Source organism: Cupriavidus sp. GW823-FHT06D04 (genome assembly GCF_058795055.1).
In genome coordinates, this window is the sequence record NZ_JBXAHL010000003.1 from 1 (window position 1) to 56005 (window position 56005).

Annotated in this window: 52 protein-coding genes and 1 pseudogene (1 of these 53 cut by a window edge); 17 read left to right on the plus strand and 36 right to left on the minus strand. The window is 67.1% G+C overall.

Translation table 11 applies throughout. The features are described 5' to 3' along the window. Positions 1-112: 112 nt before the first annotated feature. The 6 genes from AC1Q7H_RS06075 to AC1Q7H_RS06100 all read right to left on the minus strand — a co-directional run bounded on the left by AC1Q7H_RS06075 (position 113) and on the right by AC1Q7H_RS06100 (position 8610). A complete protein-coding gene (locus AC1Q7H_RS06075) occupies positions 113-316 on the minus strand; it encodes a CsbD family protein (protein ID WP_041228550.1) in 204 nt (67 codons plus the stop codon). A gap of 102 nt (positions 317-418) precedes the next feature. Next, positions 419-1027, minus strand: a complete 609-nt coding sequence (locus AC1Q7H_RS06080; protein WP_013952225.1) for a hypothetical protein — start codon at positions 1025-1027, stop codon at positions 419-421. A 303-nt stretch (positions 1028-1330) separates the two neighbouring features. Further along, positions 1331-4453 (minus strand): efflux RND transporter permease subunit, encoded by a 3123-nt coding sequence (locus tag AC1Q7H_RS06085; RefSeq protein ID WP_013952224.1) that lies wholly within the window; start codon positions 4451-4453, stop codon positions 1331-1333. Between the two features lie 13 nt (positions 4454-4466). Continuing rightward, the gene (locus tag AC1Q7H_RS06090) at positions 4467-5657 is read right to left on the minus strand and encodes an efflux RND transporter periplasmic adaptor subunit (protein ID WP_041228800.1); all 1191 of its coding nucleotides are present in this window, start codon (positions 5655-5657) and stop codon (positions 4467-4469) included. Between the two features lie 54 nt (positions 5658-5711). Then, entirely contained in the window at positions 5712-7097 is a 1386-nt protein-coding gene (locus AC1Q7H_RS06095) for a TolC family protein (RefSeq protein ID WP_211979678.1), read from the minus strand. Between the two features lie 355 nt (positions 7098-7452). Then, a complete protein-coding gene (locus AC1Q7H_RS06100; RefSeq protein ID WP_013952221.1) occupies positions 7453-8610 on the minus strand; it encodes an acyl-CoA dehydrogenase family protein in 1158 nt (385 codons plus the stop codon). Between the two features lie 233 nt (positions 8611-8843). Here AC1Q7H_RS06100 and AC1Q7H_RS06105 point away from each other — a divergent pair, with 233 nt between their 5' ends. Next, on the plus strand, positions 8844-9092 hold the full coding sequence (locus tag AC1Q7H_RS06105; RefSeq protein WP_153953866.1) for a hypothetical protein: 249 nt from the start codon (positions 8844-8846) through the stop codon (positions 9090-9092). A 10-nt stretch (positions 9093-9102) separates the two neighbouring features. Here the strand turns inward: AC1Q7H_RS06105 and AC1Q7H_RS06110 are convergent, their stop codons facing one another. From AC1Q7H_RS06110 to acnB, 7 genes are all read right to left on the minus strand, one after another. Beyond that, complete coding sequence (locus tag AC1Q7H_RS06110) at positions 9103-9963, minus strand: LysR family transcriptional regulator (RefSeq protein WP_013952219.1); 861 nt, start codon at positions 9961-9963, stop codon at positions 9103-9105. Positions 9964-10087: 124 nt separating this feature from the next. Beyond that, a complete protein-coding gene (locus AC1Q7H_RS06115) occupies positions 10088-10450 on the minus strand; it encodes a hypothetical protein (protein WP_153953867.1) in 363 nt (120 codons plus the stop codon). Between the two features lie 232 nt (positions 10451-10682). Next, positions 10683-11507, minus strand: a complete 825-nt coding sequence (locus tag AC1Q7H_RS06120; protein WP_492381049.1) for a class I SAM-dependent methyltransferase — start codon at positions 11505-11507, stop codon at positions 10683-10685. A 141-nt stretch (positions 11508-11648) separates the two neighbouring features. After that, positions 11649-12497 carry an EamA family transporter gene (locus tag AC1Q7H_RS06125; RefSeq protein ID WP_013952216.1) on the minus strand — a complete coding sequence of 283 codons (849 nt, stop codon included), beginning with the start codon at positions 12495-12497 and terminating at the stop codon, positions 11649-11651. Between the two features lie 72 nt (positions 12498-12569). Then, positions 12570-13901 carry a PQQ-dependent sugar dehydrogenase gene (locus AC1Q7H_RS06130; protein WP_492381050.1) on the minus strand — a complete coding sequence of 444 codons (1332 nt, stop codon included), beginning with the start codon at positions 13899-13901 and terminating at the stop codon, positions 12570-12572. A gap of 129 nt (positions 13902-14030) precedes the next feature. Beyond that, positions 14031-14735 (minus strand): glutathione binding-like protein, encoded by a 705-nt coding sequence (locus tag AC1Q7H_RS06135; protein WP_492381051.1) that lies wholly within the window; start codon positions 14733-14735, stop codon positions 14031-14033. A 331-nt stretch (positions 14736-15066) separates the two neighbouring features. After that, complete coding sequence (gene acnB, locus AC1Q7H_RS06140; protein WP_013952213.1) at positions 15067-17658, minus strand: bifunctional aconitate hydratase 2/2-methylisocitrate dehydratase; 2592 nt, start codon at positions 17656-17658, stop codon at positions 15067-15069. 442 nt (positions 17659-18100) lie between these two features. Between acnB and fliL the strand changes: the two genes are divergently transcribed. The 8 genes from fliL to nadC all read left to right on the plus strand — a co-directional run bounded on the left by fliL (position 18101) and on the right by nadC (position 23458). After that, the gene (gene fliL, locus AC1Q7H_RS06145; protein ID WP_011616679.1) at positions 18101-18592 is read left to right on the plus strand and encodes a flagellar basal body-associated protein FliL; all 492 of its coding nucleotides are present in this window, start codon (positions 18101-18103) and stop codon (positions 18590-18592) included. 59 nt (positions 18593-18651) lie between these two features. Beyond that, positions 18652-19671: a flagellar motor switch protein FliM gene (gene fliM / locus AC1Q7H_RS06150; RefSeq protein WP_013952212.1), complete on the plus strand. Its 1020-nt coding sequence runs from the start codon at positions 18652-18654 to the stop codon at positions 19669-19671. Next, on the plus strand, positions 19664-20113 hold the full coding sequence (gene fliN, locus AC1Q7H_RS06155; protein ID WP_013952211.1) for a flagellar motor switch protein FliN: 450 nt from the start codon (positions 19664-19666) through the stop codon (positions 20111-20113). The genes fliM and fliN overlap by 8 nt, the downstream gene beginning before the upstream one ends. Further along, complete coding sequence (gene fliO, locus AC1Q7H_RS06160; RefSeq protein ID WP_013952210.1) at positions 20110-20565, plus strand: flagellar biosynthetic protein FliO; 456 nt, start codon at positions 20110-20112, stop codon at positions 20563-20565. The genes fliN and fliO overlap by 4 nt, the downstream gene beginning before the upstream one ends. After that, entirely contained in the window at positions 20562-21347 is a 786-nt protein-coding gene (fliP, locus tag AC1Q7H_RS06165) for a flagellar type III secretion system pore protein FliP (RefSeq protein WP_013952209.1), read from the plus strand. Before fliO ends, fliP begins: the two co-directional genes overlap by 4 nt. A 40-nt stretch (positions 21348-21387) precedes the next feature. Further along, a complete protein-coding gene (fliQ, locus tag AC1Q7H_RS06170) occupies positions 21388-21657 on the plus strand; it encodes a flagellar biosynthesis protein FliQ (protein ID WP_010810398.1) in 270 nt (89 codons plus the stop codon). A gap of 58 nt (positions 21658-21715) precedes the next feature. Continuing rightward, positions 21716-22501 carry a flagellar biosynthetic protein FliR gene (gene fliR, locus AC1Q7H_RS06175; RefSeq protein WP_013952208.1) on the plus strand — a complete coding sequence of 262 codons (786 nt, stop codon included), beginning with the start codon at positions 21716-21718 and terminating at the stop codon, positions 22499-22501. Between the two features lie 123 nt (positions 22502-22624). Next, positions 22625-23458: a carboxylating nicotinate-nucleotide diphosphorylase gene (gene nadC, locus AC1Q7H_RS06180; RefSeq protein ID WP_013952207.1), complete on the plus strand. Its 834-nt coding sequence runs from the start codon at positions 22625-22627 to the stop codon at positions 23456-23458. A 108-nt stretch (positions 23459-23566) separates the two neighbouring features. Here nadC and AC1Q7H_RS06185 read toward each other — a convergent pair whose 3' ends face one another. After that, positions 23567-24112, minus strand: coding sequence for a MarR family winged helix-turn-helix transcriptional regulator (locus AC1Q7H_RS06185; RefSeq protein ID WP_041228799.1), 546 nt, complete (start codon positions 24110-24112; stop codon positions 23567-23569). A 354-nt stretch (positions 24113-24466) separates the two neighbouring features. Here AC1Q7H_RS06185 and phnN point away from each other — a divergent pair, with 354 nt between their 5' ends. Both phnN and AC1Q7H_RS06195 read left to right on the plus strand, forming a co-directional pair. Further along, complete coding sequence (phnN, locus tag AC1Q7H_RS06190; RefSeq protein ID WP_013952205.1) at positions 24467-26272, plus strand: phosphonate metabolism protein/1,5-bisphosphokinase (PRPP-forming) PhnN; 1806 nt, start codon at positions 24467-24469, stop codon at positions 26270-26272. 43 nt (positions 26273-26315) lie between these two features. After that, positions 26316-27308, plus strand: coding sequence for a tripartite tricarboxylate transporter substrate binding protein (locus AC1Q7H_RS06195; RefSeq protein WP_153953871.1), 993 nt, complete (start codon positions 26316-26318; stop codon positions 27306-27308). 22 nt (positions 27309-27330) lie between these two features. Here the strand turns inward: AC1Q7H_RS06195 and AC1Q7H_RS06200 are convergent, their stop codons facing one another. The 3 genes from AC1Q7H_RS06200 to AC1Q7H_RS06210 all read right to left on the minus strand — a co-directional run bounded on the left by AC1Q7H_RS06200 (position 27331) and on the right by AC1Q7H_RS06210 (position 31314). Beyond that, complete coding sequence (locus tag AC1Q7H_RS06200; RefSeq protein WP_492381052.1) at positions 27331-28560, minus strand: RtcB family protein; 1230 nt, start codon at positions 28558-28560, stop codon at positions 27331-27333. A 75-nt stretch (positions 28561-28635) separates the two neighbouring features. Then, positions 28636-29601 carry a threo-3-hydroxy-L-aspartate ammonia-lyase gene (locus AC1Q7H_RS06205; RefSeq protein WP_013952202.1) on the minus strand — a complete coding sequence of 322 codons (966 nt, stop codon included), beginning with the start codon at positions 29599-29601 and terminating at the stop codon, positions 28636-28638. A 78-nt stretch (positions 29602-29679) separates the two neighbouring features. After that, positions 29680-31314, minus strand: coding sequence for a methyl-accepting chemotaxis protein (locus AC1Q7H_RS06210; RefSeq protein WP_492381053.1), 1635 nt, complete (start codon positions 31312-31314; stop codon positions 29680-29682). A gap of 397 nt (positions 31315-31711) precedes the next feature. Between AC1Q7H_RS06210 and AC1Q7H_RS06215 the strand changes: the two genes are divergently transcribed. After that, on the plus strand, positions 31712-33412 hold the full coding sequence (locus AC1Q7H_RS06215) for a serine hydrolase (RefSeq protein ID WP_194946794.1): 1701 nt from the start codon (positions 31712-31714) through the stop codon (positions 33410-33412). 41 nt (positions 33413-33453) lie between these two features. Then, complete coding sequence (locus tag AC1Q7H_RS06220; protein WP_492381054.1) at positions 33454-34008, plus strand: cysteine hydrolase family protein; 555 nt, start codon at positions 33454-33456, stop codon at positions 34006-34008. 28 nt (positions 34009-34036) lie between these two features. Here the strand turns inward: AC1Q7H_RS06220 and dmpG are convergent, their stop codons facing one another. The 17 genes from dmpG to AC1Q7H_RS06305 all read right to left on the minus strand — a co-directional run bounded on the left by dmpG (position 34037) and on the right by AC1Q7H_RS06305 (position 50057). Then, positions 34037-35101: a 4-hydroxy-2-oxovalerate aldolase gene (gene dmpG, locus AC1Q7H_RS06225; RefSeq protein ID WP_211979673.1), complete on the minus strand. Its 1065-nt coding sequence runs from the start codon at positions 35099-35101 to the stop codon at positions 34037-34039. Positions 35102-35118: 17 nt separating this feature from the next. Continuing rightward, positions 35119-36063, minus strand: coding sequence for an acetaldehyde dehydrogenase (acetylating) (locus AC1Q7H_RS06230; protein ID WP_153953876.1), 945 nt, complete (start codon positions 36061-36063; stop codon positions 35119-35121). A gap of 25 nt (positions 36064-36088) precedes the next feature. Continuing rightward, positions 36089-36307: a 2-hydroxymuconate tautomerase gene (gene thmT, locus AC1Q7H_RS06235; protein WP_256449333.1), complete on the minus strand. Its 219-nt coding sequence runs from the start codon at positions 36305-36307 to the stop codon at positions 36089-36091. Then, positions 36304-37092: a 2-oxo-3-hexenedioate decarboxylase gene (gene dmpH, locus AC1Q7H_RS06240; protein WP_035816275.1), complete on the minus strand. Its 789-nt coding sequence runs from the start codon at positions 37090-37092 to the stop codon at positions 36304-36306. The genes thmT and dmpH overlap by 4 nt, the downstream gene beginning before the upstream one ends. Before the next feature lie 36 nt (positions 37093-37128). After that, positions 37129-37911: a 2-oxopent-4-enoate hydratase gene (dmpE, locus tag AC1Q7H_RS06245; RefSeq protein WP_153953878.1), complete on the minus strand. Its 783-nt coding sequence runs from the start codon at positions 37909-37911 to the stop codon at positions 37129-37131. A gap of 9 nt (positions 37912-37920) precedes the next feature. Next, entirely contained in the window at positions 37921-39375 is a 1455-nt protein-coding gene (locus AC1Q7H_RS06250; RefSeq protein WP_492381055.1) for a 2-hydroxymuconic semialdehyde dehydrogenase, read from the minus strand. 115 nt (positions 39376-39490) lie between these two features. Continuing rightward, positions 39491-40426: a catechol 2,3-dioxygenase gene (locus AC1Q7H_RS06255; protein WP_153953880.1), complete on the minus strand. Its 936-nt coding sequence runs from the start codon at positions 40424-40426 to the stop codon at positions 39491-39493. Positions 40427-40497: 71 nt separating this feature from the next. Beyond that, the gene (locus tag AC1Q7H_RS06260; protein ID WP_153953881.1) at positions 40498-40821 is read right to left on the minus strand and encodes a 2Fe-2S iron-sulfur cluster binding domain-containing protein; all 324 of its coding nucleotides are present in this window, start codon (positions 40819-40821) and stop codon (positions 40498-40500) included. Between the two features lie 11 nt (positions 40822-40832). Further along, positions 40833-41900 carry an NADH:ubiquinone reductase (Na(+)-transporting) subunit F gene (locus tag AC1Q7H_RS06265; RefSeq protein ID WP_153953882.1) on the minus strand — a complete coding sequence of 356 codons (1068 nt, stop codon included), beginning with the start codon at positions 41898-41900 and terminating at the stop codon, positions 40833-40835. A 37-nt stretch (positions 41901-41937) separates the two neighbouring features. Next, positions 41938-42297: a phenol hydroxylase subunit P4 gene (locus AC1Q7H_RS06270; protein WP_153953883.1), complete on the minus strand. Its 360-nt coding sequence runs from the start codon at positions 42295-42297 to the stop codon at positions 41938-41940. 31 nt (positions 42298-42328) lie between these two features. Beyond that, positions 42329-43849: an aromatic/alkene/methane monooxygenase hydroxylase/oxygenase subunit alpha gene (locus AC1Q7H_RS06275; protein WP_013952188.1), complete on the minus strand. Its 1521-nt coding sequence runs from the start codon at positions 43847-43849 to the stop codon at positions 42329-42331. 35 nt (positions 43850-43884) lie between these two features. Then, positions 43885-44166 (minus strand): MmoB/DmpM family protein, encoded by a 282-nt coding sequence (locus AC1Q7H_RS06280; protein ID WP_013952187.1) that lies wholly within the window; start codon positions 44164-44166, stop codon positions 43885-43887. Positions 44167-44198: 32 nt separating this feature from the next. After that, positions 44199-45194, minus strand: a complete 996-nt coding sequence (locus AC1Q7H_RS06285) for an aromatic/alkene monooxygenase hydroxylase subunit beta (RefSeq protein WP_492381056.1) — start codon at positions 45192-45194, stop codon at positions 44199-44201. A 50-nt stretch (positions 45195-45244) separates the two neighbouring features. After that, positions 45245-45469 carry a phenol hydroxylase subunit gene (locus AC1Q7H_RS06290; RefSeq protein WP_013952185.1) on the minus strand — a complete coding sequence of 75 codons (225 nt, stop codon included), beginning with the start codon at positions 45467-45469 and terminating at the stop codon, positions 45245-45247. Between the two features lie 523 nt (positions 45470-45992). Further along, complete coding sequence (gene poxR / locus AC1Q7H_RS06295; protein ID WP_013952184.1) at positions 45993-47720, minus strand: phenol degradation transcriptional regulator PoxR; 1728 nt, start codon at positions 47718-47720, stop codon at positions 45993-45995. Positions 47721-47877: 157 nt separating this feature from the next. Then, complete coding sequence (locus tag AC1Q7H_RS06300) at positions 47878-48873, minus strand: tripartite tricarboxylate transporter substrate binding protein (protein ID WP_153953885.1); 996 nt, start codon at positions 48871-48873, stop codon at positions 47878-47880. Positions 48874-48938: 65 nt separating this feature from the next. Then, positions 48939-50057, minus strand: a complete 1119-nt coding sequence (locus AC1Q7H_RS06305) for a muconate/chloromuconate family cycloisomerase (protein WP_013952182.1) — start codon at positions 50055-50057, stop codon at positions 48939-48941. A 112-nt stretch (positions 50058-50169) separates the two neighbouring features. Here AC1Q7H_RS06305 and AC1Q7H_RS06310 point away from each other — a divergent pair, with 112 nt between their 5' ends. After that, complete coding sequence (locus tag AC1Q7H_RS06310) at positions 50170-51060, plus strand: LysR family transcriptional regulator (RefSeq protein WP_211979670.1); 891 nt, start codon at positions 50170-50172, stop codon at positions 51058-51060. Positions 51061-51066: 6 nt separating this feature from the next. Here AC1Q7H_RS06310 and AC1Q7H_RS06315 read toward each other — a convergent pair. Continuing rightward, positions 51067-51820, minus strand: a pseudogene (locus AC1Q7H_RS06315) (enoyl-CoA hydratase/isomerase family protein). 211 nt (positions 51821-52031) lie between these two features. On the opposite strand from AC1Q7H_RS06315, the gene AC1Q7H_RS06320 reads away from it, so the two are divergent. Together AC1Q7H_RS06320 and AC1Q7H_RS06325 are read left to right on the plus strand one after the other, a co-directional pair. Next, positions 52032-52229: a hypothetical protein gene (locus tag AC1Q7H_RS06320; RefSeq protein WP_148271645.1), complete on the plus strand. Its 198-nt coding sequence runs from the start codon at positions 52032-52034 to the stop codon at positions 52227-52229. Positions 52230-52275: 46 nt separating this feature from the next. After that, positions 52276-54480 (plus strand): phosphocholine-specific phospholipase C, encoded by a 2205-nt coding sequence (locus AC1Q7H_RS06325; RefSeq protein WP_211979669.1) that lies wholly within the window; start codon positions 52276-52278, stop codon positions 54478-54480. Positions 54481-54563: 83 nt separating this feature from the next. Here the strand turns inward: AC1Q7H_RS06325 and AC1Q7H_RS06330 are convergent, their stop codons facing one another. Beyond that, on the minus strand, positions 54564-55535 hold the full coding sequence (locus tag AC1Q7H_RS06330) for an aliphatic sulfonate ABC transporter substrate-binding protein (protein ID WP_211979668.1): 972 nt from the start codon (positions 55533-55535) through the stop codon (positions 54564-54566). A 156-nt stretch (positions 55536-55691) separates the two neighbouring features. Between AC1Q7H_RS06330 and AC1Q7H_RS06335 the strand changes: the two genes are divergently transcribed. Next, a protein-coding gene (locus AC1Q7H_RS06335) for a glyoxalase superfamily protein (RefSeq protein WP_035816304.1) crosses the window boundary here: on the plus strand, positions 55692-56005 show its 5' portion. It continues 52 nt past the right edge of the window; the window shows 314 of its 366 coding nt (coding positions 1-314); the start codon lies at positions 55692-55694; its stop codon lies beyond the right edge, outside the window.

Genomic DNA, 56005 nt, shown 5'->3' on the forward strand with positions numbered 1-56005 from the left:
GCTTGTTGTTTCGGTCATAAGGGCGTTTCTTTCGATATCGTCTCATGACCTCAACACACAAGAAATCTGACAGGCTCCTGGCGACCCGCCTTGCCGTGCTGCCACGCCCTGCTTACCAGCGCGTGTCCCGTTCCCACGCCTTCATTTCTTCCTCGGCGCGCTCCTTGGTGTAGCCATAGCGCTCCTGGATGCGGCCGGCAAGCTGATCACGCTTGCCGTTGATCTGCGCGATGTCATCGTCGGTCAGCTTGCCCCACTTCTCCTTGACCTTGCCCTTCACTTGTTCCCACTTGCCTTCGATCTGGTCCCAGTTCATGTCGTGCTCCTTCATCCGGTGGCAAGGGGGCGCCATCAGAGGCGTCCCCTTGCGTGTGGTGCGGTGCGTGTCCCGCCATTGCTGGCGGGACACCGCGAAGGCTTACTTGCTGTACTTGGCCTTCACATCGGCCTGGCACTTGTCCTTGGACTCGCCCGAGAGCGCGTCGCAGCGTTCCTTGTCGGCCTTGTAGGCGGCGTCAGTGGCGTCCTTCTTCGCGTCGGCGCGGGCTTCCGCCACGTCGGCACGCGAACCGGTCGCCGCGGCCTTGTCGACCTTGGCAGCCATCAGTGCCTTTTCATGGGCGGCCTTGGCGTCCTTCTTGCAAACGTCCTTGTCATTGCCCTTCTTGTCGTCGCACATTTCCTTGGCGACGTCATAGTCGCGGTCGGCCTTGACCTTCTCGGCCTTGGCCATCGACTTCTGCGTGCCGTCGCGGCGGGCTTCTGCCTGGGCCTTGGCCACATCGCGGTCGCGCTTGGCCTCGGCCTTGCAAACGTCCTTGGCGTTGGCCTTCATGCCATCGCACTTGGCGGAGGCAGCCTTGTAGTCCGCATCAGCCTGCTTCACCGCGGCGTCATAGTCCGCCTTTGTCCCGGTTGCAGCCGTTCCGGTCGTGGTTGCTGGCGCGGTCATCTGGGCCAAAGCAAATCCCGCCGGTGCGGCAACCATCATCGAACACACTGCTGCGGTCAGCCATTTCTTCAACATGTCGATCTCCTTTCCGGGTGGATGCGTCAGGGTACGCATGAGAGGCCGGCGGCTATGCTGCTGGCCATGCCGTAAGTACAGAGTAGGCTCGGGGAAATATGGGAAGCAGGCGTCCGGCTCCGAAAGGAGCGTCAGACTATTCCGACATTGCGATTCGGGCGACGCACACGGCGGGGCATGCACCGGATTGCGGAGGGACTTGTGGAATGCGCCTTAAAAGAAAAAACGCCGCCCGGTGTGGGGGCGGCGTCATGCCTGGGGCCTGTCTGCAATGCCACACAGGCCGCGACCGCGGCCCTGTCATCAGCCCGCAATCGATGGCGTCAACCGGCTCTCGTCGGGCTTGTCGCCCTCCTCGTCCGGCCAGTTGCGGCCCACCATCCATTCATACAGGGTGGGCAGCACGATCAGCGTCAGCATGGTGGCGGTAATCAGCCCGCCGATGATGACGATGGCCAGCGGGCGCTGCGTCTCCGAGCCGATGGCGCGCGAGATGGCCATCGGGAACAAACCCAGCATGGCCAGCAGCGCGGTCATCAGCACCGTGCGCAGCCGGTCCATCGAGCCGGTCAGCACGGCCTGGCGCACCGGCATACCTTCATCGCGCAGCTGGTTGAAGTAGGTCACCATCACCACGCCGTTGAGCACCGCCTGGCCGAACAGCGCGATAAAGCCGATCGCCGCCGACACCGACAGTGGAATGCCGGTCAGGAACAGCGCGAACACGCCGCCGATCAGCGCGAACGGGATGTTCGAGATGATCAGCGTGGCGCTCTTGAACGACTTGAACGCATTGAACAGCAGCAGGAAGATCACCAGCACCGACAGCGGCACCACGATCGAGAGCCGCGCCATGGCGCGCTCCTGGTTCTCGAACTCGCCCGACCAGCTGATCTTGACGTCCTCGGCCTTGACATTCTTGGCCACCAGCGCCTGCATGTCCTTCACCACGCTGCCCATGTCGCGGTCGTGGATAAAAATGCCGATCGAGGTGGTGCGCTGGCCGTTCTCGCGGCTGATGTTCATCGCGCCGGATGCCGCGCGGAAGGTCACCAGCTGTGACAGCGGCACCTGCGCGCCGTCCGCGGTCTGCATGAAGATATTGGGCAGGTTCGGCAGCGCGCGCTCCGACGGCTTCAGGCGCACGGCAACGCTGAAGTGCTTCTCGCCCTCCCACAGCTCGGTCGCGGCCTTGCCGGCCAGCGCGGTTTCCATCAGGTCCTGCACGTCGGCCACGTTGATGCCGTAGCGCGCGGCCTGGGCGCGGTCGAACTCCAGCACGTACTGCGGCAGCTCGCCGTCGCGGTCGATAAAGGCCCGCATCACGCCCTTGACCGACTGCACGTTGGCCAGGATCTGGTCGGCCACCTGCTTGTTGTGCTCAAGGCTGTCGCTCTGGACCTTGATCACGATCTGGCCCTTGATCTGCGAGATGCTCTCCAGGATGTTGTCACGCACCGGCTGCGAGAAATTGGGCTCGATGCCGGGGAGCTGGCGCAGGTTCTTGTCGATCTCGCCGATGATGCCGCGCTTGTTGAAGCCGTCGCGCCACTGCTTCTCGGGCTTGAGGTCGACCAGGATCTCGACGGTGTTGATCAGCTTGGGATCGGTGCCGTCATCGGGGCGGCCCACCTTGGAGATGGTGGTGTTGACCTCCGGGGTCTTGCGGATCACGCCGCGCAGCAGCCGCGCCTGGTCGCGCGCTTCATCGATCGAGACCGACGCGGGCAGGTCGAAGCTGACCCACATCGAGCCTTCGTCCAGTTCGGGCAGGAACTCGCTGCCAAGGAACTTGCCCACGCCCACGGTCACCACCAGCAGGCCCACCGCCGCGCCCACCACCAGCTTCTTGTGGTCCAGCGCCCAGGCCAGCATCGGCTCATAGAGCCGCTTGCAGTGGCGCACGATGAAGTTGTCGTCGTGCGCGATGTTCTTGGTGAGCAGCAGGTGGCACAGCAGCGGCACCAGCGTCAGCGAGAGGATCAGGGAGCCGATCAGCGCGCCCGTCACCGTGTAGGCCATCGGCGCGAAGATCTTGCCCTCGTGCCGCTGCAGCGTGAAGATCGGGATGTGCGCCGCAATGATGATGACCATCGAGAACACGGTCGGACGGCCCACTTCCGTGGTGGCCTGCAGGATGGCGAGGAGGCGCGCCTTGCTGTCCTTGATCTGCTGCTCCTTCAGCTCGCCCAGCCGCTTGAAGATGTTCTCGACCACGATCACCGCGCCGTCGACGATGATACCGAAGTCCATCGCGCCAAGAGACAGCAGGTTGGCCGGAATGCCCACCCAGGTCAGGCCGATGAAGGTCGACAGCAACGCCAGCGGGATGATCAGCGCCACGATTGCCGCGGCACGCACGTTGGCCAGGAACAGGTACAGCACCGCCATCACCAGCAGCGCGCCTTCCACCAGGTTGCCGAACACGGTGTGCAGGGTCTTGTCGATCAGCGTGGAGCGGTCGTAGTACGGCACGATCTTCACGCCCTTGGGCAGGATCTGGTCGTCCAGCAGGTCGATCCTCTTCTTCAGCGCCTCCAGCACCAGCGACGGGTTCTCGCCCTTGCGCATCACCACGATGCCCGAGACGATGTCGTCCTCGTTGTCCTGGCCCATCAGGCCTTGCGGCGGCGCGCTGCCGACCCTCACGTCGGCGATATCCTTGACAAGGATGGGGGTGCCGTTGTTCTCGGCCACCACCACGTTGGCGATATCGGCCGAGGTACGGAAGCTGCCCAGCGAGCGCAGCAGGAACTGCTGCCGGCCGTGCGCCACGGCGCCGCCGCCGGCGTTGGCATTGGCGCGCTGCAGCGCGGTGAACAGCTGCGACAGTGAGATCTTGGCATCGCGCATGCGCGCCAGGTTGGGATTGACCTCGTACTGCTTGATGGTTCCGCCGATGGTGACCAGGTCGGCCACGCCCGGCACCTGGCGCAGGTTCTTCTCCACCACCCAGTCCTGCAGCGTGCGCAGCTCTTGCGCGGTATAGCCCTTGCCGGTCAGGCGGAAGCGGTAGATCTCGCCGATCGCGGTGGACAGCGGCGCCAGGTCCGGATGCACGCCGTCGGGCAGGTCCACGCTGCGCAGGCGCTCCAGGATCTGCTGGCGCGCGGTCACGTCGGTGGCCTTGTCATTGAAGGTCACCATCATGAACGACAGGCCGAACTGCGTATGCGAGAACACCCGCACCGCGTTGGGCGTGCCGGCCAGCGCGGTTTCGATGGGGATGGTGACCTGGCGCTCCACCTCTTCGGCGGCGCGGCCCGGGTACAGCGTGATGACGTTGACCTGGATGTCGGAGACATCCGGGAAGGCTTCGATCGGCAGGTTCTTGAACGCGGCCAGGCCGCCCCCGACGAAGATAAGCAGGCCCAGCCAGACAAAGAGCTTCTGGTGCAGGGCAAAGCTGACGATGCGCGAAATCATGTGGCGGCCGTCCTCACTTCTTCTCGGACGCACGCGCCGCGTTCACGGCCGTGGCATCGCGCAGGATGTCCTGCAGGTAGAGGTTGCCGTCGGTGATCACGGTCTCGCCGTCCTTCACGCCTTCAAGCAGCTCGGTGGTGCCGGGCAGCGTCACGCCCACGCGCACCAGGCGGCGCTCAAAGGTATTGGCGGCGGTGCGCACGAACACATAGTTGCGGTTCTCGGCCAGGAACACGGCCTTGGACGGCACGGCGATGCCCTTGAACGATGCGGCCGGCAGCTTCGCGGTGACGAACATCTCCGCCTTCAGGCGGCGCTCCGGGTTGGGCACCATCAGCCGCACCTTGATGCTGCGCGCGGTGGGATCGACATAGTCGGCGATCTTGATCACGGTGCCGGAGAAGGTCTCTCCGGGCCAGGCAGCGGTGGTCAGCTGCACGTCCACGCCCGGCTTGAACAGGCTCAGGTCAGCCTCGCCCGCGTCGACCTGCGCCCACAGCGTGGTCGGATCGGTCACCAGGAACAGCGGCGCGGCGGGCGGCTGGTCGGGGCGCAGTTCCATGCCAAGGTTGATGTTGCGCTCGACCACCAGGCCGTCGATCGGGCTGCGCAGCGGAAAGCGCTGGTTGACGGCGCCCGCGCCGCCTGCGGCCGCGCCGTACTGGCCCAGCGCCGCCTGGGTGCGCTGCAGGTCCGCCGCGGAACGCGCGGCGTCGGCCTGCGCCTGTTCCAGTTCCTTCTGCGCGATGATGCCGGCGCCGTACAGCTCGCGCTGCCGTGCCAGCGCCTTGGCCGCGACCGCGCTGTCGGCGGCGGCCTTGCGCGCATCGGCCTGGGCTACGCCGAAATCGGGCGAGGTCAGGCTGGCCAGCGGCTGGCCCGCTTTCACGGTGGTGCCGGGCTGCACCAGGATCTCGGTGACGCGGCCGGCAAACGGCGTCGACACGCGCACGGTCTTGTCCTCGTTCCACACCAGCCGGCCGGGCAGGCTCAGCATGCGCTCGCCGCCGGTCTTGGCGGCTTCGCCGGCGATGCCCGGCAGCGTCTTCACGCTGGCCGGGAACTGGATGGTATTGCCGCTGACCTTGGGCTCGTCATCGGCCTTGGGCGCTTCAGACTTGCCGCAGGAGGCCAGCGCCAGCGCGCACAGAGACAGGGCAGCAACCCGTGCGGGCAGGCCGGCGGGGAAATGGACGGAAGACATGCGGCGGGACATGCGTGACAGGAGAGAGTGCATTGGATTCGCTGGAACTGCGGTTCAGGGACGCGAGGTGGTCGTCGCAGTGCCGGTCGTGGAGGTCTGCAGCGCGGCGCGGTAGGCCGACAGGGCCTTGGCGTAATCGCCTTGGGCGCTGACGGCGTCGAGCCGGGTCTGGCGCAGCGCGCGGCGGGCATCGAGCAGGTCGAGCACGCCGGTGGCGCCCTTGCCGTAGGCAAACTCGGCGCTGCCGGCCACGCTTTCGGCAGCGGGCAACACGTCGTCGCGCATCTGCCGCAGTGACTGGCGCGAGGCTTCGAGCTGGCTGCGCAGCCGTTCCATCTCATTGCCGGCTTCAAGCAGCACGCGGTTGCGCTCGTCCAGCGCGGCGTAGTAGTCCACCTCGGCGCGGCGGGCCTCGCCGCCGTTGCGGTGGCGCACGTACAGCGGGATCGTCAGGAACACGCCGTAGCTGTTGCCGCTGCCATTGGTATTGGTGGCGGAGACCGGATAGTGCTCAGCCTGCGCGCCCACGGTCACGTCAGGCACGCGGCCGGCGCGTGCCAGGTCGCGGGCGGCGGCGGCCGCCGCCAGGCGGGCCTCGGCCGCGGTCACGTCGGGGCGGCGCTGCAGCGTGTCGGGGTCGACCTGCGGCACGGGGGTATCCAGCGGCGGCCAGTCCGGCACCAGCCGGTTGTCGGCGAGCGTGCCGGGCACGCCCATGGCCTGCGCCAGCTGGGCCTTGTCGCGGCTGTGGTCGGCCATGGCCTGGCGCATGTCGTTCTGCGCGCGCAGCGCGTCGAGCTGCAGCTTGGTCACATCGGCGCGCGAGACGTCGCCGGCCTTGAGGCGGGTCTCGCTGGCCTGGCGGGTGCGGTCGTACAGGCCCAGCATCTCCCTGAGCACGCCCACGCGCTCCTGGCTGATCACCGCCTCATAGAAGGCCTGCTCCGCCCCGGCGGTCTGCTGCACCACCACCGCCTGCACCACTTCGCCGGCGGCCGCGCTGGCCTTGCGCGCGGCGTCCACGCGCAGGCCGCCCTTGTTGGCGGTCTCGATCAGCTGGTCCACGCGCAGGGTGGAGTCCACGGTCTTGCTGCGCAGGTTGCCCGAGCCGATGCCGGCATGCGGGTTGATGTTGGTCACGCCCAGGCTCAGCACCGGGTTGGGCCGCTGCGAAGCGATCTGTATGTCCGCCTGGCTGGCTTCGACGCCGCGGCGGGCGGCGATGATGTCGCGATTGCAGCGAAGTGCGTCCAGGCGCACCTGCGCCAGGGTCAGCGTCGCGCCCGCCGGCGGCGGCACGCAAGGACCGGCAGCATCTGCGGAATCAGCGGAAGGAAGCGGATCGGCGGGGCGTTCGGCGGCAAGGATTGCCGCGGGCCGGGCCAGAACCCCCAGTACCAGCAGGGCACCCACGGCAATACGGGAAAAGACAAAAGGCACGGTCAGTCAGGCTCAGTTCGACAACGGTCTGCGGTAAACGACCGTGCCCGCCGAACGGTGCACCGGGGCGGCAAATATTCATCCGACCCCGATCCCGCCAGTGCGGTCGCGAAGCGTGGCTGTCTTGGTGCGCCCTCGCCTGCAGTCCTGATGCATCAAACGCCACCCGGACACGATCTCCCGCACGCATTCAAACCGAATCGCATTACAAACAGCTTTCATTGGGCTGACAAAAGCCTTTAACTACGCGAAAACCCTAGCCAACCGGAAAAAACAACCACCGCTGCGGGCCGTTGCCGGCCATGCCGTCGGAAATTGGGGCGGACCTGATCCCTTCGTCCGCCCTCATTTCTCCTTACCCCTTCACACGGTCATCCAGCCCCAGGCTGCGGCCGATGATCTCCTTCATGATCTCGCTGCTGCCGGCGTAGATGCGCGAGATGCGCGCGTCGGTGTACATGCGGCAGATGCGGTATTCCTCCATATAGCCGGCGCCGCCGTGCAGCTGCACGCCCTCATCGACCATGCGCCCCTGCAGTTCCGACGTGAGCAGCTTGGCCGACGCCGCCGTCTCCACGGTCAGCGTGCCGGCGTTGTGCTGCAGCACGCACTGGTCGACGAAGGTCTGCAGCGCATCCAGCTGCGCACGCAGCTCGGCCAGCCTGAAGCGCGAGTTCTGGAACGTGCCGATCGCCCGGCCGAAGGCCTTGCGCTCCTTGACGTAGTCCAGCGTGAGGTCGAACGCCACCTGCGCCGACGCCATGTAGCCGCAGGCGCCAATCAGCCGCTCTTCAGCCAGGTGGCGCGTCAGGTAGCGGAAGCCCTGGCCGGGCTCGCCCAGCACGTTGGCCTTGGGCACCTTGACGTTGTCGAAGAACAGTTCGGAGGTGTCCTGCGAGTGCAGGCCCATCTTGCGCAGCTTGCGCCCGCGCTCGAAGCCCGGCATGCCGCGCTCGACGATAAAGAGGCCAAGGCCGTGGCTGCGCTCCGGATCGGTGCGCGCGACCACCACCACAAAGTCGGCCAGCTGGCCGTTCGAGATATAGGTCTTGGCGCCGTTCAGCACCCAGTGGTCGCCGTGGTCCTCGGCACGCGTGCGCATGCCGGCCAGGTCGGAGCCGGCCTGCGGCTCGGTCATGGCGATGGCAAAGATCGACTCGCCGCGCGCGGCCGCCGGCAGCAGGCGCTGGCGTTGCTCCTCATTGCCGATGCGGCCGATATACGGCGCCACCAGCCGCGAGTGCAGCGTGCCGAAAAATCCCGAGTCGCCGTGGCGCGCGTTTTCCTCGATCAGGATCTGCTCATAGCGGAAATCCTCCACGCCGGCGCCGCCGTATTTCTCATCGGCCCACATCAGCAGGTAGCCCTGCTCGCCGGCCTTGCGGAACACCTCGCGGTCCACGCAGCCCTGTTCGCGCCAGCGCTCGCCGTGCGGCCCCACCTCGCGCTGGTAGAAGCGGCGGGCGGATTCGCGGAAGGCGTCGTGTTCGGCTTCGAAGATCAGGCGTTGCATGGCGGGGTCTCCTGGTGTTTTTGAGAGTGACCGCCTAAGTGTCTGCCGTGCAGCGGCTATGAGATTCGTCCGAAAGGATGATTTTTCCTACCGCAGCCGAACGGACAGGTTTGAAGGAGAAGCCAGCTTGAATGCAATTTTATTGATATGAAGTGGAAATAACTTTCATTTACCCGCCGCAACGGTTTGCGCCAATACTGGAATCACAGATACCTATTCGATGGAGCGGGAACATGGAAGCCGTCCTCTGGATTGCCCTGGCACTGGCACTGGTGGCACTGGGAGGCAGCGTCACCTGGCTGATCGGGACGCGGGTGCCCGAGCCGGTGTTCGAACGCGCGCAACTGCATGGCCGCTTTGCCGGGCTGGAACCCCGCCCGCCGCGCGGCGGCGGACGCGGGCGCCGGGTGCGGCGCGTGCGGCAATGGCGCCTGGTGGCCGTGCCCGGCCCGATGGGCCAACTGGTGCCGGTCCGGATCTGACCGCTTTGCGCTACTGCGGGAAATCCCAGCGCTGCGACCAGTCGGATTCTTCGCGCACGATGTCACGCAGGATGCGCACCGCGTCCTGCGCCGCGCCTGTTGGGGTCCTGGCGCAGACGAGGAACACCGGATAAGAGAACTCTGAGGCGCCTTCCACGCGCGCCAACACCCCGCTGTCCAGGTAGCTCTGCACCACGCGTGTCCGGAAATAGCCGCTGCCGCCGAACTGCAGGATGTACTGCAGCGCCAGCGGCCCCAGGTTGAAGTACAGCGAGGCGCGCGCATGCTCCGGCAGCGCGCTGTCATGCTGGCGGCGGAATTCCGGCCCCCAGTCGACATAGACATAGCCGCCATCGCGCTGCGTCGAGCGGATCAGGATCAGCTTCTCTTCCATCAGCGCCTCGACATGCATGCCGGGCGCATACTCCGGCTGGTAGACCAGCGCCGCGTCCAGCGTGCCTGACTGCAGCTTGCGCTGCAGTTCCGCCCCTTCCCCCACTTCCGCCCGCACCGCCTGCGCCGGCATCAGCTGGCGCAGGCGCGTGGTCCACAGCAGCACCAGCGGATTGCCCAGGCTGATTTCCGTGCCGAAACGAAACAGGCTGGCCAGCCCCGCCGGCAACGGCAGTTCGCGGCAGGCCGCCTCCCAGGTCTGCACCAGCTGGCTGGCGTAGCCGAGAAAGCGCTGGCCATCGGGCGTCAGCCGTGCGCCCGCCTTGTTGCGATCGAACAGGCGGCAGTTCAGTTGCGATTCCAGGCTCTTGATGCGCGCGGTCACGGCGGTCTGCGTGACATGCAGCTTGTCGGCCGCGGCCAGCAGGCTGCCGGTGCGAACGACTTGCAGGAAGGTGCGGGCGAGTTCGATGTCCATGGGGCGGGGGATTAACGGTGTGACGAATTGTAGGCAATTGAGGGCGAATATTCCGCAATTGCCGTCACATGCCCCGCCGACGGTACTGCAACTATGCTGTCTTGTTCGGATGGGCCCCGCCGGGTCAGCGCGCCGGCTGCGGCCGCACCGCCGCTGGCATCGCAACCGGCACGGCGCCTGCCGCCGGCGCGCTGCGCGCCTCGCGCGGCGGCCTCAGCGGCGCGAGGCCTTCCGGCTCCCGCAAGGCCAACCCATTGTCATAGCCAGTGGCAACGGCCTCCAGGTATCCGGGGGCAAACTTCTGTTCCGGCGTCACGGCCTGCACGGCCGGCGCTGCAGCCTGCGGCGCCTCGGACTGGGCGCAGGCGACGCTGTTGATGCATAAGCCCAGCACGCGCAGCAGCGCCATGGCCTGGCGCGAGCGGTGCAGGATTGCGGGCGGGCGCGGCGCGGCCTGCCCTGTCTGGCATTGGGATCGGGTGTTCATCGGGGTTCTCCGGGAAGCCATTGCTGGCAGGTGGCACAACGAGCCGCGGCGCCGCGCTCGCTGTCCATTGCGCAATGACCGTGCCACCGCCGCAAGGCTGGTTGCGGCGTGGATTACGGCACTTTCCGGGGACGGAATGGTGGGGCCAGGCCAACGCTGGCAACGGGGATGTCGGTCGATCTCCAACACTCCCGGCGGCATCCGCGCCGCGACGGGCGCGTGGGTGCCGCCCTCAGGGCTTGACCGCCGCCGCCAGCACCGCCGGCATCGGCACCTCGAAGCCGCTGCCGCGCATATAGGCGGCGACGGTGCCGCGCAGCACGGCGCGGATCTCATCGCGGGCCCTGGGGGTCTGCGCGCGCAGCGTGGCGGCGGCTCGCACGGTGCCCTGGGCCAGCGCATCGAACAGCTGGTCGGGCGTGGAGAAGCGCCATACCTGCGGCACGCTGCGGCATGTGGGCGAGACAAAGCCGGCCTGCTGCAACGCGGTGCGGCAATGGCCCGGATCGCTGAACAGGAAGAAGTTCGGCCCCACGGGGAGATCGACCTCCATCGAGCCGCAGGCGCGGATCGCGGCATAGACCGCGCCGAAGCCGACCGCGCGCTCGGGCGTGTCCCACACGGTGAAGGCGATGCGCCCGCCCGGGCGCAGCACGCGGAACGCTTCGGCCAGCGCGGCCTCCGGGTCGGACAGGTGGCACATGCCGAAGCCATTGACCACGGCATCGAAGCTGGCATCGTCGAACGGCAGCGCCTGCGCATCGGCCTGCTCGTAGTGGACATCCGGATGGAGCTTGCGCGCCAGCTGCACCTGCGCCAGCGAGAAATCGATGCCGACGGACTCGGCGCCGCGCCGCACCGCCCCAGCCGCGACATGGCCGGAGCCGGTGGCCACGTCCAGCACGCGCAGCCCGCTGGCCACATGGGCGTCATCCAGCAGGGACTCGACCGATTGCCGGGTCACGTGCGACAGATGCTCCTGGTACTGGCTGACGACCTCGGGATCTTCCCAGCCGGCCAGCTCAAAGGCCCGAAACGAATCTGCGGTGTGGTCCATGCCCTCTCCTCGGCGTCGATGCCAGGCTGCCGGTTTGCGCGGACGCAGTGCCCCTCCGCCGTCTGACCCCAGTAAAGCCAAGTATAGACAGCGCCGGCGGCGCGCAGCGGCCGGGCGCCCTGGCCGGCACCCGGATTGCCCTCAGGCAAAGCGCAGCGTGGCCGCGCCGGCGGCGATCAGGCACGCCGCGCCCAGGCGGGCGGCGCCCACCCGCTCCTTGAGCAGCAGTCCGGAGATCAGCGCGCCGAACAGGATCGAGGACTCGCGCAGGGCCGCCACCGGAGCCACCGGCGCGCGTGTCATCGCCCACAGCGACAGCCCGTAGGACGCCAGCGTGCCGCCGCCCCCAACCAATGCGAACACCAGGTTGCGCCGCACGTAGCCGGCCAGTGCCGGCCGGCGCGCCACCAGCGCCCACGCCGCCAGCGGCACCGCGGTCAGCACGAAGATCCAGAACGCATACGCTACCGGCGCGCCGGAGCGGCGCACGCCGGTGCCGTCGATCAGCGTATAAGCGGCGATCACCAGCGCGTTCAGCAGGGCCAGCCACATGCCTTCACGGCTGCCAGCGGCAGCGCGGGCACCGTGACCGCCGCCCGCCATGGCCAGGATGCCCAGGCTGACCACGGCGATGCCGCCCCACGCCAGCCCCGAAAGGTGCTCGCCCAGCCAGCCCACGCTGGCCACCGCCACCAGCAGCGGCGCGGTGCCGCGCATCAGGGGGTAGGTCTGGCTCATGTCCGCGGTGTGGTAGATGCGTGCCACCAGCGCGAAATACACCACGTGCACGCCCACTGACGCGGCGATGAACGGCCAGCTCGCCGGCGCCGGCTGCGGCAACGCCGGCAGCGCCACGGCGCCCATCAGGCCGGCGCTCACCGCCACCATCACCGTCGACAGCATCTTGTCGCCGCCACCCTTGACCACCGCGTTCCAGGCGGCATGCAGGAACGCGGCGAGCAGGACGACTGCGAAGACAGTGAGAGACATGGGCGGCAGCGGACTCGGGGGGGCGCCGTCATTCTAGCGGCGCAGTGCCGCCGCTGCCGCGCCATGGTCCGCCTACTTCGCGCCGCTGACCCGCCACACCGTATTGCCGACGTCATCGGCCACCAGCAGTCCGCCGCGCGGGTCGATCGCCACGCCCACCGGCCGCCCGCGCGCGTTGCCGTCCTCATCGAGAAAGCCGGTCAGCACGTCGAACGGAGCGCCGTTGGGCCGGCCCTTGCTGAACGGCACGAAGATCACCTTGTAGCCCGCCAGCGGCCTGCGGTTCCACGACCCGTGCTGGCCGACGAACATGCCTTCGCTGAAGCGCGCCGGCAAGCTGTTGCCGCCGGCGGCGGCCAGCCCGAGCGATGCGGTGTGTGCCCCCACGGCATAGTCCGGCACGATGGCCCTGGCCACCAGGTCCGGCGCCGGCGGCTTCACGCGTGCGTCGACATGCTGGCCGTAGTAACTGTAGGGCCAGCCATAGAAGCCGCCGTCGCGCACCGAGGTGATGTAGTCCGGCACCAGGTCACTGCCGATCTCGTCGCGCTCGTTGACAGCAGTCCAGAGCATGCCGGTGACCGGCTCCCACGCCATGCCGTTGGGATTGCGCAGGCCGCTGGCAAAGATCCGGTGCGTGCCGGTCTTGGGGTCGACCTCCCAGATGGCGGCGCGGCCGACCTCCCTGGCCATGCCGTGCTCGCCCACGTTGCTGTTGGAACCCACCGTCACGTACAGCTTGCTGCCGTCGCGGCTGGCGATCAGGCTCTTGGTCCAGTGATGGTTGAGCGGCCCGCCGGGCAGGTCCACCACCTTCTGCGGCGCGGCAGTGATCTGGGTCTGTCCGGGCTGGTACGGGAAGCGCAGCACCGCGTCGGTGGCGGCCACGTAGAAGTCGTTGCCGACCAGGGCCATGCCGAACGGCGAGTTCAGGTCCTTCAGGAACACCGAGCGCTGGTCGGCCACGCCGTCGCCGTTGGTGTCGCGCAGCAGCGTGATGCGGTTGGCGCTGGGGGTGCCGGCGCCGGCGCGCTTCATCAGCTTCTTCATGATCCAGCCGCGGATGCCCTTGCCATCGTCGGGCTTGGGCGGGGCATTGCTCTCGGCCACCAGCACGTCGCCGTTGGGCAGCACGTAGACCCAGCGCGGATGGTCCAGCTTGTCGGCGAAGGCCGTAACCGCCATGCCTGCGGCCGGCACCGGGCGCTGGCCCGCTGCCCAGCCGATGGCCGGCGCGATCTTGACGGTGGGGATCGCGGTCTGGTTGGGTGGCGGCAGCTGCGGCACGGGGCCAAAGCCCGCTTCGGAAGGCAGCTTGGCCGATTCGCCGCAGGCGGCGAGCGCAGCGGTGGCGCCCGCCAGCAGGACGACACGCAACAGGGAGATGGCGGTGGGCATCGGCATGATCCGGGCTCCTCAGGCAACGCGGGGCGGCGCGCCTGTCCCTGGACTATAGGATGCGGGCCACCCGCCCCTCTGTAGACGCCGGGGAAGCCACCGTGCAGGACGATGGCCACGCACGCCGCGGCTGCCTCAGCCGCGGTGCGGCGTATCGAGCCCCTTCACCACGGCCGGGCGCTTGACGAACGCCTCCAGCACGCGCCTGACATGCGGGAAGTCCTGGATGCCGACCAGTTCGCCCGCCTCATAGAAGCCAACCAGGTTGCGCACCCACGGAAAGGTGGCGATGTCGGCGATGGTGTATTCGTCACCCATGATCCAGTCGCGCCCTTCCAGCCGCTGGTTCAGCACATTCAGCAGGCGCCGGCTTTCGGCCACGTAGCGGTCGCGCGGGCGCTTGTCCTCGTACTCCTTGCCGGCGAACTTGTGGAAAAAGCCCACCTGCCCGAACATCGGCCCGATGCCGCCCATCTGGAACATCACCCACTGGATGGTTTCGTAGCGGCGCGCGGGGTCGGCCGGGATCAGCTTGCCCGACTTGTCGGCCAGGTAGAGCAGGATCGCGCCCGACTCGAACAGCGCCAGCGGCTTGCCGCGCGGGCCGTTGGGATCGAGGATGGCGGGAATCTTGTTGTTCGGGCTCAGCGACAGGAACTCCGGCGACATCTGGTCGTGGGCGTCGAAGCGTACCAGGTGCGGTTCATACGGCTGGCCGGTCTCCTCCAGCATGATCGACACCTTGACCCCGTTGGGCGTGGGCAGGGAATACAGCTGGATGCGGTCGGGATGCTGCGCCGGCCATTTGCGGGTGATGGGGAAAGCGGACAAATCGGGCACACTGGCTCCTGGTTCAGGCGCTTGCGCACTGCGCAAGAAGGCGCCGGACGTTGGAAAAACCCGATCATAAACCGCCCGTGCCATGCATGCAGCGCAGGGCCTCAGGCGGTCTCGGCCGGCTGCACCGCGCGATGCAGGGCCGCGCGCAAGCACCGCGAGAACCTGATGCGCAAGCTCGACCTGCACAACACGGCCGAAGTGGTGGCGTACGCCGCGCGCCACGGCGTTCCGCTGGACTGAACCATCCGCCTGCGCCGCGGCGTGTCGCTGAAAGCAAAAAAGGGGGCCCGCAAGCGGGGGCCCCTTCTTCATGCCAGCCTGACTGCGCGGCTTACACCGTCACGCCGTCGGCCACTTCCTTGAAGTCCTCGATCTGGTCGAAGTTCATGTACTTGTAGATCTTGTCGCCGTTGGCATTGAGCACGCCCATGTCGGCCATGTACTCTTCCTTGGTCGGGATGCGGCCCAGGCGCGAGCAGATCGCCGCCAGTTCGGCGGAACCCAGGTACACGTTGGTGTTCTTGCCCAGGCGGTTCGGGAAGTTACGCGTGCTGGTCGACATGACCGTGGCACCTTCGCGCACCTGTGCCTGGTTGCCCATGCACAGCGAGCAGCCCGGCATTTCGGTGCGGGCACCGGCGGTGCCGAACACGCCGTAGTGGCCTTCCTCGGTCAGCTGCTTCTGGTCCATCTTGGTCGGCGGAGCCACCCACAGCTTGACCGGGATGTCGCGCTTGCCTTCCAGCAGCTTGGAAGCTGCGCGGAAGTGGCCGATGTTGGTCATGCACGAACCGATGAACACTTCATCGATCTTGGCGCCGGCAACTTCCGACAGGGTCTTGACGTCGTCCGGGTCGTTCGGGCAAGCCACGATCGGCTCATGCACGTCGGCCAGGTCGATCTCGATCACGGCGGCGTACTCGGCGTCGGCGTCCGGCTCCAGCAGCTTGGGATCGGCCAGCCACGCTTCCATGGCCTTGATGCGGCGCTGCAGGCTGCGCGGGTCCTGGTAGCCCTGGGCGATCATCCACTTCAGCAGCGTGATGTTGCTGTTGATGTATTCGATGATCGGGTCCTTGTTCAGGCGCACCGTGCAACCGGCGGCCGAACGTTCCGCCGAGGCGTCCGACAGTTCAAACGCTTGCTCGACCTTCAGGTCGGGCAAGCCTTCGATTTCCAGGACGCGGCCCGAGAAGATGTTCTGCTTGCCTTGCTTGGCCACGGTCAGCAGGCCTTGCTTGATCGCGTACAGCGGAATCGCGTTGACCAGGTCGCGCAGGGTCACACCCGGCTGCATCTTGCCCTTGAAGCGGACCAGCACCGATTCCGGCATGTCCAGCGGCATCACGCCAGTGGCGGCGGCAAAGGCCACCAGGCCCGAACCTGCCGGGAAGCTGATGCCGATCGGGAAGCGGGTGTGCGAGTCGCCGCCGGTGCCGACGGTGTCGGGCAGCAGCATGCGGTTCAGCCACGAGTGGATCACGCCGTCGCCCGGGCGCAGCGAGATGCCGCCGCGGGTGCTGATGAACTCAGGCAGGGTGTGGTGGGTCTTGACGTCGACCGGCTTCGGATACGCGGCGGTGTGGCAGAACGACTGCATCACCAGGTCGGCCGAGAAGCCCAGGCAGGCCAGGTCCTTCAGCTCGTCGCGGGTCATCGGGCCGGTGGTGTCCTGCGAGCCCACCGAGGTCATCTTCGGTTCGCAGTACGTGCCCGGGCGAATGCCCTTGCCTTCGGCCAGGCCGCAGGCGCGGCCAACCATCTTCTGCGCCAGCGTGAAGCCCTTGCCGGTATCGGCCGGGTTCTGCGGCAGGCGGAACAGCGTCGACGGGGCCAGGCCCAGCGCCTCGCGCGCCTTGGCGGTCAGGCCACGGCCGACGATCAGCGGAATACGGCCGCCGGCGCGGACTTCGTCAAACAGCACGTCGGACTTGACCTTGAACTCGGCGATCACTGCGCCGTCCTTCAGGGCCTTGCCTTCGTACGGGCGCAGTTCGACCACGTCGCCCATTTCCATCTTCGACACGTCCAGCTCGATCGGCAGCGCGCCGGCGTCTTCCATGGTGTTGTAGAAGATCGGGGCGATCTTGTTGCCCAGGCACACGCCGCCGAAGCGCTTGTTCGGGATGAACGGGATGTCTTCGCCGGTGAACCACAGCACCGAGTTGGTGGCGGACTTGCGGCTCGAGCCGGTACCGACCACGTCGCCCACGTAGGCGACCAGGTGGCCCTTTTCCTTCAGCGACTCGATGAACTTGACCGGGCCGCGCTTGCCGTCTTCTTCCGGCTGGAACGCCGCGCCTTCGCGCTTGTTCTTCAGCATGGCGAGCGCGTGCATCGGGATGTCCGGGCGGGTGGTGGCGTCCGGGGCCGGCGAGAGGTCGTCGGTGTTGGTTTCGCCCGGCACCTTGAACACGGTGATGGTCAGGCTTTGCGGCACTTCCGGGCGGCTGGTGAACCACTCGGCGTCGGCCCAGCTTTGCAGCACGGCCTTGGCATTGGCATTACCCTTGTCCGCCTTTTCCTTCACGTCGTGGAAGGCGTCGAACATCAGCAGGGTCTTCTTCAGCGCCTCGGCGGCGACGGTGCCGACCTCGGCATCGTCCAGCAGCTCGATCAGCGGCGAGATGTTGTAGCCGCCCAGCATTGTGCCCAGCAGCTCGGTCGCCTTGGCGCGCGAGATCAGCGCGCACTTCTCTTTACCCAGCGCCACGGCGGCCAGGTACGAGGCCTTGACCTTGGCGGCGTCATCCACGCCGGCCGGCACGCGGTAGGTGATCAGCTCGACCAGGTTCTGCTCTTCACCGGCGGGCGGGTTCTTCAGCAGTTCGACCAGCTCGGCCGTCTGCTTGGCGGTCAGGGGCAGAGGGGGGATGCCAAGCGCGGCGCGCTCGGCCACATGTGCGCGATAGTTTTCAAGCATGGGAACCTGCTGAGTAATTAGGTTTAGAAAATCTCGTTACGTCGCGATTGTAGTCCGAAGCCGCTCCTTGGTCAAATGTCTTATATCTTATATAAGAGTGAAAACAAAAAATACCATGAAAATCAAGGCATTGGAAACTTAATTGCCTACGAATCCACATGAATCACTACCCGACTAGCGTAGTAGGGAATGCATGACGGCGCTCCCGCGACCGGCCCCGCGGCCCGGCCAGGAATCGCGGCAGCTTGCACCAGCACTCAAGTTCACACGACATCAAGCGTTAACCAGCCTGCAGGCGCGCATCACAGGGCGCCCGCTCGCGTAGCCGTGCCTGCTCCCTTTCCGCTCAAATGGCCAAGCTGAAAGGGTTTCCCCCTTTTTTTCGGCCCTTTGCTGGCCTGCGATTCCGGAAGAATGGCAGGCATTCCGATACAGGCTTCTCATGGCGAACACGGCTTCCCCTCCCCGGACTGGCAACACAGGCAAGCGCGGCCGGCTGCTGCTGATCGGCGCCGGCGTGCTGGTGGTGGCACTGGGCGCCGGAGGCTTCGTGCTGGGCAGCGTGCTGAGCAACCGCCAGCCGGCGGCGCCCGCTGCGCCCGCCGCCCCGGTCGTACCGCCGCCGATCTTCGTGCCGCTGGACGCGTTCACCGTCAACCTGCGCAGCGACGACGGCGACCGCTTCCTGCACACCGGCCTGTCGCTGAAGGTGGCCGATGCCGAAACCCAGGCACGCTTGGCGCAGTACCTGCCCGAGGCACGCAGCCGCATCCTGCTGCTGCTGTCGGCCAGGCAGCCGGCCGACCTGGCCACCGTCGAAGGCAAGCGCAAGCTGGCCGACGACATCCGCGACACCATCAGCAAGCCGTTTGCCAGCGGCCTGCCGGCGCAGCGGGTGCTGGACGTGCTCTTCACCTCTTTCGTGGTGCAGTAAGCGCAAGCCAGGGCCGCACCGGATTCATCCATAACGCCGCACAAGGGGCAGGACACTAGATGGCCTACGACAAGTTCCTCTCGCAAGACGAGGTCGACGAGCTGCTCAAGGGCGTATCCGGCGAAGCCGATACGCCCAAGGCCAGCGAGCCTGCGCTCGACGAGGGCGGTGTGCGCCCCTACAACCTGGCCACGCAGGAACGCATCATCCGCGGCCGCCTGCACACGCTGGAGATCATCAACGAGCGTTTTGCGCGCTCGATGCGCACGGCGCTGTTCAATTTCATTCGCCGCGGCGCTGACATCACCGTAGGCAGCATCAGGATCGAGAAATTCGGCGACTTCGCGCGCAACCTGCCGATGCCGACCAACCTGAACCTGGTCCACCTGAAGCCGCTGCGCGGCACGGCGCTGTTCGTCTACGACCCGAACCTGGTGTTTCTGGTGGTGGACAACCTGTTCGGCGGCGACGGCCGCTTCCACACCCGCGTGGAAGGCCGCGACTTCACCCAGACCGAGCAGCGCATCATCCAGCGCATGCTGGAGCTGACGCTGGCCAGCTACGGCAACGCCTGGCGCACCGTGCACCCGATCGAGACTGAGTACATCCGCTCGGAGATGCACCCCAAGTTTGCCAACGTCGCCACCCACAACGAGGCCGTGGTGACCACCGCCTTCCATATCGAACTGGGCGCCGTCGGCGGGCAGCTTCATGTCTGCCTGCCGTACTCGATGATCGAGCCGCTCAAAGACCTGCTGATGAATCCGCTGCAGGATGAGAAGGAAGTCGACAAGGGCTGGGTCACGCAACTGTCCACGCAGCTGCGCGCGGCCGAGGTGGAGCTGGTGGCCGAGTTCGCGCACCTGCAAAGCACCGTGGCCGAAGTGCTGGCGATGCGCGCCGGCGACGTGCTGCCGATCGAGCTGCCGGAGAAGGTATTTGGCAAGGTGGACGGCGTGCCCGTCATGCAATGCGGCTTCGGCACGATGAACGGCCAGTACGCGCTGCGGGTAGAACGAATGATCAATCACCAGGACGGCGATTCCCACCTGGACACCGAGGACAGCGATTATGAGTGACGGCATCGAGGACAAGCCCGTCGATCCGATGGACGACTGGGCCAGCGCGCTGGCCGAGCAGACCAGCGCCACATCCGCCGCAACCCCCGCAGCTGCCGCACCGGCGGCCCAACCCGCGGCCACCCCGGCCGCCGCCACCGTGTTCCAGCCGCTGGCGAAGGAAGCGCCGAGCGGCTTCCGCAACGATATCGAGATGATTCTCGATATCCCGGTGCAGCTGACCGTGGAACTGGGCCGCACCAAGGTGCCCATCAAGAACCTGCTGCAGCTGGCGCAGGGCTCGGTGGTGGAGCTGGACGGCCTGGCCGGCGAGCCGATGGACGTGCTGGTCAACGGCTACCTGATCGCGCAGGGCGAGGTGGTGGTGGTGAACGACAAGTTCGGCATCCGCCTGACGGACATCATCACGCCGTCCGAACGCATCCGGAAGCTGAACAAATGACCATACAGACGCGCGCCAGCCTGGCCGTGCTTGCGGCGCTGCCGGGGGCCGCCATGGCCGCCGACGGCACGCATGTGCCGGCCATCAGCGGCGCGGCCAGCCTGGCGCAGGCCGGGCTGGGGCTGTTCGCCATCGTCGCGCTGATCCTGGGCATGGCCTGGGTGGCCCGGCGCGCCGGCCTGGTGCGTCACGCCACCGGCGGCGCGATGAAGGTGGTCGGCAGCACCATGCTGGGCGCACGCCAGCGCCTGGTGCTGGTCGAGGTGGGCGATACCTGGCTGGTGCTGGGCGTGAGCCCCGGCGAAATCCGGCCGCTGCATACCCTGCCTGCGGGCACCACCGCAGCCAATCCCCTCGCCGCCACCGGCGGTGCAGGCCCTTCGCAACAGCCGGGTGGCGGCACCTTTGCCGAAAAGCTGCTGCGCTCGATGCAGGATCACCTCAAGTCATGAATTTCCCGCGTGCCGCGCTGCGGCGCCCGCTGCCGGGCCCGCTGCTGTCCCTGCTCGCGCTGATGCTGGCCGTTGCCGCGCTGGTGCCCGCACAGGCCTGGGCCCAGACACTGCCCGGCGTCGTCAGCAAGCCCGCCCCGGGCGGCGGCCAGATCTGGTCGCTGCCGGTGCAGACGCTGCTGCTGCTGACCTCGCTGTCGTTCCTGCCGGCGGCGATGCTGATGATGACCGGCTTCACCCGCGTCATCATCGTGCTGGGCCTGCTGCGCAGCGCACTGGGCACCGCCAGCTCGCCGCCCAACCAGGTGCTGGTGGGCCTGTCGCTGTTCCTGACCTTCTTCGTGATGGCACCGGTGTTCGACCGCGTCTACAACGACGCCTACAAGCCGCTGTCGGAAAACAAGATCAGCCTGGAGGCCGCCGCGGCCAAGGCCGCGGAGCCGCTCAAGGCCTTCATGCTGCGCCAGACCCGCGAGAAAGACCTGGCCATGTTCGCGCAGATGGCCAAGGCGCCGGAGATGCAGGGCCCCGAGGAAGTGCCGCTCAGCATCCTGGTGCCGGCCTTCGTCACCAGCGAGCTGAAGACCGCGTTCCAGATCGGCTTCACCATCTTCATCCCGTTCCTGATCATCGACCTGGTCGTTGCCAGCGTGCTGATGGCGATGGGGATGATGATGGTGCCGCCGGCCACCATCTCGCTGCCGTTCAAGCTGATGCTGTTCGTGCTGGTCGACGGCTGGCAGCTGCTGCTGGGTTCGCTGGCACAGAGCTTCATGAACTGAGGCAGCCCCAGCTCCCGCCACACACCGCAGACTCCGAGCCATGACACCCGAGACCGTAATGACCATCGCCACCCAGGCGATGAAGATGACCCTGCTGCTGGCCGCCCCGCTGCTGCTGGTGGCGCTGGCCGCCGGCCTGGTGGTCAGCCTGTTCCAGGCCGCGACGCAGATCAACGAGATGACGCTGAGCTTCATCCCCAAGCTGATCGCGCTGTTCGCCACCATGGTGCTGGCCGGGCCGTGGATGATCAACTCCATGGTCGACTACATGCGCGAAGTGTTCCAGAGCATTCCCGCGCTGGCGCACTGACTGCGGCCGCGCTCGCTGTCGTCACCCCCTCGCCCTCCCTGCCCGCTGACTCCCCGCCGTGGTCGAATTCACCTCAGCCCAGCTCTACAGCTGGCTCGTGGCGTTCCTGTGGCCCTTTTTCCGGCTCCTGGCCCTGATCGGCACCGCGCCGCTGTTCGGTGAGTCCACCATCCCGCGGCGCGCCAAGATCGCACTGTCGGCGATGATTGCGATGGTGGTGTCGCCCACCATCGCGCAGCTGCCGGTGGTGCCGGTGTACTCCTTCGGCGGTCTGATGATTATTCTCAACGAGATCGGCATCGGCCTGGCCACCGGCTTCGCCATGCGGCTGGTCTTTGCCACCGTGCAGCAGGCCGGCGAAATCATCGGCCTGCAGATGGGCCTGTCCTTTGCCTCGTTCTTCGACCGCGCCGCAGGCGGCCAGACCATGGTGCTGTCGCGCTTCCTGAATCTGATCGCGATGCTGCTGTTCCTGGCGCTGGACGGCCACCTGCTGATGCTGGGCACGCTGGTCGACAGCTTCAACGGCCTGCCCATCGGCGGCACGCCGCTGTCCGCCGGCGGCGCCATGGCCGTGGCCCGCGCCGGCGGCATGGTGTTCTCGTCCGGCCTGCTGCTGGCGCTGCCGATGATCGCGGCGCTGCTGACGCTGAACCTGGCGATGGGCATCCTGAACCGCGCCTCGCCGCAACTGTCGATCTTTGCGGTCGGCTTCCCGGTCACGCTGTCGGGCGGGCTGCTGGTGCTGATGCTGGTGATGCCGCAGATGGGCACCTACATGCAGCACATGATCGAGGCGGGGCTGGAGGCGGTCGGGACGGTGCTGGGGCAGTTTGCGCGGTAGGTTTGCGCTTTATCTTAGATCTCGAATATTACTTGACATGGCGCACGGAAGGGCTAGTATTGCGCTATGTACTTCGATCTCTAAGATTTATGAGGTACCGCAACCACCGTTCAGGAGCCCTTCATGTACGACATTTTCGCCACCGACAAGCTGATCGATCTCTGGCTGACCGAAGACATCGGCATCTGCGACTTGACCGTCCAGACCATGATTGAACCGGGAGAGACCGGCACCTTCTGCATGAACGCCCGCGAGCCGATGCTCATCGCCGGCATCGACGTGGCGGCACGCATCTTCGCGCGCTACGATCCGACGCTGTCGGTCGATGTGCGCGTCGCCGACGGCGACAAGGTTGAAAAAGGCGCGGTGCTGCTTAACGTGAGCGGCAATGCACGCAGCGTCCTGACGGCCGAGCGCACCGCGCTGAACATCATGCAGCGGCTGTGCGGCATCGCCAACCATACGGCAACCTATGCCCAGGCCATCGCCCATACCAGGGCGCGCCTGATCGACAGCCGCAAGACCACGCCGGGCCTGCGAGCGCTGGAAAAGCACGCGGTGACCTGCGGCGGCGGCCTGAACCACCGGCTGAGCCTGGACAACGGCGTGATGATCAAGGACAACCACATCGCCGTGTGCGGCAGTATCGCTGCCGCCGTGGCACGCGTGCGCCGCAAGCTGCCCGTGCTGACCAAGCTGGAAGTGGAATGCGACCGGCTGGAACAGGTGCACGAAGCCCTGGCAGCCGGTGTCGACGTGATCATGCTGGACAACATGTCGGTGCCCGACATGAAGGAAGCCGTGCAGATCGTCAATGGCCGGACCAAGGTCGAGGCCTCAGGCGGCATCCGCCTGGAAACGATCCGGGCCGTGGCGGAAACGGGCGTGGACTACATCTCCACGAGCAAGATCACCCAGTCCGCCCCTGCCGTCGACATCGGGCTCGACGAAGCCTGACACCGGGGGGAACAGCCCCCCAATCGCTCTGACCGATTCACGCCTTCTACCCAAGGCATTCACCCTTGCCGGTCTCGCCCGGCGAGGGTCTTTTCCGTTGCGGGTCGTCTACAGATCCGAGAGCAGGCGCCCTACCTCCTGTGTGGACGGGACCCGCCGCCCATGTTCTGCCGACGCGACTTCGTCGGCGACCAGCCGCTTCGCAATCGTGATCAGCACGCGACGCGTGGTCAGCACGTCTTCTTCGCTCACACCTTCCACGCTGAGTTCGTTCACCTCGGTCGCCAGCGGTTCAAGCTTGCGGCGCAGCGCGCGTCCGGTCTTGCTCAGGAACACATGCACCTTCTTCTTGTTGCCGGGAAGATGCGTGCGTTCCACGTAGCCCAGCGCCTCCAGCGCCTTGACTGCCGCAAACGTCGTCGGCTCGGTCACGCCGGCCCGTTCACTCAACTCTCGCTGCGACACGCCGTCATGGCGCCACAGGATGCGCAGGATGGTCCAGTGCCCATACGAAACCGAATGCTCCGCCAGGCGCAACTGCAGCGCCCGGATATAGGCCCGGGCGGCATCCTTCACCAGGTGGGCAAGCCGTTCTTCATCGGCTTCATCCGCAGGCGTGATCGGGACCGGAGCATCCGGCTTCTTTGTGGCCATAGTCGTGAGGGAAAGTAGAGCGTATGCATGCGGCACCGGACGGCCCGGCGCCAGCGACAGCGCACATGATAGCGCCTCCGGCGCTGGCACGCCGACACCACCGCTTCATCGGCAACGCCTCTCCATGTAGCGTTCACTCCATCAGTGCACCATGCCCGCAACCCATGCACGGGGCACCGTCACCGCGCACCCTGCTCCCCGTGTTTTCCCCTATAAGCCCGCGAATCCCGCGTACACACTGGATTTGCGGGCGCTGGCTCGTTGCTTGCATTAACTTAGACATCGAACTTATCTTGACACCCCCTTGGCCGGTGCTAGCATAGCCACATAACTTCGACATCTAAGGTAATTCTCATGAAGGCGACCGGCACATTCTTCTTTGTTGTGGGGCCCAGTGGCGCTGGCAAGGACTCCCTGATCGACGGTGCACGTGCCGCGCTCGATGACGATTACGTTTTTGCGCGGCGCGTCATTACCCGCCCTGACGGCTCTGCTGGCGAAGCGCACGAAGGTGTCACGGAGGCCGAGTTCGCGCGGCGCCAGCGAAGCGGAGAGTTCTTGGTGACCTGGGACGCGCACGACCTGTGCTACGGATTGCCCCGCTCCCTGATGCTCGAACTCGAACGCGGCCGCAACGTCGTGGCCAATGGCTCGCGAGGCGTCATCGCCGAACTTGCGGCCCGCCTGCCCCGCTTCGTCGTGATCGTGGTGACGGCACCGCATGACGTGCTTGCGCAGCGCATTGCCGCGCGCGGGCGGGAATCTGGCGACCAGGTTGCCAGCCGCGTGGCACGCGCAGGGGCTCCGGTGCCGCCACACGTCCCGTGTATCACGGTGTCGAACGACAGCACGCTGGAAGCGGGCACGGCACGCTTTGTCGAAGCCTTGCGCAACGGCACCGGGGCATCCGCCGCCGAACGGCCGGCCAGCCGAACCAACCTGATGGCCAAGCTGCGCGGCGATCCGCTCGACGAAGCTGCCTACGTCGCCGTGCTGCAGGACGCCATCGCCGGGCGGTACACCGAGGCAGAGTTGACCGAGTTCCTCGTTGCCGCCACCCGCACGCTCACAGACGAGGAAGTGGTGGCACTGGCACGCGCGCGTACCGCCTTCACACCCCGCATCGACTGGGACGAACCGGTAGTCGTCGACAAGCATTCGATGGGGGGCGTTCCCGGCAGCCGCATCACGCTGATCGTGGTGCCGATCGTCGCCGCCTACGGGCTGGCGATGCCCAAGACATCGTCGCGCGCGATCACCTCTGCCGCCGGCACCGCCGATGCCATGGAGACCATCGCACGGGTCGACCTGGCGCATGAAGACGTGCGCCGATGCGTGGCCCAAGCGCGCGCATGCATTGCCTGGAACGGACGGCTGAACCATTCCGTGGTCGACGATGTGATGAACGCCATCACGCGGCCGCTGCGCCTGGATTCGCGGCGCTGGTCAGTGGCGTCGATCCTGTCGAAGAAGTACACCGCCGGCGCCACCCACGTCATCGTCGACCTGCCCTATGGGCCGCAAACCAAGCTGGCAACGCGCGCCGACGCCGAGGCGCTGGGCGCGCTGTTCGAACACGTCGGCAAGGGACTGGGCCTGCACGTACGCGCACTGGTCACTGACGGCAGCCGCCCGATCGGGCGCGGCATCGGCCCCGCACTGGAAGTGCGCGACGTCCGCCTCGTGCTCGACAACGCGCCCGATGCACCCGCCGACCTGCGTGAAAAGGCCCTGCGCTTTGCCGGCGAAATCATCGCATTCGATCCCCGCGTGGACTCCCCCGAACACGGCATGCAAATTGCGACCGCGCTGCTGCATGAAGGCAAGGCCAGAGCCGCGTTCGATCGCATCGCCGCTGCGCAGGGCGCTCGCGCCGATCCAGTGGCGCCGGGTACGCATACGCAGGTCGTTCCCGCCGCCACGCAGGGCCGGGTCACGGGCATCGATGGCCTGCAGATTTCCGGCGTGGCGCGCGCCGCCGGGGCGCCGCGCGATGGCGGTGCAGGCGTCGACATGCTGTGCACGATCGGTGCAAAGGTAGCGCCAGGGCAACCCCTCTACCGTATCCACGCCGGCTCCGCGGAAGCGCTTGAGGCGGCTGCGGCACTGGCGCGCGCTGGCGGCGAGTACTGCCAGGCGGTGCGTATAGACCCCGATTGACCGGCTTTTCCGCTTCCTTCACCCTAACCGACGAGGCATATCAATGAGACCCCTATCCGTCGTCAGAAGTCTGGCATCGCTCCTGTTTGTCGCAGGCAGCCTGGGCACCCTGCCCGGGCGCGCCGAAGCCAATATCGCCAGTACCTTCCCGCAAAAGCCGATCCGCGTGGTGGTAACGTTCCCGGCCGGAGGGGGGACCGATTCCCTTGCGCGCCTGATTGGGAATGACCTCAGCAAGTCGCTGGGGCAGCCCGTGGTCGTCGACAACCGGCCCGGCGCCAGCGGCAATATTGGCGCCGAGTTCGTCGCCAAGAGCCCTGCCGACGGCTATACACTGCTCATCGTCAACAGCAGCTTTGCCATCAACCCGAGCGTCTTCAAGAAGCTGCAGTTCAATCCCAAGTCCGATTTCAGCGCCGTCATCACCTTCGCGTCGGTGCCATCGGTGATCGCCGTGCCATCGCACTCGAAGCTCCGCACCTTCAGCGACCTGCTGGCGGCCGGCAGGAGCGGCTCACCCCCCAGCTACGCGTCGTGCGGTAACGGCACCCCGCAGCATCTGGCCGGCGAATTGCTGAAGGTCTCGGCAAAGATGGATATGCTGCACGTGCCGTACAAGGGTTGCGCTCCCGCCATCGCCGACGTGCTCGGCAACCAGGCCGATGTCAGTGTCAACACGCTGACCAACACCATCCCCTACCTGAAAAGCAACAAGCTGCGCGCGCTGGCCGTCACCTCGAAGGCGCGCTCGCCGTTCCTGCCCGACGTACCAACTGTCAGCGAGCTTGGCGTGGCCGGCTATGACGTCGACCAGTGGTTCGGCATCCTCGCCCCGGCAAATACGCCGCCCGAGATCGTGCAAAGGCTGAACACGGAAATCGCCAGGGCCATCGCCAGGCCTGAGATCAAGGCATCGCTGACGCAGCTCGGCTTTGCCACGACGACAAGCACGCCCGCTGAATTCCAGAAGCTGGTGAGTTCCGACATCGATCGCTGGCAGAAATTCGCGACGAAAATCAATCTGCTCGTCGACTGACCCCCCTGGGGCACCGGCCCACTCACCCCTTCACGCACACCACCTGCCGCAACGTGTGCACGATCTCCACCAGGTCAGCCTGCGCCGCCATCACCGCGTCGATGTCCTTGTACGCCATCGGGATCTCGTCGATCACGGCGGCGTCCTTGCGGCATTCGACCCCCTCGGTCGCATGCACCTGATCGGCCACGGTGAAGCGGCGCTTGGCCTCGCTGCGGCTCATGGTGCGGCCCGCGCCGTGGCTGCATGAGCAGAACGATTCCGGGTTGCCCTTGCCGCGCACGATGAACGAGCGCGCGCCCATCGACCCCGGGATGATGCCCAGCTCGCCCACGCGCGCGCTGACCGCGCCCTTGCGCGTGACCAGCACCTCGGCGCCGAAGTGGTGTTCCTTCTGCACGTAGTTGTGATGGCAGTTGACCGCCTCCAGCCGCGCCTGGAACGGCCTGCGCAGCACGCGCTGCGCCGCTGCCAGCACCGCCTCCATCATCAGCTCGCGGTTGCGGCGCGCGTAGGCCTGAGCCCACGACACGGCGAAGATGTAGTCCTCATAATGCTCGGAGCCTTCGACCAGGTAGGCCAGGTCGCGGTCCGGCAGGTTGGCGAGGTGCTTGCGCATGTCCTGCTGCGCCAGCGAAATGAAGGTCGTGCCGATGGCATTGCCGACGCCGCGCGAGCCGCTGTGCAGCATGAACCAGACTGACTGGGCCTCGTCCAGGCACACCTCGATAAAGTGATTGCCGGTGCCGAGCGTGCCCAGGTGATTGCGATGGTTGGTACGCGCCAGGTGCGGATACTTGTCGGTGATGCGACGAAAGCCCGGCGCCATTTCGGCCCATGCCGCGTCAACGGGCGCCGGGGCCGAGCCCCAGGCACCCTGGTCGCGCCGTCCGCCTTGCGCGGTGCGGCCGTGCGGAACGGCGTGCTCGATCGCGCTGCGCAGCGGCCCGAGGTTGTCGGGCAGGTCAGCGGCGGTGAGCGAAGTCTTCATGGCCATCATGCCGCAGCCGATGTCCACGCCCACCGCGGCGGGAATCACCGCGCCCACGGTCGGGATCACCGAGCCGATGGTCGAGCCCTTGCCCAGATGTACATCCGGCATCACCGCGAGATGGCGGAAGATAAACGGCATCCGCGCCGTGTTCAGCAGTTGCTCGCGGGCAGCGCTTTCCACCGGGACGCCGCGCGTCCACAGCTTGACCGGCTTGCCGGCGCCGGTGTCCAGCACGTCATAGTGGCGCTTGTCCGTCATGGCCACTCCTGGCATTGTCGTCGCGGATTGCAGGTTAGACGGCCGGGGCCAGTCCAGGATTCCCTGCCGCCCGACTCAACCCAGCAGGAAGCTGCCAAAGGCGCCCAGGTCGACATTGCCGCCCGAGATGATGACCCCCACGCGCTTGCCCTTCACATCCAGCTTGCCGTGCAGCACCGCGGCGGCAGCCAGGCAGCCGGTGGGCTCGACCACGATCTTCATGCGCCCGGCGAAGAACTTCATGGTGTCGACCAGTTCGGCATCCGACACCGTGGCGATGTCCATCACCAGCTCGCGGATCACGGCAAAGGTGTGGTTGCCCAGAAACGGCGTCTGCGCGCCGTCGGCGATGGTGCGCGGGGTGTCGATGCGGACGATTTCGCCGCTGCGCAGGCTGCGCTGGCCATCGTTGCCGGCCTCAGGTTCGACGCCGTACACGGCGCAGCCGGGCGACATCGCCTGGGCCGCCACCGCGCAGCCAGAAAGCAGCCCGCCGCCGCCCAGGCACACCACCAGCATGTCCAGCGGGCCGGTTTCCTCGAACAGCTCCTTGGCGGCCGTGCCCTGCCCCGCCATCACATGCGGATGGTCATACGGCGGAATCAGCGTCATGCCGCGCTCGGCGGCGATGCGCCGGCCCAGCGCCTCGCGATCGTCCTGGTAGCGGTCATACAGCACCACTTCGGCGCCATAGCCGCGCGTGGCTTCGATCTTGATCGCGGGGGCGTCCTGCGGCATCACGATCACCGCCTGCACGCCCAGCAACCGGGCCGACAGCGCGATCGCCTGGGCATGGTTGCCGGAAGAGAACGCCAGCACGCCGCCCGCCTTCTGCTGCGGCGTGAACTGGGCGATGGCGTTGTAGGCGCCGCGGAACTTGAAGGCGCCGATGCGCTGGAAGTTCTCGGCTTTGAAGAACAGCTGCGCGCCGGTGGCCGCGTCCGCGGTGGCGGAGGTCAGCACCGGGGTGCGGTGGGCCGCCGCGCGGATGCGTTCGTGGGCGGCGGCGACGTCGTCGAAGGAGATAGGCAGGGCGGTCATGGCGATGGCAAGGAGGCTGGGACCGGCCAGTTTACCCGCCCCGGGGCCATCTTGCAGCCACGCCGCCCCGGCGTGGCGCTATGCCGCGGCCAGCCTGTGCGCCGCGCGCCGCTGCGTGGCCAGCGTATCGGCACCCAGGTGCGAGGCGCCGCCTTCGCCCGGCAGGCGGAAGAACGCCACCACCTCAGTGAGTTCGCGGCCCTGCTCTTCCAGCGCGCGCGACGCGTTGGCAGCTTCGTTCACCAGCGACGCGTTCTGCTGCGTCACCTGGTCGATCTGCGCGATGGCCTGGCTGACCTGCTCGATGCCGCGGGTCTGTTCGGCGGACGCCGTGGCAATCTCTTCCACGATGCCGGTCACGCGCGCCACCGCCTGGGTCACCTCGGCCATGGTCTGGCCCGCCTCTGATGCCAGCGACGCACCGTCGTGCACCTGGCGTCCCGACGCCTCGATCAGGTCCTTGATCTCCTTGGCCGCGCTCGAGGAGCGCTGCGCCAGGCCGCGCACCTCGCTGGCCACCACGGCAAAGCCGCGGCCCTGCTCACCGGCACGCGCCGCCTCCACCGCCGCGTTCAGCGCCAGGATGTTGGTCTGGAAGGCAATGCCTTCGATGATGCCGGTAATCTCGGCGATCTTGGACGAACTGGCACTGATGTCCTGCATCGTGCCGACCACGCGCTGCACCGTGGCGCTGCCGCGCTGCGCCACGTCGGCCGCGCTGCGCGCCAGCTCGCTGGCCTGGCGGGCGTTGTCGGTATTCAGGCGCACGGTCTCGGTCAGCTCTTCCATGCTCGCCGCGGTTTCTTCCAGCGACGCCGCCTGTTCCTCGGTGCGGCTGCTCAGGTCAGCGTTGCCGCGCGCGATCTCGCTGGTGCTCACGGCAATATTGCCGCTGCCTGCACGCACCTGGGTGACGGTGGCGGTGAGGCGCTCGTTCATGTCGCGCAGCGCGGCAAGCAGGCGACCGGTCTCGTCATCGCGATCCACCTCGATACGTGCGCCCAGGTCGCCGCTGGCCACGGTGCCGGCCACGTCCACGGCGCGCTGGATCGGCCGAGTGATGGCACGCGTGACCAGCAACCCGCCAACGACAGCGATCGCTGCCGATACCAGGGAAATCAGGATCAGCAGGTTGCGCTGGCGCTCATAATCCGCCTCCAGCCTGCGCTCCATCTCCTTCTGGCGCGTCTTGGTGAACTCCGCATAGGCGTCGGTCGCCTTGATCAGCGCCGCCAGCAGCGGGCGGCAGTGCTTGTCGATACGGGAGACGGCTTCCTCGATCTTGCGCTCCACCGCCAGGCCGACGATGCCGGTGGCGACCGGGCCATACTGCGCCTCGACCTTCGCCACCTCCTCCACCAGCTTGCGCGCCTCATCGCTGATGCCGGGCTGGCGCACCATCTCATTGAGCCGCGCCAGGCGGGTCTGCACGTCCTGGTGCGCGCGCAAGGCATCGGCCTTCTCGCGCTCCAGTTCCGCCGCATCGGTCACCAGCACCAGGTTGCGCGCCGCGATGGCCCGCCGGTCCACCGCGCTGCGCACTTGCGCGGCCATGTCCGCGCGGGCATTCAGCCCGTTCAGGTAATCATTGAAACCTGCGGTCGCATCGCCGAGCGCATGCAGCGAATACGCGGACACCACCAGCACCATGCCCGCCAGCGTGCCGAACCCGGCCAGCAGCCGCGTGCGGATAGACAGACTCCTGAAATTCATGATCACTCCCCTCACCGTCCAATAAGACGTATGCGCTTCGTTTGTTTTGAATCCAACCCTGCATGCCCGACTGCTGCATGCAACACTGCGCGCCCGTTCCTGCTGGTCGGCTCGGCGTCCGCGATCCGGCCGGGGTACTTTGCCCTGGCGATTTTCTGGCGTATCCGTGCTCTTTATTGCGCTGGCTAACGGTTGCGACGGGCCGAACTGATCCCTACGAGAGCGGGGCATGGCCTGGCCAGCAGGAGGAATGGCTGCCTGGAGTGCACCAATAATCACAAATGTGCCAGTGACAACGCTGGAGATGTCGCGAACCAGGCACAGTCACTTTGAGCAAGCGGCGACTGCGTCGCCAGGACATGGCAGCATACGGAGCCCATGCCCCCAGGAACGCCTCATGCTGAACGGATTCGATGCACTGGTCGAAGAGTCGATGGCCGATTGGAAGATCCCCGGGCTTGCGCTGGCCGTGATCCGCGACGGCGAGCCCGTCCTGATGCGGGGCTACGGGGTCCGTGACAGCGTCGGATCAGCACCGGTGACAACCGCCACGCAGTTCATGCTGTGCTCGATCACCAAGTCCTTCACCGCCGCCGGCCTGGGCCTGCTGGTGGACGAGCGCAAGCTTAACTGGACCACGCCCGTGCGCGACCTCATCCCGGGATTCCGGCTGCACGATGCCGTCACCACCGAGCGCATCACGGTGCGCGACCTGCTCTGCCACCACAGCGGCATGCCGCGCCACGACTGGCTCCATACACCGGGCGACCTTGATACCAGCGAACTGCTGGCACGGCTGCGCCACCTGGCGCCCAGCCGTGACCTGCGCGAACGCTGGCAGTACCAGAACCTTGGCTACGTAATCGCCGGCCATGTGGCCGAGCGCCTCAGCGGCCAGCGCTGGGAGGACTTCACCGGGGAGCGCCTGCTGCGGCCGCTGGGCTTCTCACGCTTCGGTTTCTCCGCCGAGGCCCTGGCCGCCGCTCCCGACCACGCGCACCCGCATACGATGGTTGGCGACGAACGCCTGCGAGCCAGCCTGTCGTCCATTGTGAAGCCGGCCGGTGGCCTCGCCACCTCGGTAGAGGACCTGGCGAAATGGATGCGCTGCCTGCTGGATGAAGGCAAGGTTGGCGGGCGTGCGCTGCTATCGCCGGCGATCGTGCGCGACATGATGACGCCGGGCGTGCATATCGGCATGTCGGAGTTCCCGGAGGTCGGCGATCAGCATTACGGCCTTGGCCTCACGGTCGAGCAATACCGCGGCGAGCGCACGGTCTCGCACTCCGGCAGCTGGCTGGGCTGGGCGGCGCTGATGACGCTGATGCCATCCAGGCGTATCGGCATTGCGGTGCTGACCAACCGGGCACCCAGCGCGGTGACCGCGCTGCTGACCTATGCGGCTCTGGACCAGTTGTGCGGGCATCCGCCCATCGACTGGTTCACCTGCATGCAGGCCCGGCGCCACGAAATGCTCGCACAACTGCAGATCAACCAGGCGGCACGGCAAGCGCGGCAGCATACCGGCACCAGCCCCAGCCATCCGCTGCACGATTACGCAGGCGACTACTCGCACCCCGCCTACGGGCAAGTCACCATCGGTGCGGATGGCGATGCACTCTCCTGGCGCTGGCGCGGCATGTCCGGCCAGCTCGCCCATCGTCACTACGATGTGTTCAGCACGGCCGAAAAGCCCGCCGAAATCCATCCCGACAACCTGGCCCTCACCTTCCTCTACAACCGGGAAGGCACCATCGACAGCATTGCGGCACCGCTGGAGCCGCTGGTCGACGATATTGTCTTCCACCGCATGGCAAGCGGCGACGCGACCACGGCCGCCTTCCGCGCGCGCTGCGCCGGCGAGTACCGGCACAGCGTGCAGCGCATCGAAGTCGCGCTGGATGCGGCCGGGCACCTGCTCATGACCATCACGGGGCAACCCCGCTACCACCTGCTGCCGTCCGAGGGCCAGACCTTCGAGATCGCGGAGCTGCCCGGCTGGCGCGTGGAGTTTCGCGCGCCGGCGCAAGAGGCCGTGGACGCACTGAAGCTGTTCCAGCCGAACGGGACGTTCCTGGCATTGCGGGTGCAGCCGTAGCGCCGGCAAGCTACAGTCGACCACCTTCACGGGAGCACAACATGAATTGCGCACTGCTCATCATCGATTTCCAGGCCGGCCTGCTCGATTCCGCACCGTTGCCAGGCGATGCCGCCGCGGTTGCCACCAATATCAACACCCTGAGTACACGAGCCCGTCAGGCGGCCGTGCCGGTCATCTTCATCCAGCACGAGAATGAGGACGCCCTGCGGCACGGTTCAACGGCGTGGCAACTGTCCGCCGGACTTCAGGTCGAACCGGGTGACTACCGGATCGGCAAGCGCACCCCCGACAGCTTTCTGCGCACTGAACTCCAGACGGTCCTTGCTGAACATGATGTGAAGCATGTGGTCGTGTGCGGCTATGCCACCGAGTTCTGCGTTGACACCACAGTGCGCCGCGCGGCAGCCAATGGCTACTGGGTGACCATCGCCGCGGACGCGCACACGACGCACGACAAGCCGCACGCCGACGCGGCCCGCATTCGCGAGCATCACAATGCGACATTGTCGAATATCAGGAGCTTCGGGCCGAAGATTGCCGCGGTGAGCACGGATGCGATCGATTTTCGCTCGCTGGCGCGGCCGAGGTGCTGAGCCTCGCCCCGACCGCGCCTGCCGACGGTCAGGCCACCGCCGCCGACGACACACCCTGCTCCGCCTGCGCACTGCGCCGCGCCAGCAAGTCCAGCGCCACATCCACGATCATGTCTTCCTGCCCGCCCACCATGCGCCGCCGGCCCAGCTCGACCAGGATGTCGACCGTGCCCAGGCCGTAGCGCGCCGCGGCGGCCTCGGCATGGCGCAGGAAGCTGGAATAGACCCCCGCGTAGCCCAGCGCCAGGGTCTCGCGGTCAACGCGCACCGGGCGGTCCTGCAGCGGGCGCACGATGTCGTCGGCGGCATCCATCAGCGTGTAGAGGTCGCAGCCGTGCTGCCAGCCCAGGCGTTCGGCGGCGGCGATAAAGACTTCCAGCGGGGCGTTGCCGGCGCCGGCACCCATGCCGGCCAGGCTGGCGTCGACGCGGTCACAGCCCTCTTCCGCCGCGACGATGGAATTGGCCACGCCCAGGCTCAGGTTGTGATGGGCGTGCATGCCGGTCTGGGTTTCCGGCTTGAGCACGTCCTTGAAGGCGCGGAAGCGCTCGCGCACGTCCTGCATGCCCAGCGCGCCGCCGGAATCGACCACATAGACGCACTGGGCGCCGTAGCTTTCCATCAGCTTCGCCTGCTGCGCCAGCGCCGCGGGCGTGGTCATGTGGCTCATCATCAGGAAGCCGACGGTGTCCATGCCGAGTTCGCGCGCATATTCGATGTGCTGGCGCGAGACATCGGCTTCGGTGCAGTGCGTGGCCACGCGCACCACGCGCGCGCCGGCATCATAGGCGGCGCGCAGGTCGTGCACGGTGCCCACGCCCGGCAGCAGCAGCGTGGCCACGCGGGCATGGCGCACGGTCTCGGCCACGGCGGCGATCCATTCCAGGTCGGTATGGGCGCCAAAGCCATAGTTGAAGCTGGAGCCCGACAGCCCGTCGCCGTGCGCGACCTCGATCGAATCCACGCGCGCGGCGTCGAGCGCGGCCGCGATGCGGCGTACGTGGTCCAGGCTGTACTGGTGGCGGATGGCGTGGCTGCCGTCGCGCAGCGTCACGTCGGAGATGTAGAGCTTCCTGATAGGTTGTGCGGTCATCTTTGTCTCCCTGCGGCTCATGCGGACAGCCGGGCCTCGGCCAGGCGCTCGGCGCAGGCCAGTGCGGCGCTGGTCATGATGTCGAGGTTGCCGGCATAGGCCGGCAGGTAATGGGCGGCGCCCTCCACTTCCAGGAAGATCGAGGTCTTGATCCCGCTCATCGGTCCCAGGCCGGGGATATTCAATGGCGCCGACGCAGCGATACGCTCGAACTGTACGCGCTGCTTGAGCCGGTAACCCGGTACGTAACCCTGCACTGCCTGCGCCATCGCTTCGACGCTCGCCGCGATTTCCGCTTCATCACCGTCCTCCGACAAGGTGAAGACCGTGTCGCGCATCATCAGCGGCGGTTCCGCCGGGTTGAGCACGATGATGGCCTTGCCGCGCGCGGCGCCGCCCACCGAGCACAGCGCCTGGCTGGTGGTCTCGGTGAACTCGTCGATATTGGCGCGCGTGCCGGGCCCGGCCGACCTGCTCGATATCGACGCCACGATCTCGGCGTAGTGCACGTTGGCCACGCGCGACACCGCCGCCACCATGGGAATGGTGGCCTGGCCGCCGCAGGTGACCATATTGATGTTGGGGGCGTCCAGGTGCTGGTCCAGGTTGACCACGGGCACCACGTACGGGCCGATCGACGCCGGCGTCAGGTCGATCACGCGCACGCCGTGCTGCTGCAGCACGCGGTTGTGGTACGCATGGGCGCCGGCCGAGGTGGCATCGAAGACGATGCGGATATCGCCGAAGCCCGGCATGCCGACCAGCCCGTCGATGCCCTCGGCCGTGGTCGGCACGCCCAGGCGCTCGGCGCGGGCCAGCCCGTCCGACGCGGCATCGATGCCCACCATGGCGCCCATCTCCAGGCTCCGGCCGTGGCGCATCACCTTGATCATCAGGTCGGTGCCGATATTGCCGGAGCCGATGATGGCCACCTTGTGGCGGCCGCTTGCTTTCATGTCCATGTCGTTGTCCTTTTTCGCGTGGGCGTCAGCGGCCCAGTTCCCTGGCGGTCTTGCCGCCGATGCCGAACTGCGCCTTCGGCACCTCGGTGATCATCACGCGCACGGTTTCCACCGGCGCGCCCACCGCTTCGACCGCGGCATCGGTGAGGGCGCGGATCAGGCGCGCCTTCTGTTCGTCGGTACGGCCTTCGATCAGGAAGACCTGCATGATTGGCATGGTGTGTCTCCTTGGTGCGCGGTTCAGGTGAAGCGCATCGATACCGTGCCCAGGTGCTGGTAGCGAACGGTGATGTTGTCGCCGGCCGCCACCGCGATGGCCTCGGTCACGCCGCCGGTCATGATGAACGTGCCCGCCGGCAGCTCGCGCCCGCGCGCCCCCAGCATGTTGGCCAGCATGGCGACGCTGTTGGCCGGATGCCCCAGCACCGCCGCGCCGGCCGCCGTGGCCACCACCTCGCCGTTCTTCTCAAGCACAACGCCCAGGTTCTTCAGGTCCAGCCCCTCGGCGCCGCGGTGCGTGCCGCCCACGACGAAGCGCGCCGACGAAGTGTTGTCGGCAATCACGCTCTTCAGGTCGAAGCGGAAGTTCTCGTAGCGCGAGTCGATCACCTCCACCGCCGGCACCACGAAGTCCGTCGCGGCCAGCACGTCGCCGATATGGCAGCCAGGCCCCTTGAGCGGGGCCTTCAGCACGAAGGCAATCTCGGCCTCCACCTTGGGGTGGATCAGCGTGCCGGTATCGATGGCGGCCCCGTCCATGCAGGCGCCATAGTCGGTGAGGAAGCCGTACACCGGGTCGCTCACGCCCATCTGGCGCATCTTGGCGAACGAAGTCAGGCCCATCTTGAGCCCGGCGATACGGGTGCCGCGCGCCTCCTTGCGCGCGCGGATGGCGTCCTGGATGGCGTAGGCGTCGTCCCAGTCCATGTCCGGGTATTCATCGGTGATCTTGCGCACCGCCTCGCGCTGCAGCTCGGCGTTCTCCAGGTGCTCGGCGAGCCGGGCAATGGTGTCTTGTGTCAGGTTCATGGCTTGTCCTGCGCTGAATTGGAAAAGGGGTCGGGCTCAGACAAAGCGCACGCCGGCCGAGCCGATACCGCCCAGGCTGATGCGCAACTGGTCGCCAGCGGTTACGGGCACCATCGCGGCAAGAGAGCCGGACAGGATCACCTCGCCCCGCTTCAGGCCAATGCCCAGCCGGCCAAGCGTATTGGCCAGCCATGCCACCGCGTTGACGGGATGCCCGAGCGCGGCCGCGCCGGCGCCGGTGGCGACGATCTCGCCGTTTTTCTCCAGCGTCATGCCGACCGTGCCCAGGTCCACGCTGCGCGGGTCCACCGCGGCGTCGCCCAGCACGAATACGCCTGACGATGCGTTGTCAGCCACCGTGTCCTGGATGCGGATCTTCCAGTCGCGGATGCGCGAGTCGACGATCTCGAAGCAAGGCAGCACGTAGGCGGTGGCGCGCAGCACGTCGGCATTGGTCACGCCCGGCCCTTCCAGGTCTTCCTTCAGCACGAAGGCGATTTCACCCTCGGCCTTGGGCGCGATCAGGGTGTCGGCGGGAATCGCCGCGCCGTCGGGGTAGACCATGCCGGACAGCAGGTGGCCAAAGTCGGGCTGGCGCACGTCGAGCATGTCCATCACCACGCGGCTGGTCACGCCGATCTTCTTGCCGACCACGCGCTCGCCGGCATCGAGCCGGTGCTGCACCATCGCCAGCTGGATGCGGTAGGCATCGTCGATGCTCAACTCCGGCCACGATTCGGTCAGCGGCGCCACCGGGCGACGGGAGGCCAGCGCATGGTGCAGGCCGGCGCCGATCTCAAGGATAAGTTCGCTATGCATGATGGGACCTCACAGGCGGACGCAGACGTTGCGCAGCTCGGTGTAGAACTCGAGCGAATGGACACCGCCCTCGCGGCCGATGCCGGACTGCCTGGCGCCGCCAAAGGCGGTGCGCAGGTCGCGCAGGAACCAGGCATTGATCCAGCAGATGCCAACGTCCAGCGCGCTGCCCATGCGGTGCGCGGTGCCGAGGTCGCCGGTCCAGACCGTGGCGGCCAGGCCGTACGGGGTGTCATTGGCCAGCGCGATGACTTCCTCTTCGGTGTCGAACGGGGCGATATGGCAGCAGGGCCCGAAGATCTCCTCGCGGATCACGGCGGCGCTTTCCGGCAGGCCGGTCCAGATGGTGGGCTGCACCCAGGCGCCTTCGGCCAGCGCCCCCGGCATCTGCGGCACGCCGCCCCCGGTGACCACGGTGGCGCCGGCCTCGGCGGCCTTGCGGTAGTAGGACAGCACCTTGTCGCGATGCTCGTGCGACACCAGTGGGCCCATGTTCACGCCGAGCTCGGTGGGCCGCCCCAGCTTCAGGCCCTCGGCCTTCGCCTTCAGCGCGGCGACAAAGCGCTCGAAGATCGGCCGCTGCACATAGACACGCTCGGTGCCCAGGCACACCTGCCCGCTGTTCTCGAACGCCGAGCGCGTGATGCCGGCCACGGCCTTGTCGAAGTCCGCATCGGCGAACACAATGCCCGCGTTCTTGCCGCCCAGCTCGAACGACACCGGCCGCACGCCATTGGCCGCGGCCTTCATGATGGCCTCGCCGGTGCGGGTCTCGCCGGTGAAGGTGATGCCGTTGACCTGCGGGTGCGCGGTCAGGAAGGCGCCGGCCGAATCCGGGCCAAAGCCATGCACCACGTTGTAGACGCCGGGCGGCACGCCGGCCTCGTTCATCACCTCGCCCAGCAGCGTCGCGGTGGCGGGGGTCTCCTCCGAGGGCTTGACCACCACCGTATTGCCGCAGGCCAGCGCCGGCCCGACCTTCCACGTCATCAGCAGCAGTGGCAGGTTCCACGGGCACACCACGCCGATCACGCCGCGCGGGCTGCGCACCGCGTAGTTGATGGCCTTGCCGCCATCGGGCGTGTCCATGGCAAAGCTTTCGGTCGGCACGTTGCGGATCAGGTCCGCAAAGACCTTGAAGTTGGCCGCGCCGCGCGGGATGTCGATATGGCTGGCCAGCCCGAAGGGCTTGCCGGTATCGGCGATCTCCGCCTGCACGAATTCGTCGAAGTGGCGGTTGATGCCGTCAGCCACCGCGTGCAGCAGCTCGACCCGCTGCGCCACCGTCATGCGGCCCCACGGCCCCTGCAGCGCGCTGCGCGCGGCCTGCACCGCGGCGTCGACCTCGGCCCGCCCGGCCTCGTGCACGTGGCCGATCAGGCTGTTGTCGGTCGGGTTGCGGTTCTCGAAGGTCCGCGCGGTGCCGACCCACTCGCCGTTGATGAAGTTCTTGAAGTCTTTCATATTGGTTCTCTGGTGTTGAAGCAATCGCGCACTGCGATCCTCCGCTCATCGTTTGGGTGCCCCTTCTCCCGCTTGCGGGAGAGGGGGCAAATCAGCGGGAGGCGAGTGTTCGCGCTCAGGTCAGCACATTCAAAAACGCTTCGTTCAGCTTCCTGTCGTGATAGAAGATCGCGCGCCCCAGCTCGTTGTCGGTCCAGGTAATGGTGGGCTTGTCCGGGTAGTGGATATAGCCGCCGGAGAAGACCTCGTTGCGATTGCCCGAGGGATCGAAGAAGTAGATCGTCGCGCCGCGCGTGATGCCGTGGCGGGTCGGGCCGATGTCGAGCGAGACATCCTTCTTGGAGATGATGTCGGCCGCCTTCAGCACCTCGCCCCAGTTGTCGAGCAGGAACGAGGCATGGTGGAAGCGGTTCTTCTCCGGGTGCCGGATAAAGGCGATGTCGTGCGCCTTGTTCGAGCAGGTCAGGAAGGCGCCGATCAGCATCTCGCCATCGGGGCCGGCCACGACCTGCTCGGCCAGGGAAAAGCCCAGCACGTCGCGGAACAGCCTGACGGTGCCGTCGACATCATCGCCATACAGCAGGCAGTGGTCGAAGCGGCTGGGCGCCATGCCGCGCAGGTCGTCCGGCCAGGGGTCGGGGTTGAGGTCGCCGGTCCTGCAGCCGGGCTTGTCCTTGTCGGCAAAGAGCTCGATCGCATGGCCGGTGGGGATGGTGAAGCGAAAGCGCGCGCCGGTATGCGGGTGCTCGCCGGCGGAGATCCACTGGCAGTCGATGGCCAGGCCGGATCGCTCCACCTCCTGCGCCAGCCGCTCCAGCGTGTGGCCGCTGTCGACGCGGAAGCCCATGTAGTCCATGCCCGGACTATCGGCCTCGCGCAGCACCACGCTGTGGTGGTCGTGCTCGTCCCATGCCTTCAGGAACACCCGGCCCTGCGCATCGCGCGCGGTTTCGATCAAGCCGAGTACCTCGGTGTAGTGTTTCAGCGCCGGTTCCAGCTCCAGCACGCGCAGGGCTACGTGCCCCGGTCGCAATACGCCTGTCAATGCCATGGTGGGTCTCCTGGTGTGGTGGGGTGGCGTTGTGTGGGTGCCACCTTCCTTGCTTGTGCTTCGTTCGCTTGCTACCGGCCCTGTTCGCGCTGCCGCTGCTTTTCCAGGCAGCGCTGCAGCAGGGCCACCGGCCGCAGGCGGATATCGCTGTCCGGGTAGGTCTTGCAGGCCAGCACCAGTCCGTCGCGCTGCTCCGCTTCGGACAGGCAGGCGCGGCTCATCTTGCCGGCGTGGTAGTCGCCGGCCTCGATGCGGACCTTGCACACGCCGCAGCCGCCGCCGCGGCAGCCGGCGGGTATGCCGCGCTGGCCCAGCACTTCCATGGCCCGCAGCAGGTTCTGCTCCGGCGCGCAGGGGTAGCGCAGCCCGCTGCCGGCGATCTCGACGGTATGCATGGCCGGCCTCCTCAGATCTTGAACAGCGGACTGCGCGCGCTGTTCTGCGCATCGGCCGCGGACAGGAACTTCTCGGTGTGGATATCCGCCTCGAACAGCCGGCCCTGCATCAGCGTGCGGATGCAGGCCTCGATCATCGGCGGCGGCCCGCACAGGTAGGCCTTGTGGCCGCGGAAGTCGGCATTGCCGTCCTGCGCGTAGAGCTGCTGCAGCACGTCATGCACGTAGCCGCGCGCGCCGCTCCAGCCGCTGTCGGCGGGTTCGTCCGACAGCGCGGGCACGTAGCGGAAGTTGGGGTGGGCCTGCGCCAGCGCCTGGAACTCGGCGCCGTAGTACAGCTCGCCGCGGTTGCGTGCGCCCTGCACCAGCGTGATCGGCAGGGTCTCGCCGGCGGCCAGCAGGTCCAGGATCATCGCGCGCGGGCTGGACAGGCCGGAGCCGCCCGCCAGGAACAGCATCGGCACCTGCGCCGACTTGCGCACGAAGAAGCGGCCATAGGGCGCTGAGAACGACAGTTCATCGCCGACCGCCAGCTGGTCGTGCAGGTAGCCAGTGGCCTGCCCGTCCGGCACACGGCGCACGTGCAGCTCGACCAGCTCGTCGCCCGGCGCGTTGGCCAGCGAGAACGCGCGCGGCTGATCGCAGCCCGGCACGGTCAGGTTGACGTACTGACCGGCCTGGAATGCCGTGCGTCCGCCATCCTTCACACGCAGCCAGATGCCCAGGATGGTGGGCGTCAGGGCGCGCGTCTCGACAACTTCGGCGCGATAGTCGGCCAGCGGCAGGCCCAGCGCATCGGCATCTTCCTCAATGTCGGCCTCGATCACCAGGTCCGACTGCGCAGTCGCGCAGCAGGCCAGGCACTGGCCGTTGTCGCGCTCGAAGTCCATCAGCGCGAAGCTGGAGGCCTCGCCCTGCTCGACCTCGCCGTCCACCACCTGCACCTTGCAGGTGGCGCACAGGCCGTGGCAACAGGCATGGGGCAGCCACACGCCGTTGCGCAGGCAGGCGTCCAGCACGGTCTGCCCGGGAGCGATGGGGATGGTCTGCCCGATCGGTTCAATGGTCAGCGAATACATCTTGGTCTCCTTCCGGTGGTGCGTTCGCCCGTGCGCCTCAACTGCGGCTGCCGCCGATGCCGTCCAGCCCCGGCGTGCGGAAGCGGATCACGTCCTTGTGGCCCAGGCCGTTCTCTTCCAGCGAGCGGTGCAGGTCGGGCTGCCAGGGCTGGCCGCCGCGCAGCCACTGCACCTGGCCCCAGTCGATGCGGGCAAAGTCGGGGTGGTAGCCGTAGACGCCGGGCAGCACCTTGTCCACCACCTCGCGCAGCGGCATCGACGGCGGGAACGGTAAGCAATGCGGGGCGCAGAACAGCAGGTGGCCGTCCCAGCCGATATAGAGCAGGCGGTTGCCGTGGAACACGGCCTCGCGGTCGGCCGCCTCGAAGGCGTAGTCGCCGATGGATACGACGGGCATGGTTGTCTCCTTGTCTTTTGATGGGGCCGCTTCAGGCGGCGTCGGCGGCAGGACCGATGCCCTTCCACGCGTTCCAGTTGCGCTGGTCCTGCGAGCCCTCGAAGTCCAGGTTGTCAGCGCCCGGGTTCAGCCGGTACCACTTGAGCACGTCCTCCAGCGTGGCGCCGCCGCAGTTGCCCTGGTAGATCTGGTGCACCGGCAGCCAGGCCTGCGCGTACTTGGCGGGCTCGTCGTCGAAGATGTCCTTGCAGCCGTCCGAGCAGAAATGGAACTTCATGCCGTGGTAGCTGCTTTCGCGGTAGCAGGTCTGGGTGGGATCGTCCGGCTCCGAGAACACCATCGGGATCTGGCAGGTCTGGCACAGCATCGGCAGCGTGGCGTTGTAGAAACGGTCGCCGGCCTGCTGGCGCTCCTGCCAGTGGTCCAGGCGCGGCTTGTAGTAGCGCTCGAAGGTCTGCGGGTACTTCTCGGCCAGCCACGCCATCTCGTCCGCCTTGGGCACCCAGGTGTGGAAGCCGGCCGCGCCCGCGTAGTTGTAGAAGGTGGCCCAGGCCTCGTGCGTGATGCGGTCCTTGGTCTTGGTGGCCACTTCGTGGTACTTGGGCATGCGCAGGCCGTAGCGCTCCAGGTCCTTGAACAGCGCCCCGCCCGCCTGCTCGAAGTACATCTCCCAGGCCTCGGCCCACGACATCACGCGCTTGGGCAGCATGTAGTCCATCATCATGCCGACCAGCGTGAGCAGGCGGAAGCCGCGCCAGAACCACTTGTCCAGCCACTTCTGCAGGATCGGGATATTGCCGGGGTCCTGCTCGCACAGGAACTTGACCACTTCCAGGCCCAGCGTCATGTGGCGCGACTCGTCGGACTGTGCGGAGAAGCCGAAGGTCACCGTGGCCATGTCGCCGTTGTAGGCGGCGCCCGACATGAACGGCATGAACAGCAGGTTGGTCAGCACATACTCGAACGAGAACGAGATCGCGGTGATGAACTCGAACGGCCCCGCGCTCATCGCGTCCTCGAAGTAGGACTTGGGCACCGACAGGTACCAGACCCGGTCGTGCATATGGCGCCATTCGCCAAAGCCGTGGAAGTACTTGTTGTAGACCGACAGCGTGTGCAGCTGGGTCTGGGCGTGGCGCAGTTCGTCGACCGACTGCATCTGCGCCGCCACGCGCGCGCCGGCGCCGCGGAAATGCCGGCCCAGGTGCGCGTAGCCGCGGTGGGCAGCGTATTCCAGCGGCGTCACGCCGGTCAGGAACAGCCGCAGCGCGTTCAGGTAGCGCGGATCGGATACGTTCAGGTGGCCGTTGTTCTGCACGAACGAGTCGATGATCGCGTACAGCTTGCGCTCCTTCTCCGACTGGTATTTCCAGTAGGCATCCATGGTCATGCGGAACGGGTCTTCCCATTTGTCCCAGTCGTGGATGCGGATGCCCTCGTACTTGTCGAACGGGAAGACCTTGTCCATCGGCTCGTAGGTCGTTTCCCAGGCCAGGTCCCGCGTCATCGAGGCGTACTTCTCGCGCAGGTTGAGCTTCTTGCGTGCGTCCATGATGTCTCCGTGATGTTCTGTGTGCCGCTGCGGTGTCAGGCATTCCAGCGCAGCGTGAAGGCGTCTTCGTCTTCGTCGATGTTTCCGCACAGCGAGATGAGGTTCAGGTGGATCTCCTGCAGGTCCCAGTCGCGGCCGAGCTTGCCGGCCACCAGTTCGCGCACGATGGTCAGGTGGCCGGGGGCGTCAATCTTGACCATGGCGGGAAACTGCGACACCACCGCATGCGGGTTGGCCTCGGTGATGGCGTCGATGATGGGTCGGGTGTCGTCGTTGTTCTGCAGCGCGATGTAGACGTTGGCTGGGGTGGCTGACATGGCGTGTCTCCGTGGGGTTCGTTGTGGGCGGATCAGGCAGCCAGGCCGAGCTTGCCCAGGCGGACTTCGAACTGCTCGCGGCACAGCGCCACCATCTGCGCGCCGTCCTCGCCGGTGAGCGCATCGGCCACCGGCACCAGCGCCTGCGCCACCTCGGCGCAGGCGGCGCGCGCCCAGCCAGACAGCAGCACGCGGTTGGCCTCGGACTCGGCCGCGGCGGCCTGGATCACGGCATCGACCCAGCGTGCGTGCTCGTCGCGCCAGTCGTTCATGAATTCGGTCAGCACCGCCAGCCCGGTGCCGCAGGCGCGCGCGATCACCGCGTCGGCATGCTGGTAGACCAGCGGGTAGAGCAGCCCGTCGAGCACCAGGTTCTGGGCGATGAAGGTCTCGAACCAGTCCTCGGTGACAAAGGTATGCTCGACAAAGCGGCGCAGCGGCTGCCATGCGGCGCTCTCCAGCCACGCCACCCTGGCCCGCTCCAGCGCCACGCCGGTATTGCCGTCCAGCAGCATGCCGATGCGCGACAGGTATTGGGCGATACCCAGGCGGTCCATCGCGCAATAGGTGCAGGCCTGCGTGATGGCCGTGCCCCAGCCATAGTCGGCGCAGTAGAAGTTGTTCATGTTGGCGCCCCACTCCACATGGCGCAGCGGCAGCAGGCCTGTGGCCAGGCGTTCCTGCCATTCGGCCGGCAGCGCCTGCAGCAGCCCGCGCTTCTCGACAAAGGCAAAGCTCTTCTCCGTTGCATCCTGCTGGCGCCCGCGCGCGGTAACGTAGGCGCCGTAGTAGAACTGGCGCGGGTCCTTCAGCGCGTACCAGTCCTGCATCACGATCGCCGTGCGGCGCTTGTCATACAGCTCGAAGCTGGGGTCCCAGGTGGGGCGGTAGTGGAAGTTCACCTCCGACTGCACGTCGTAGGTCGCCTCCTGGTAGCGCGACGCCGGCTTGTCGCCGAAGCGGCGCGCGACATGGCCGTAGTTCTGGCGCAGCGGCTGGATCTGCTGGGTCTTGATATCGACTTGCATCGTTTGGTCTCCTGTATCCCTTCTCTCTTTGTGATGCGGTGGCTGCGGCGTCAGTCGTCGGCTTGCGGCTGCGGCGCTGCTTCCAGCGGGGGCAGGAAGCGCACGCGGTTGACGCAGCAGAAGGCTTCGAACATCGGCTCCGGCATGATCAGTTCGACGTTGAGCTCAGGGTCGGCCACGCTGAAGGCGAACTGAACAAACCCTTCTGGGGTGCGGCCCTCGACCCGCACATAGCGCGGCGTGGCTTCGAACAGGGGAACCGACGGGGTGTTCATGGCGCGCTCCATTGCGTTGGCTGGACGCAGGCCTTATTGCGAAGACCGTGCCAGCGAGCGCGAAGCGTTGTGGGACAAGGGTTGCGGGGAATTGGCGGTGGCGAGCGTGCGCGTTAACCCGGAAAGGTCCGCGCGAAACGCATCGATGAATTGATGAAGCTGCGCGCAGGCCTTGATCAAATGATCAAAAGCCGCGCCGGGCGGGCGTTTGCGGGCAGCGAGCAGATGCGGATGGGATTGCCCTGCGGCGCAGCAGCGTGCGTGGGCAACCTAGTTGAGAAGACTTGATCTGACAGGGAAAAATCGTTGGCGCGGTGCAGCATCGGGCAACTTCGGGCCGATGCGCGGCCCGGAGGGGCTGCATCAAATGATCAAGTGGAGAAATGCGAGGGGCCGGGAGAAGCGGAGGAGATGGGTGGCGCAGGGGATCGTGTGAACGCGCTTGATCCACGCGAGTGTGCTCCCCTCTCCCGCTTGCGCGAGAGGGGAGCACACCCTCGGCATTTGAAGCCTGGAAGCGGCCTCAGTTACCGTTGCCGTGGCCGTTACCCCCGCGCGTGCCGCGCATCTTCCACCGATACGCCAGCTGCGGCCGCGTAATACCCAGCAACCGCGCCGCCTGGCTCATATTGCCGTCGGCGCGCTGCATGGCCGCCTCCATCAGCACGGTCTCGACTTCGCCCAGCGCCAGCTGCTGCTCGGACATCTGGTCCAGCAGCGCATGGACCGCGGCTTCGCGCAGGTCTGGCAAGGTGCCGCCCGCCCCCAGCCGCGGCGCGGTATCCACCACCGGTGCCACGGTGCCTGGCAGGAACAGGTGGTCGGCGGTGATCTGGCCGCCCTGGCTGGCCAGGATCACGCCGCGCTCGATCACGTTCTCCAGTTCGCGCACGTTGCCGGGCCAGTCATAGTGGCGCAGCTCGGCCAGCGCGCGGTCGGTGATGCCGACGATGCGCTTGCCGTGGCGCGCGCCGTAGCGGGCCACGAAGCGCTCGGCCAGCGGCCGGATATCGTCCAGGCGCTCGCGCAGCGGCGGGATCGTGACCGGATAGACATTGAGGCGGTAGTACAGGTCCTTGCGGAAAGTGCCCTGCTTCACGGCTTCGGCCAGGTCGACATTGGTGGCGGCCACCAGCCGCACGTCCACCTTGCGCGTGCCGGTGCCGCCCACGCGCTCGACCTCGCCTTCCTGCAGCACGCGCAGCAGCTTGGACTGGGCCGAGGCGGAGAGTTCGCCCAGCTCGTCCAGGAACAGGGTGCCGCCGTGCGCGCGCTCGAAGCGCCCGGGGCGCGACTGGCTGGCGCCGGTGAAGGCGCCCTTTTCCACGCCGAACAGCTCGGACTCAATCAGCTCGTCGGGAATCGCCGCGCAGTTCACGGCAATGAAGGGCTTGTCGGCACGCCCGCTCACGCTGTGCAATGCCTGCGCGAACCGCTCCTTGCCCACGCCGGTCTCGCCCAGCAGCAGCACCGTCACGTTGCTGGCCGCGGCGCGTTGCAGCAGGCTCCAGGCGGCGCGAAAGCCTGGCGAGGTGCCGACCAGGTCGGCCGGCGTGGCCGGGGTGCCCTGCAGCGCGCGCAGGTGCTCGACCTCGCTCTGCAGGGCGATGATGGTTTCGATCACGGGATCGGGCTGGTACAGCGCCAGTGCCTGCGCGCCGTCTTCCCAGGCTTCCACCGGCTTGCCGATGATGCGGCAGTGCGGGTGCCCGCAGGCGATGCACTCGACCTCGCGGTACAGGATGGTGCGCCCCATCAGCGCCGAGGTGTAGCCGGTGGCGTAGCCGATCTGCATCCAGCAGGCAGGCTCGTCGACGATGCCGAACAGCTGGCGGTGGACGTCGCCCTCGAAGGAGTCTTCCCACAGGAACTCGCCATCGTAGATGCCGGCGGCGATATCGATGTCGACCTTGACCGGCGTGACCCGCACCACCCCCTCGATGGTATGCAGGCAGGGCCCGATCTCCAGCTGGCCGAAGTCGCTGTGGCCGGCGCGCAGCTTGCGCGCGACCTCCGCATCGCGCATGCCCGAATGGAAGCCCATGCGGGTGAACAGGCCGCGCGCGCGCTCCATGCCCAGGGTGTCCACCAGTTCCTTGCGCAGCGCGCCCAGGGCGGCGGTATGGATCAGGATCATGCGCTGCTCGTCCAGCCAGATCGCGCCCTCCTCCATGGCAAAGCGCAGGCGGCGGGCAAGATCGGCCAGGCCATCGCGCATGGTGGCCGAGAACTTGTCGGTTGAACTGCTCATTGTCTCCCCTCAGTGCCGGCGGGTGATCCGCTCGAGTGTGCCTTTCGGCTGGCATCTTACGCACATTATGTGCCAGGGAGACGGGGGGCTGGGTAATGACATTCCCCCGGAGCATCTCGGGGGGACTCCCCCTATGAACCGCGCTGGTCCAGGCCGCTCAATCCGCCCGGATACCCCGCTGGCGGATCAGCACACCCCACTTCTCGGTTTCCTTCGCCAGGTGCTCGCGCAGCACCGCCGGCGAACTGCCGATCGGCTCGGCGCCGATTTGCGCCAGCCGCTTCTGCACCGCAGGCTTGCGCAGCGCCTCGAGCATGGCGCGGTTGAGCGTGTCGATGACCGGCTGCGGCGTCTTCGCCGGCACGAAGGCCGCGAACCACGGCGACAGTTCATAGCCCGGCAGGCCGGCTTCGGCCACCGTCGGCACATTGGGCAGCGCACTGGAGCGCTTGCTGGTGGTGACCGCGATCGCCGTCAGCTTGCCCGATTCGATATGCGGCCTGGCCGAGGTGATGCTGTCGAACATGTAGTCGACCTGGCCGCCCAGCAGGTCCGTCATCGCCGGGCCGCTGCCCTTGTAGGGGATATGCAGCATGTCGACGCCAGCCATCGAGGTGAACAGCTCGCCCGCCAGGTGGATCGAGGTGCCGTTGCCCGCGGAGGCATAGGTGTACTTGCCCGGCGCCGCCTTGGCGTGCGCCACCACATCCTTGACGGTGCTTTCCTGGCGCCGCGCCTTGCTGGCCACCAGCACGTTGGGCACCACCGCCAGCAGCGACACCGGCGCGAAGTCCTTGACCGGGTCGTAGCTCAGCCGGCCGTACAGCGCCGGGTTCACGGCCATGCCGTTGGCGACGATGATCAGCGTGTAGCCGTCGGCGGGCGCGCGCGCCACCAGTTCGGCGCCGATATTGCCGCCGGCGCCCGGCCGGTTCTCGACCACGATGGCCTGGCCCAGCGTGCGCGACATGTCTTCGCCCAGCGTGCGCGCGATGTTGTCCATGGCACCGCCCGCGGGGAACGGCACGATCCAGCGGATCGGATGGTCGGGATAGGCCGCGTGCGCGGCCGGCGCGGCGAACGACAGGCCGGCAGCCAGTGCCAGCGCCCCTGCGCGGCCGGTGCTTGCCAGCCGCTGGAATAACGTTTTCATAGTCTCCTCACTGCTTGATGCGCCCCGCGCATATGGCGTGTCATGCGGGGAAGTTGCCTGCCAGTTCAGCCGCGCCGGTAGTGCGCCAGCTTGTCTTCGTCCAGCGCCAGCCCCAGGCCGGGGCCTTCGGGCAGGTGCAGGCTGAAGTCGCGGTACTCGGGGCGCTGCTGCACGATATCGTCCTTGAGCAGCAGCGGTCCGAACAGCTCGGTGCCCCAGGCCAGCTGCGGCAGCGTGCAGAAGCCATGCGCCGCGGCAATGGTGCCGACGCTGCCCTCCAGCATGGTGCCGCCGTACAGCGCGATGCCGGCGGCGTCGCCCACCGCGGCGGTGCGCAGCATGCCGAAGATGCCGCCGGCCTTGGCGATCTTCAGCGCGAACACGTCGGCACCGCCGATGCGCGCCAGTTCCATCGCGTCTTCCGGGCCGCACACCGCTTCATCGGCCATGATCGGCACCACGAAGCGCGCGGCCAGCCGGGCCAGCGCCATGCGCTGCTCGCGCGGAGTCGGCTGCTCGATCAGGTCGATGCCCGCGGCTTCCAGCATGGCGATGCCGGTGGCGGCGTCGGCCTCGTTCCAGGCCTGGTTGACGTCGACGGTGACGCGCGCCCGGTCGCCCAGCGCGCGCTTGATCGCGGCCACATGGGCCACGTCGTCGCGCACGCTGCGCCGGCCGATCTTCAGCTTGAAGGTATGGTGGCGGCGCTCGGCCAGCAGTTGCTCGGCCTCGGCAATGTCGCGGGCGGTGTCGCCGCTGGCAAGCGTCCACAGCACCGGCAGTGTCGACCGCACCGCGCCCCCCAGCAGCGTGGCCAGCGGCACGCCCAGGCGCTTGCCCTGCGCATCCAGCAACGCGGTCTCCAGCGCGGACTTGGCGAAGCGGTTGCCGCGCGCGACCTTGCCCAGGCGCGCCATCGCGCCATGCACGTTGGTGGCATCCTGGCCGGCCAGCGCAGGGGCCAGGTAGGTGTCGATGGTCAGCTTGATGCCTTCCGGGCTTTCGTCGCCATAGGACAGGCCGCCGATGGTGGTGGCCTCGCCGATGCCCTCCACGCCGTCGCTGCAGCGCAGCCGCACGATCACCAGCGTCTGCTGCTGCATGGTGGCCATGGCCAGCTGGTGTGCCCGGATGGTGGGCAGGTCCACCAGGATGGCTTCCACTGAAGTGATAGTCGTGGTCATACCTTGTCGATGCAAATTGATAATTGAAGTCAAGTATGCGGCTTGACTTTGCCGGCGTCCAAGACCGATGATGTCTCAATCGATACCCTACAGGTATGGGAGCAGGACACCAATGGAACTCCGGCACCTGCGTTATTTCCAGGTCGTGGCCCAGGAACTCAACGTCACCCGCGCCGCCGAGCGGCTGCATATGGCGCAGCCGCCGCTGTCGCGCCAGATCCGCCAGTTGGAAGAGGAAGTGGGCGTGGCACTGTTCGACCGCGTCGGCCGCGGGCTGCGGCTGACCGAGGCGGGCCGCTTCCTGCTGGAGCAGTCCACCCAGCTGACGCAGCGGCTGGAAGAAACCATCGAAGGCACGCGCCGCATCGGGCGGCAGGACAAGCGCTGGTTCGGCATCGGCTTCGTGCCGTCGGTGCTGTATGGCGTGCTGCCGGAACTGATCCGCGAACTGCGTGAATCAGACCGGCACGACCAGCAGGTAGAGGTAGGACTGGCAGAGATGATCACCGTCGAGCAGATCGAGGCGCTCAAGGCCGGCCGCATCGACCTGGGCTTCGGCCGCATCACGCTGAATGATCCCGCCATCCGCCAGCAGGTGGTGATGGCCGAGCCACTGGTGGCAGCGCTGCCCGCACGCCTGCCCGCGCCCCGCCGCAAGGCGCTGACGCCACAGGCGCTGGCGGCGCAGCCGTTCATTCTTTACCCGGCCCGGCCGCGGCCCAGCTATGCCGACCACCTGCTGTCGCTGTTCCGCGCGCAGGGCCTGCAATTGCGTGTGGCGCAGGAGGCCAACGAACTGCAGACCGCGCTGGGGCTGGTGGCGGCCGGCATAGGCATCACGCTGGTGCCAGCGTCGATCCAGCGGCTGCATCGCGACGACGTGCGCTACTGCCCGATCGACGCGCCGGGCTTCGTGTCGCCGGTCATCATGAGCTATCGCGAAGGCGACACGTCACCGTTCCTGGCGCGGGTGGTGGAATGGGTGATGCGGCAGGGACAGTAAGCTGCATCAGGTGCCGGTGAACTGCGGCCTGCGCTTTTCCTTCCAGGCCAGCGCGCCTTCGCGGATGTCCTGCGACTGGGTAGCCCGGCTGATGTCGCCAGCCAGCGCCTCAGTATCCAGCGCGCCGCGCCCGATCGCGTTCAGGTGCCGCTTCATGCCTTGCACCCCCAGCGGTGCAAGCCCGGCCACCGTGTCGCTGAGCTGGTCGGCGCGCTCGCGCAGGCGCTCGGCCGGCAGCAGCTCGGTCAGGAAGCCGCGGCGGAGCATCTCGTCGGCGTCGATGCGCTCCGCAGTCAGGAACAGGGGCTTGGCGTGGTTCAGGCCCAGCCGGCTGATATAGCGTTCCATGCCGCGCTGGTAGAAATGCAGCCCCAGCCGCGCCGCGGGCATGAACATGTCCACCGCAGCGGTGCCAAGCCGGAAATCGCACGCCAGCGCCAGGTCCGTGCCGCCGCCATAGACGCCGCCGTGGATCTCGGCAATGGTCACCGCGCGGCAGTCTTCCACCGCGTTGACCAGGGTCTCGAAGCCGGCACCGCGCTGCCCGGCCGCGAGCCTGCCGATATCGAAGCCGCTGCAGAAGTACTTGCCGGTGCCGCGCAGGCGCAGCACGCGCACGTCGCTGTCGTTCACGGCATCGACATGCCGTTGGCTCGGCCAGGTCATCCGGCCCGAGGCGGTTTGCCACCTCCGGGCGGCGCAGCGTGATCGTGGCGACATGACCGGCGCGACACTTTTGGTTACAAAACCAAATCGCCAAATGTGTTTGATGTCAAACATCTGACATTTGACCAATCAACAATCGCTCACTGTCACGACAAGCCAAGGCCAAGCGCACCCGAACCGGCCAGTTCCCCGCACTTGTCGTCCGCGCGGCGGACGTCCATGGGCCTGCATCCGATGTCGGCGCATGGGCTCGGCAATCGTTATCCCCCTCAACGACTACAGGGCATGCACAAATGAGACCTTCATTGCTGTCGCGTTCCGCCCGGCCATGGCTGGCGGCCGGCACCCTCACCCTCGCACTGATGCTTACCGCCTGCGGCGGCGACGACTCGCCGGGCGCGAGCGGCAGCACCCTCCAGCCCACCGCCGCCAATGGCAACAAGCCGGACCAGCCAGGCAAGCCTGACCGGCCCGGCACCTGCACCACGCGTTGCGCCCCGTGATGCGGGCCCTTTTTCGATCCAGCGACAGACCGACCCAGCCACAGCCATGACCTTCAACCCGTCAAAAAGACAGTTCCTGAAGACCAGCCTCGGCACCGGCGCCGCCGCCGCGGTGCTGGCCAGCTTTCCGCCCAGCATCCGCCGCGCGATCGCCATCGAGGCCAACAACGCCACCGGCACCATCCAGGACGTCAAGCACGTCGTGATGGTGATGCTGGAGAACCGCTCGTTCGACAACTACTTCGGCACCTTCAAGGGCGTGCGCGGCTACGGTGACCGCTTCGCGATCCCGTTGCCCAATGGCAAGAACGCGTTCTACCAGACCGATGCCAACGGCAATCTCCTGACGCCCTACCATCTCGACGAAACCCAGGGCAACGCGCAGCGTGCCGGCGGCACGCCGCACACCTGGCCCGATGCGCAGGCCGCGTGGGACCACGGCCGCATGGACCGCTGGCCGGTGGCCAAGAAGACGCTGTCGATGGGCTACTACGATGACGCCGAGATCCCGTTCCAGCGCGCGCTGGCTGACGCCTTCACGTTGTGCGATGCCTACCACTGCGCGATGCACACCGGCACCATCCCCAACCGCCTGTTCTACTGGACCGGCAGCAATGGTCCCACCGGCGACAACGTCGCGGTGATGATTAACGAGTTCAACGCGGGCGCGGATGTGGGCCCCTCCACCGAAGGCTGGACCTGGAAGACCTACGCCGACCGCCTGCAGGCCGCCGGCGTGGGCTGGAAGGTCTACCAGAACGTGCCGGACAACTATGGCTGCAACCAGATGATGAGCTTTCGGTACTGGCGCGCAGAGATGGAGAAGATGCCCGTCGGGCGCAAGCTCTCCAACACCGCCGGCACCGGCGTCAACCCGCCCTACAACCCGGACATCGACGACCAGTACAGCCCGCTGGCCAAGGGCTTCTGCAACACCATGCCCGACGGCGGCTTCCTGCAGTCGCTGCGTGACGACGTGCTCAACGGCACGCTCCCTGAGGTGTCGTGGATCATCCCGCCGGCCGAGTTCAGCGAGCACCCCGGCCCGTCCAGCCCGGCCAAGGGTGGCTGGTACGTGCAGGCCATCCTGGACGCGCTGACGGCATCGCCCGAGGTCTGGAGCAAGACCGTGCTGCTGATTAACTTCGACGAGAACGACGGCTTCTTCGACCACAGCCCGCCGCCGACCGCGCCGTCGCGCAACCTGGACGGTACGCTAGCCGGCAAGTCGACCCTCGACGACGCGCAGATGGCGTACGAGTACTTCAACTTCCAGCCCGCCACGGCCAAGCAGCCGCCGCAGGACGGCAAGCCCTTCGGCCCCGGCCCGCGCGTGCCGATGTGGGTGGTGTCGCCGTGGAGCCGCGGCGGCTGGGTCAACTCTGAAGTGTTCGACCACACCTCGGTGCTGCGCTTCCTGGAGGCGCGCTTCGGCGTGATGGAGCCGCAGATCAGTGCCTACCGTCGTGCCATCTGCGGCGACCTGACCAGCGCCTTCAACTTTGCCACGCCCAACACCGAGACCCTGCCCACGCTGGCCGGCCGCACCACCCGTGCCGACGCCACCAGCCTGACCGCCTGGCAGCAGACCCAGCCGGCGATCCCGGTGCCGGCCACGCCCGCGCTGCCGGAGCAGGACACCGGCACGCGTCCGTCGCGCAAGCTGCCATACGAACTGCATACCAGTGCACGCGTCGATGCCGCATCCAAGGCCGTGCGCCTGCTGTTCGCCAACGCCAGCACCAACCAGGCCGGCGCGCTGTTCCACGTCTATGACAAGCTGCACCTCGACCGCATTCCGCGCCGCTACGTGGTTGAAGCCGGGAAGACGCTGGACGATGCGTGGGACATTAATGCCGACGGCGGCAAGTACGACCTGTGGGTGCTGGGGCCCAACGGCTATCACCGCGCGTTCTCCGGCGACATCAACGAAGCGGTGACCACGTCGACGGAAATCCAGGTCTGCTACAACCCGTGCAAGAAGCCCACGATCCAGGTGAAGCTGCATAACGACAGCGATGCCGACGTGACCTTCACCGTCACGGCGCTGGCCTACCGCGACGACGGCCCGTGGACGCAAAGGGTGAAGCGGGGCAAGGTGGAAACGCTGGAATGGCCGGTGGCCGACAGCGGCAACTGGTACGACTTCGTCGTGACCTGCGAGGCCAGCCCGTCGTTCGCGCGGCGCTTTGCGGGGCGGATGGAGACCGGCGAGGACGCGGTCAGCGATCCGGAGATGGGAGTGGTTTGATGCGGCATGCCCCGGGGCTCGCGTTGAGCCCCCGGGCGGATTGTGCGAAGCAAGTCGCGTAAGCGTAGCCGGCGCCCCGCCGGCTACGCCTTGCGCCAGACCGGCGACGCCGAGATCGTTACCTTGCGCGGCAGGATCTGCGGCGCGGTGAAGGCATCGGCGATGCGCTGCTGCTCGGCCAGCGCGGCAGCGTCGACCGTGCGCACCGCGTAGCTGCGCCGCGCATTCGCGGCTTCCACCGTGGCCGCATCCAGGCCGATCAGCGGCGCGTGCCAGCGCGCTGCCTCGGCCGGATTGCGCTTGACCCAGTCGCCCGCGTCGCGCAACGCATCGAACACGACCTCAAGCACCTCGGCATGCGCGCGCGCGAACGGCGTCGCCGCCAGGTAGAAGCGCCGATAGCTGGCCAGCCCCTCGCCATCGCGCAGCACGCGCGCATTGGCCTGGCGCTGCACCGCCGCGAGGAACGGATCCCAGATCACCCATGCGGCCACGCTGCCGCGCTCGAACGCCGCGCGCGCGTCGGCCGGGCTCAGGTATGCCGGTTCAATATCGCGGATCGACAGACCCGCGCGCGCCAGCGCTTCCAGCACCAGGTAGTGCGCGCCTGCGCCCTTGGCAAACGCCACCCGCTGCCCCTTGAGTTGCGCCACCTCGCGGATCGGCGAATCGCCGCGCACGACAATGGCCTGTGCCTGCGGCGAAGGCGTCTCGCTGGCGTAGTAGGTCAGCGCGGCACCCGCAGCCAGCGCAAACGGCGGCACCGCATCGGCCACGTCGGCGCTCAGGTCGATATTGCCGAGGTTCAGCGCTTCAAGCAGCGGCAAGCCCGAGGTGAATTCGTACCACTGCACCGCCACACCCTTGGCCGGCAGCGCCTTCTCCAGCGTCTGCCGCGATTTCAGCAGGATCATCAGCGTGGAGGACTTCTGGTAGCCGATGCGCAGCGCGGTCTGGCCCTGCCCCCAGCTGACGCCTGGCAGCGCACTGGCGGCAGTTGCCGCGCCCGCTGCGGCCAGAAGCAGGCGGCGGCGTGAGTCGTGGGTCGGGTTCATGACGGTACTCCGGGATTTCATCAGGAGCGCCAGATTAGTCATGGGCCCGCACAAAGCCAACGAAGATTGTCGCGAATGCTTATGCGCCGGCTGCGCGAATCACCGCTGGCCGGCGTTATGATCTGGCACTCCTGCGCAACTACCGAACAGAAAACAATGAACCTGTCTGCCGGCATCCCCATCCTCCGGATCTTCTCGGTCGACAAGGCCAAGGAGTTCTACCTGGACTTCCTCGGCTTCACGCTCGACTGGGAGCATCGGTTTGAGGACGGCTTGCCGCTGTACGCGCAGGTCAGGCGCAGCGGCCTGACGCTGCACCTGAGCGAGCACCATGGCGACGCCACGCCCGGATCGACGGTGTTCGTGACAGTGGAGGATATCGATGCGCTGCAGCGGGAGCTGTCTGCCAAGGCCTATCCTTACGCCAGGCCCGGCGTTGAGGATGTGGGCTGGGGGCGGATGCTGCAGGT

Excerpts from the sequence above, each read along its gene's own strand:
- fliM (WP_013952212.1), top strand. The coding sequence starts at position 18,652 with ATGGCCTACGACAAGTTCCTCTCGCAAGACGAGGTCGACGAGCTGCTC.
- AC1Q7H_RS06215 (WP_194946794.1), top strand. The coding sequence starts at position 31,712 with ATGCTGAACGGATTCGATGCACTGGTCGAAGAGTCGATGGCCGATTGG.
- AC1Q7H_RS06105 (WP_153953866.1), top strand. The coding sequence starts at position 8,844 with ATGGAAGCCGTCCTCTGGATTGCCCTGGCACTGGCACTGGTGGCACTG.
- AC1Q7H_RS06115 (WP_153953867.1), bottom strand. The coding sequence starts at position 10,450 with ATGAACACCCGATCCCAATGCCAGACAGGGCAGGCCGCGCCGCGCCCG.
- AC1Q7H_RS06280 (WP_013952187.1), bottom strand. The coding sequence starts at position 44,166 with ATGTCAGCCACCCCAGCCAACGTCTACATCGCGCTGCAGAACAACGAC.
- AC1Q7H_RS06265 (WP_153953882.1), bottom strand. The coding sequence starts at position 41,900 with ATGTATTCGCTGACCATTGAACCGATCGGGCAGACCATCCCCATCGCT.
- AC1Q7H_RS06120 (WP_492381049.1), bottom strand. The coding sequence starts at position 11,507 with ATGGACCACACCGCAGATTCGTTTCGGGCCTTTGAGCTGGCCGGCTGG.
- fliP (WP_013952209.1), top strand. The coding sequence starts at position 20,562 with ATGAATTTCCCGCGTGCCGCGCTGCGGCGCCCGCTGCCGGGCCCGCTG.
- AC1Q7H_RS06085 (WP_013952224.1), bottom strand. The coding sequence starts at position 4,453 with ATGATTTCGCGCATCGTCAGCTTTGCCCTGCACCAGAAGCTCTTTGTC.
- AC1Q7H_RS06075 (WP_041228550.1), bottom strand. The coding sequence starts at position 316 with ATGAACTGGGACCAGATCGAAGGCAAGTGGGAACAAGTGAAGGGCAAG.
- AC1Q7H_RS06080 (WP_013952225.1), bottom strand. The coding sequence starts at position 1,027 with ATGTTGAAGAAATGGCTGACCGCAGCAGTGTGTTCGATGATGGTTGCC.
- dmpH (WP_035816275.1), bottom strand. The coding sequence starts at position 37,092 with ATGAACCTGACACAAGACACCATTGCCCGGCTCGCCGAGCACCTGGAG.
- AC1Q7H_RS06250 (WP_492381055.1), bottom strand. The coding sequence starts at position 39,375 with ATGAAAGACTTCAAGAACTTCATCAACGGCGAGTGGGTCGGCACCGCG.
- fliQ (WP_010810398.1), top strand. The coding sequence starts at position 21,388 with ATGACACCCGAGACCGTAATGACCATCGCCACCCAGGCGATGAAGATG.
- AC1Q7H_RS06100 (WP_013952221.1), bottom strand. The coding sequence starts at position 8,610 with ATGCAACGCCTGATCTTCGAAGCCGAACACGACGCCTTCCGCGAATCC.
- AC1Q7H_RS06285 (WP_492381056.1), bottom strand. The coding sequence starts at position 45,194 with ATGCAAGTCGATATCAAGACCCAGCAGATCCAGCCGCTGCGCCAGAAC.
- AC1Q7H_RS06275 (WP_013952188.1), bottom strand. The coding sequence starts at position 43,849 with ATGGACGCACGCAAGAAGCTCAACCTGCGCGAGAAGTACGCCTCGATG.
- fliN (WP_013952211.1), top strand. The coding sequence starts at position 19,664 with ATGAGTGACGGCATCGAGGACAAGCCCGTCGATCCGATGGACGACTGG.
- AC1Q7H_RS06290 (WP_013952185.1), bottom strand. The coding sequence starts at position 45,469 with ATGAACACCCCGTCGGTTCCCCTGTTCGAAGCCACGCCGCGCTATGTG.
- AC1Q7H_RS06185 (WP_041228799.1), bottom strand. The coding sequence starts at position 24,112 with ATGGCCACAAAGAAGCCGGATGCTCCGGTCCCGATCACGCCTGCGGAT.
- acnB (WP_013952213.1), bottom strand. The coding sequence starts at position 17,658 with ATGCTTGAAAACTATCGCGCACATGTGGCCGAGCGCGCCGCGCTTGGC.
- AC1Q7H_RS06195 (WP_153953871.1), top strand. The coding sequence starts at position 26,316 with ATGAGACCCCTATCCGTCGTCAGAAGTCTGGCATCGCTCCTGTTTGTC.
- nadC (WP_013952207.1), top strand. The coding sequence starts at position 22,625 with ATGTACGACATTTTCGCCACCGACAAGCTGATCGATCTCTGGCTGACC.
- dmpE (WP_153953878.1), bottom strand. The coding sequence starts at position 37,911 with ATGCATAGCGAACTTATCCTTGAGATCGGCGCCGGCCTGCACCATGCG.
- AC1Q7H_RS06310 (WP_211979670.1), top strand. The coding sequence starts at position 50,170 with ATGGAACTCCGGCACCTGCGTTATTTCCAGGTCGTGGCCCAGGAACTC.
- AC1Q7H_RS06230 (WP_153953876.1), bottom strand. The coding sequence starts at position 36,063 with ATGGACATGAAAGCAAGCGGCCGCCACAAGGTGGCCATCATCGGCTCC.
- AC1Q7H_RS06220 (WP_492381054.1), top strand. The coding sequence starts at position 33,454 with ATGAATTGCGCACTGCTCATCATCGATTTCCAGGCCGGCCTGCTCGAT.
- AC1Q7H_RS06110 (WP_013952219.1), bottom strand. The coding sequence starts at position 9,963 with ATGGACATCGAACTCGCCCGCACCTTCCTGCAAGTCGTTCGCACCGGC.
- fliO (WP_013952210.1), top strand. The coding sequence starts at position 20,110 with ATGACCATACAGACGCGCGCCAGCCTGGCCGTGCTTGCGGCGCTGCCG.
- AC1Q7H_RS06130 (WP_492381050.1), bottom strand. The coding sequence starts at position 13,901 with ATGCCGATGCCCACCGCCATCTCCCTGTTGCGTGTCGTCCTGCTGGCG.
- AC1Q7H_RS06325 (WP_211979669.1), top strand. The coding sequence starts at position 52,276 with ATGACCTTCAACCCGTCAAAAAGACAGTTCCTGAAGACCAGCCTCGGC.
- poxR (WP_013952184.1), bottom strand. The coding sequence starts at position 47,720 with ATGAGCAGTTCAACCGACAAGTTCTCGGCCACCATGCGCGATGGCCTG.
- AC1Q7H_RS06205 (WP_013952202.1), bottom strand. The coding sequence starts at position 29,601 with ATGACCGCCCTGCCTATCTCCTTCGACGACGTCGCCGCCGCCCACGAA.
- AC1Q7H_RS06300 (WP_153953885.1), bottom strand. The coding sequence starts at position 48,873 with ATGAAAACGTTATTCCAGCGGCTGGCAAGCACCGGCCGCGCAGGGGCG.
- phnN (WP_013952205.1), top strand. The coding sequence starts at position 24,467 with ATGAAGGCGACCGGCACATTCTTCTTTGTTGTGGGGCCCAGTGGCGCT.
- AC1Q7H_RS06270 (WP_153953883.1), bottom strand. The coding sequence starts at position 42,297 with ATGCCCGTCGTATCCATCGGCGACTACGCCTTCGAGGCGGCCGACCGC.
- AC1Q7H_RS06305 (WP_013952182.1), bottom strand. The coding sequence starts at position 50,057 with ATGACCACGACTATCACTTCAGTGGAAGCCATCCTGGTGGACCTGCCC.
- dmpG (WP_211979673.1), bottom strand. The coding sequence starts at position 35,101 with ATGACCGCACAACCTATCAGGAAGCTCTACATCTCCGACGTGACGCTG.
- AC1Q7H_RS06330 (WP_211979668.1), bottom strand. The coding sequence starts at position 55,535 with ATGAACCCGACCCACGACTCACGCCGCCGCCTGCTTCTGGCCGCAGCG.
- AC1Q7H_RS06200 (WP_492381052.1), bottom strand. The coding sequence starts at position 28,560 with ATGACGGACAAGCGCCACTATGACGTGCTGGACACCGGCGCCGGCAAG.
- AC1Q7H_RS06125 (WP_013952216.1), bottom strand. The coding sequence starts at position 12,497 with ATGTCTCTCACTGTCTTCGCAGTCGTCCTGCTCGCCGCGTTCCTGCAT.
- fliL (WP_011616679.1), top strand. The coding sequence starts at position 18,101 with ATGGCGAACACGGCTTCCCCTCCCCGGACTGGCAACACAGGCAAGCGC.
- AC1Q7H_RS06260 (WP_153953881.1), bottom strand. The coding sequence starts at position 40,821 with ATGCATACCGTCGAGATCGCCGGCAGCGGGCTGCGCTACCCCTGCGCG.
- AC1Q7H_RS06255 (WP_153953880.1), bottom strand. The coding sequence starts at position 40,426 with ATGGCATTGACAGGCGTATTGCGACCGGGGCACGTAGCCCTGCGCGTG.
- AC1Q7H_RS06090 (WP_041228800.1), bottom strand. The coding sequence starts at position 5,657 with ATGTCTTCCGTCCATTTCCCCGCCGGCCTGCCCGCACGGGTTGCTGCC.
- AC1Q7H_RS06210 (WP_492381053.1), bottom strand. The coding sequence starts at position 31,314 with ATGAATTTCAGGAGTCTGTCTATCCGCACGCGGCTGCTGGCCGGGTTC.